At 64.1% G+C, this 56,504-nt stretch carries 49 protein-coding genes and 2 pseudogenes (1 of these 51 running past the window's edge); 20 read left to right on the top strand and 31 right to left on the bottom strand.

Translation table 11 applies throughout. The annotated features are described in order from the left end of the window. Both RTH46_RS24555 and pvdM read right to left on the bottom strand, forming a co-directional pair. Window positions 1-403: the 5' end (the start) of an aminotransferase class V-fold PLP-dependent enzyme gene (locus tag RTH46_RS24555; RefSeq protein WP_316906844.1), read on the bottom strand. 875 nt of this gene lie to the left of the window's left edge; 403 of the gene's 1,278 nt are visible here — the first part of the coding sequence; its start codon is at window positions 401-403; its stop codon lies off the left edge, out of view. A gap of 17 nt (window positions 404-420) precedes the next feature. Next, window positions 421-1,767 (bottom strand): pyoverdine-tailoring dipeptidase-like protein PvdM, encoded by a 1,347-nt coding sequence (gene pvdM / locus RTH46_RS24550; RefSeq protein ID WP_316906843.1) that lies wholly within the window; start codon window positions 1,765-1,767, stop codon window positions 421-423. Between the two features lie 179 nt (window positions 1,768-1,946). Between pvdM and RTH46_RS24545 the strand changes: the two genes are divergently transcribed. From RTH46_RS24545 to RTH46_RS24535, 3 genes are all read left to right on the top strand, one after another. Beyond that, entirely contained in the window at window positions 1,947-2,381 is a 435-nt protein-coding gene (locus tag RTH46_RS24545; RefSeq protein ID WP_153787116.1) for a hypothetical protein, read from the top strand. 60 nt (window positions 2,382-2,441) lie between these two features. Beyond that, entirely contained in the window at window positions 2,442-2,936 is a 495-nt protein-coding gene (locus tag RTH46_RS24540; RefSeq protein WP_316906842.1) for a GNAT family N-acetyltransferase, read from the top strand. 162 nt (window positions 2,937-3,098) lie between these two features. Further along, entirely contained in the window at window positions 3,099-3,731 is a 633-nt protein-coding gene (locus tag RTH46_RS24535; RefSeq protein ID WP_153788836.1) for a LysE family translocator, read from the top strand. A gap of 36 nt (window positions 3,732-3,767) precedes the next feature. Here the strand turns inward: RTH46_RS24535 and pbpG are convergent, their stop codons facing one another. Further along, window positions 3,768-4,694, bottom strand: a complete 927-nt coding sequence (gene pbpG / locus RTH46_RS24530; RefSeq protein WP_153788835.1) for a D-alanyl-D-alanine endopeptidase — start codon at window positions 4,692-4,694, stop codon at window positions 3,768-3,770. 366 nt (window positions 4,695-5,060) lie between these two features. Between pbpG and RTH46_RS24525 the strand changes: the two genes are divergently transcribed. Then, window positions 5,061-5,438, top strand: coding sequence for a hypothetical protein (locus RTH46_RS24525; RefSeq protein ID WP_316906841.1), 378 nt, complete (start codon window positions 5,061-5,063; stop codon window positions 5,436-5,438). Between the two features lie 122 nt (window positions 5,439-5,560). Here RTH46_RS24525 and RTH46_RS24520 read toward each other — a convergent pair whose 3' ends face one another. Then, window positions 5,561-5,743, bottom strand: coding sequence for a hypothetical protein (locus RTH46_RS24520; RefSeq protein WP_153788834.1), 183 nt, complete (start codon window positions 5,741-5,743; stop codon window positions 5,561-5,563). Between the two features lie 101 nt (window positions 5,744-5,844). After that, window positions 5,845-6,189 (bottom strand): hypothetical protein, encoded by a 345-nt coding sequence (locus RTH46_RS24515; RefSeq protein WP_153788833.1) that lies wholly within the window; start codon window positions 6,187-6,189, stop codon window positions 5,845-5,847. 162 nt (window positions 6,190-6,351) lie between these two features. Here RTH46_RS24515 and RTH46_RS24510 point away from each other — a divergent pair, with 162 nt between their 5' ends. Next, window positions 6,352-7,173 carry a shikimate 5-dehydrogenase gene (locus RTH46_RS24510; protein WP_153788832.1) on the top strand — a complete coding sequence of 274 codons (822 nt, stop codon included), beginning with the start codon at window positions 6,352-6,354 and terminating at the stop codon, window positions 7,171-7,173. Window positions 7,174-7,348: 175 nt separating this feature from the next. On the opposite strand, the gene RTH46_RS24505 is transcribed toward RTH46_RS24510, so the two are convergent. From RTH46_RS24505 to RTH46_RS24495, 3 genes are all read right to left on the bottom strand, one after another. Continuing rightward, window positions 7,349-7,591, bottom strand: a complete 243-nt coding sequence (locus RTH46_RS24505) for a hypothetical protein (RefSeq protein ID WP_153788831.1) — start codon at window positions 7,589-7,591, stop codon at window positions 7,349-7,351. Window positions 7,592-7,685: 94 nt separating this feature from the next. Then, window positions 7,686-8,213: a lactoylglutathione lyase gene (gene gloA / locus RTH46_RS24500; protein WP_316906840.1), complete on the bottom strand. Its 528-nt coding sequence runs from the start codon at window positions 8,211-8,213 to the stop codon at window positions 7,686-7,688. Window positions 8,214-8,418: 205 nt separating this feature from the next. Then, window positions 8,419-8,778, bottom strand: coding sequence for a histone-like nucleoid-structuring protein, MvaT/MvaU family (locus RTH46_RS24495; protein ID WP_110994653.1), 360 nt, complete (start codon window positions 8,776-8,778; stop codon window positions 8,419-8,421). Window positions 8,779-9,134: 356 nt separating this feature from the next. On the opposite strand from RTH46_RS24495, the gene RTH46_RS24490 reads away from it, so the two are divergent. Together RTH46_RS24490 and cobF are read left to right on the top strand one after the other, a co-directional pair. Next, on the top strand, window positions 9,135-10,424 hold the full coding sequence (locus RTH46_RS24490) for an OprD family porin (RefSeq protein ID WP_316906839.1): 1,290 nt from the start codon (window positions 9,135-9,137) through the stop codon (window positions 10,422-10,424). A 63-nt stretch (window positions 10,425-10,487) separates the two neighbouring features. Then, window positions 10,488-11,237 carry a precorrin-6A synthase (deacetylating) gene (cobF, locus tag RTH46_RS24485; protein WP_316906838.1) on the top strand — a complete coding sequence of 250 codons (750 nt, stop codon included), beginning with the start codon at window positions 10,488-10,490 and terminating at the stop codon, window positions 11,235-11,237. A 30-nt stretch (window positions 11,238-11,267) separates the two neighbouring features. Here the strand turns inward: cobF and RTH46_RS24480 are convergent, their stop codons facing one another. Next, on the bottom strand, window positions 11,268-12,482 hold the full coding sequence (locus RTH46_RS24480) for a glycosyltransferase family 4 protein (RefSeq protein ID WP_316906837.1): 1,215 nt from the start codon (window positions 12,480-12,482) through the stop codon (window positions 11,268-11,270). A gap of 389 nt (window positions 12,483-12,871) precedes the next feature. Then, on the bottom strand, window positions 12,872-13,222 hold the full coding sequence (locus RTH46_RS24475) for a response regulator (RefSeq protein WP_153788106.1): 351 nt from the start codon (window positions 13,220-13,222) through the stop codon (window positions 12,872-12,874). 257 nt (window positions 13,223-13,479) lie between these two features. On the opposite strand from RTH46_RS24475, the gene RTH46_RS24470 reads away from it, so the two are divergent. Genes RTH46_RS24470 through RTH46_RS24450 form a run of 5 tightly spaced genes read left to right on the top strand, consistent with a single transcriptional unit; the run spans window position 13,480 to window position 19,988 of the window. Next, window positions 13,480-16,947: a response regulator gene (locus RTH46_RS24470; RefSeq protein ID WP_316906836.1), complete on the top strand. Its 3,468-nt coding sequence runs from the start codon at window positions 13,480-13,482 to the stop codon at window positions 16,945-16,947. A 4-nt stretch (window positions 16,948-16,951) separates the two neighbouring features. Then, the gene (locus RTH46_RS24465) at window positions 16,952-17,773 is read left to right on the top strand and encodes a CheR family methyltransferase (protein ID WP_110994616.1); all 822 of its coding nucleotides are present in this window, start codon (window positions 16,952-16,954) and stop codon (window positions 17,771-17,773) included. Continuing rightward, window positions 17,770-18,345: a chemotaxis protein CheB gene (locus RTH46_RS24460; RefSeq protein WP_316906835.1), complete on the top strand. Its 576-nt coding sequence runs from the start codon at window positions 17,770-17,772 to the stop codon at window positions 18,343-18,345. Before RTH46_RS24465 ends, RTH46_RS24460 begins: the two co-directional genes overlap by 4 nt. Next, window positions 18,339-19,565, top strand: coding sequence for a hybrid sensor histidine kinase/response regulator (locus tag RTH46_RS24455; protein ID WP_153788109.1), 1,227 nt, complete (start codon window positions 18,339-18,341; stop codon window positions 19,563-19,565). The genes RTH46_RS24460 and RTH46_RS24455 overlap by 7 nt, the downstream gene beginning before the upstream one ends. Before the next feature lie 45 nt (window positions 19,566-19,610). After that, window positions 19,611-19,988 (top strand): response regulator, encoded by a 378-nt coding sequence (locus RTH46_RS24450; RefSeq protein ID WP_125463713.1) that lies wholly within the window; start codon window positions 19,611-19,613, stop codon window positions 19,986-19,988. Window positions 19,989-20,211: 223 nt separating this feature from the next. Here RTH46_RS24450 and RTH46_RS24445 read toward each other — a convergent pair whose 3' ends face one another. The 5 genes from RTH46_RS24445 to RTH46_RS24425 all read right to left on the bottom strand — a co-directional run bounded on the left by RTH46_RS24445 (window position 20,212) and on the right by RTH46_RS24425 (window position 25,247). Beyond that, entirely contained in the window at window positions 20,212-20,943 is a 732-nt protein-coding gene (locus tag RTH46_RS24445) for a proteasome-type protease (RefSeq protein WP_153788110.1), read from the bottom strand. Window positions 20,944-21,011: 68 nt separating this feature from the next. After that, entirely contained in the window at window positions 21,012-21,809 is a 798-nt protein-coding gene (locus RTH46_RS24440) for a transglutaminase family protein (RefSeq protein WP_316906834.1), read from the bottom strand. Further along, the gene (locus RTH46_RS24435) at window positions 21,806-22,756 is read right to left on the bottom strand and encodes an alpha-E domain-containing protein (protein ID WP_125463716.1); all 951 of its coding nucleotides are present in this window, start codon (window positions 22,754-22,756) and stop codon (window positions 21,806-21,808) included. Before RTH46_RS24435 ends, RTH46_RS24440 begins: the two co-directional genes overlap by 4 nt. 3 nt (window positions 22,757-22,759) lie before the next feature. Then, window positions 22,760-24,169, bottom strand: a complete 1,410-nt coding sequence (locus tag RTH46_RS24430) for a circularly permuted type 2 ATP-grasp protein (RefSeq protein WP_316906833.1) — start codon at window positions 24,167-24,169, stop codon at window positions 22,760-22,762. A 373-nt stretch (window positions 24,170-24,542) separates the two neighbouring features. Further along, a complete protein-coding gene (locus tag RTH46_RS24425) occupies window positions 24,543-25,247 on the bottom strand; it encodes a FadR/GntR family transcriptional regulator (protein WP_153788114.1) in 705 nt (234 codons plus the stop codon). 274 nt (window positions 25,248-25,521) lie between these two features. Between RTH46_RS24425 and RTH46_RS24420 the strand changes: the two genes are divergently transcribed. From RTH46_RS24420 to RTH46_RS24405, 4 genes are read left to right on the top strand one after another with little or no spacing between them, the layout of a single operon-like run. Beyond that, window positions 25,522-26,310 carry a transporter substrate-binding domain-containing protein gene (locus RTH46_RS24420; protein ID WP_153788115.1) on the top strand — a complete coding sequence of 263 codons (789 nt, stop codon included), beginning with the start codon at window positions 25,522-25,524 and terminating at the stop codon, window positions 26,308-26,310. A 9-nt stretch (window positions 26,311-26,319) separates the two neighbouring features. Then, on the top strand, window positions 26,320-26,985 hold the full coding sequence (locus RTH46_RS24415; protein ID WP_316906832.1) for an amino acid ABC transporter permease: 666 nt from the start codon (window positions 26,320-26,322) through the stop codon (window positions 26,983-26,985). Continuing rightward, window positions 26,982-27,632 (top strand): amino acid ABC transporter permease, encoded by a 651-nt coding sequence (locus RTH46_RS24410; protein WP_316906848.1) that lies wholly within the window; start codon window positions 26,982-26,984, stop codon window positions 27,630-27,632. The genes RTH46_RS24415 and RTH46_RS24410 overlap by 4 nt, the downstream gene beginning before the upstream one ends. Beyond that, window positions 27,619-28,347, top strand: coding sequence for an amino acid ABC transporter ATP-binding protein (locus tag RTH46_RS24405; protein ID WP_316906831.1), 729 nt, complete (start codon window positions 27,619-27,621; stop codon window positions 28,345-28,347). Before RTH46_RS24410 ends, RTH46_RS24405 begins: the two co-directional genes overlap by 14 nt. 495 nt (window positions 28,348-28,842) lie before the next feature. Here RTH46_RS24405 and RTH46_RS24400 read toward each other — a convergent pair whose 3' ends face one another. From RTH46_RS24400 to mexE, 3 genes are read right to left on the bottom strand one after another with little or no spacing between them, the layout of a single operon-like run. Continuing rightward, window positions 28,843-30,258 carry a TolC family protein gene (locus RTH46_RS24400; protein ID WP_316906830.1) on the bottom strand — a complete coding sequence of 472 codons (1,416 nt, stop codon included), beginning with the start codon at window positions 30,256-30,258 and terminating at the stop codon, window positions 28,843-28,845. Beyond that, complete coding sequence (locus RTH46_RS24395) at window positions 30,255-33,434, bottom strand: efflux RND transporter permease subunit (protein ID WP_153787667.1); 3,180 nt, start codon at window positions 33,432-33,434, stop codon at window positions 30,255-30,257. The genes RTH46_RS24400 and RTH46_RS24395 overlap by 4 nt, the downstream gene beginning before the upstream one ends. Before the next feature lie 12 nt (window positions 33,435-33,446). Next, complete coding sequence (mexE, locus tag RTH46_RS24390; RefSeq protein WP_110994610.1) at window positions 33,447-34,688, bottom strand: multidrug efflux RND transporter periplasmic adaptor subunit MexE; 1,242 nt, start codon at window positions 34,686-34,688, stop codon at window positions 33,447-33,449. A 578-nt stretch (window positions 34,689-35,266) separates the two neighbouring features. On the opposite strand from mexE, the gene RTH46_RS24385 reads away from it, so the two are divergent. Next, window positions 35,267-36,247 (top strand): RHS repeat-associated core domain-containing protein, encoded by a 981-nt coding sequence (locus RTH46_RS24385; protein ID WP_316906829.1) that lies wholly within the window; start codon window positions 35,267-35,269, stop codon window positions 36,245-36,247. 299 nt (window positions 36,248-36,546) lie between these two features. Here the strand turns inward: RTH46_RS24385 and RTH46_RS24380 are convergent. Further along, window positions 36,547-36,642, bottom strand: a pseudogene (locus tag RTH46_RS24380) (type II secretory pathway protein); the annotation flags it as partial. A 189-nt stretch (window positions 36,643-36,831) separates the two neighbouring features. Here RTH46_RS24380 and RTH46_RS24375 point away from each other — a divergent pair. Then, entirely contained in the window at window positions 36,832-38,004 is a 1,173-nt protein-coding gene (locus RTH46_RS24375) for an MFS transporter (protein WP_316906828.1), read from the top strand. A gap of 315 nt (window positions 38,005-38,319) precedes the next feature. On the opposite strand, the gene RTH46_RS24370 is transcribed toward RTH46_RS24375, so the two are convergent. From RTH46_RS24370 to ppnN, 4 genes are all read right to left on the bottom strand, one after another. Next, on the bottom strand, window positions 38,320-39,711 hold the full coding sequence (locus tag RTH46_RS24370; protein ID WP_153787670.1) for a sensor histidine kinase: 1,392 nt from the start codon (window positions 39,709-39,711) through the stop codon (window positions 38,320-38,322). Then, a complete protein-coding gene (locus RTH46_RS24365) occupies window positions 39,689-40,369 on the bottom strand; it encodes a response regulator transcription factor (RefSeq protein ID WP_153787671.1) in 681 nt (226 codons plus the stop codon). The genes RTH46_RS24370 and RTH46_RS24365 overlap by 23 nt, the downstream gene beginning before the upstream one ends. A 100-nt stretch (window positions 40,370-40,469) precedes the next feature. Further along, window positions 40,470-42,293 carry a diguanylate cyclase domain-containing protein gene (locus tag RTH46_RS24360; RefSeq protein ID WP_316906827.1) on the bottom strand — a complete coding sequence of 608 codons (1,824 nt, stop codon included), beginning with the start codon at window positions 42,291-42,293 and terminating at the stop codon, window positions 40,470-40,472. A gap of 102 nt (window positions 42,294-42,395) precedes the next feature. Next, on the bottom strand, window positions 42,396-43,769 hold the full coding sequence (gene ppnN, locus RTH46_RS24355; protein WP_125463733.1) for a nucleotide 5'-monophosphate nucleosidase PpnN: 1,374 nt from the start codon (window positions 43,767-43,769) through the stop codon (window positions 42,396-42,398). A 327-nt stretch (window positions 43,770-44,096) separates the two neighbouring features. Between ppnN and RTH46_RS24350 the strand changes: the two genes are divergently transcribed. Next, complete coding sequence (locus tag RTH46_RS24350; protein WP_316906826.1) at window positions 44,097-44,843, top strand: SDR family oxidoreductase; 747 nt, start codon at window positions 44,097-44,099, stop codon at window positions 44,841-44,843. 1 nt (window position 44,844) lies between these two features. On the opposite strand, the gene RTH46_RS24345 is transcribed toward RTH46_RS24350, so the two are convergent. From RTH46_RS24345 to RTH46_RS24330, 4 genes and pseudogenes are all read right to left on the bottom strand, one after another. After that, window positions 44,845-46,908, bottom strand: coding sequence for a PAS domain-containing protein (locus RTH46_RS24345; RefSeq protein WP_316906825.1), 2,064 nt, complete (start codon window positions 46,906-46,908; stop codon window positions 44,845-44,847). A gap of 54 nt (window positions 46,909-46,962) precedes the next feature. Beyond that, window positions 46,963-48,372: a GntR family transcriptional regulator MpaR gene (mapR, locus tag RTH46_RS24340; RefSeq protein ID WP_125858342.1), complete on the bottom strand. Its 1,410-nt coding sequence runs from the start codon at window positions 48,370-48,372 to the stop codon at window positions 46,963-46,965. A 39-nt stretch (window positions 48,373-48,411) separates the two neighbouring features. Further along, on the bottom strand, window positions 48,412-49,821 hold the full coding sequence (ccoG, locus tag RTH46_RS24335; RefSeq protein ID WP_153787675.1) for a cytochrome c oxidase accessory protein CcoG: 1,410 nt from the start codon (window positions 49,819-49,821) through the stop codon (window positions 48,412-48,414). Between the two features lie 120 nt (window positions 49,822-49,941). Further along, window positions 49,942-50,055, bottom strand: a pseudogene (locus RTH46_RS24330) (DUF3203 family protein); the annotation flags it as partial. Window positions 50,056-50,237: 182 nt separating this feature from the next. Between RTH46_RS24330 and RTH46_RS24325 the strand changes: the two are divergent. Then, window positions 50,238-50,753: an MgtC/SapB family protein gene (locus RTH46_RS24325; protein WP_279847729.1), complete on the top strand. Its 516-nt coding sequence runs from the start codon at window positions 50,238-50,240 to the stop codon at window positions 50,751-50,753. A gap of 551 nt (window positions 50,754-51,304) precedes the next feature. Here the strand turns inward: RTH46_RS24325 and RTH46_RS24320 are convergent. The 4 genes from RTH46_RS24320 to mrdA all read right to left on the bottom strand — a co-directional run bounded on the left by RTH46_RS24320 (window position 51,305) and on the right by mrdA (window position 55,689). Beyond that, a complete protein-coding gene (locus RTH46_RS24320) occupies window positions 51,305-52,204 on the bottom strand; it encodes a hydroxymethylglutaryl-CoA lyase (RefSeq protein WP_316906824.1) in 900 nt (299 codons plus the stop codon). Window positions 52,205-52,224: 20 nt separating this feature from the next. Further along, window positions 52,225-52,626 (bottom strand): MerR family transcriptional regulator, encoded by a 402-nt coding sequence (locus RTH46_RS24315; protein WP_110994597.1) that lies wholly within the window; start codon window positions 52,624-52,626, stop codon window positions 52,225-52,227. Between the two features lie 113 nt (window positions 52,627-52,739). Continuing rightward, window positions 52,740-53,693 carry an endonuclease gene (locus RTH46_RS24310; protein ID WP_316906823.1) on the bottom strand — a complete coding sequence of 318 codons (954 nt, stop codon included), beginning with the start codon at window positions 53,691-53,693 and terminating at the stop codon, window positions 52,740-52,742. 103 nt (window positions 53,694-53,796) lie between these two features. Further along, window positions 53,797-55,689: a penicillin-binding protein 2 gene (mrdA, locus tag RTH46_RS24305; protein ID WP_153787680.1), complete on the bottom strand. Its 1,893-nt coding sequence runs from the start codon at window positions 55,687-55,689 to the stop codon at window positions 53,797-53,799. Window positions 55,690-56,504 lie beyond the last annotated feature (815 nt).

The raw sequence follows: 56,504 nt of genomic DNA, 5'->3' as shown, positions 1-56,504 counted from the left end.
CCTGCAGGCCGCTGTAGATCATCGCCAGGCCTTCGGTGGTGCTGCCGGTCAGGGCGATCTGGCGTGGCCCGACTTCCAGGTAGCGCCCGGCCCATTCGCGTACTTCGTCCTCGCGCTGCCACTCGTACTGGCTGTTCCAGTCCATCAGGGCGGCGGGGTTGCGGTCGAGGTCGGCGCGGTGGCGGTCGATGGCCGCCTGCACGGGGCGGGCGTGGGCGGTGATCAGAAAGTTGGCGAAGTGCAGGGTCTGCGGGTCGAGCGGAAACAGCTCGCGCAGGTTGCGCCATTTGTCGGCGCCGGCCAGCGGCTTGGCGCTGATGGTCGGCGCCTGGGCGTGGGCGAGCAGGGGCAGGCCGGCGGCGAGGACGCCGGCTTGTTTGAGGAAACTGCGACGATTGGTCATGAACGGTTGGGCCTTGCTCAGCGGGTGGCGACGGGTTGTGCGGATTTTTGTACCTGTTCCCAGGCGCGCAGGAAGTTGCCCGCCCAGAGTTTCGCGATGTCCGTCTCGCTGTAGCCGCGGGTCAGCAGTTCGGCGGTGACGTTGCGGATTTCGCTCACGTCCTTCCAGCCGTCCAGGCCGCCGCCGTCGTTGAAGTCGGAACTGATGCCGACGTGGTCGATGCCGACCTTCTTGACCGTGTAGTCGATGGCGTCGACGTACTGTTTGAGCGTGGCCTTGGGTTCTTCTTCGAGGATGCCGTACAGCGAACTTGCGTATTCGCCGAAGCGCGCCTCGGGCCAGATGGCGATCACCGCGTCGCCCGGCATCAGGGCGTTGGCCAGGCCTTGCAGTGGTTGCAGGTCGAAGCGCGCGCGCAGGGCGTCGAGCTTGTCCAGTACCGGCTTGCCCAAGGGCTTGAGGTACTGGCCGAAACCAACCACCTGGATCACCCCGCCGCTGGCCTTGATCAGCTGCATCTCGTGGTCGGAGAGGTTGCGTGGGATGTCCACCAGGGCCCGGGGCGCCGAGTGCGAGGCAACCATCGGTGCGCGCGACAGGCGGGCCACGTCTTCCAGGGCCTTGGTCGACATCTGCGACACGTCGATGATCACGCCCAGGTCGTTGAGGCGCTTGACCGCCTGTTCGCCCAGCGGCGACAGGCCGCCGAGGGCGTCGGCGGTGTCGTTGAAGAACGGCAGCGGGCGCGAGGAGTCGGCCCAGTCGTTGTTGCCGGTGTAGCTGAAGCCGAACATGCGCATGCCGCGTGCGGCCCACAGGTCCAGCTGGGTGACGTCATGGCCCAGCGGGTAGGCGTTGAGCATGCTGATGAAGATGGCGAACTTGCCCTCGCCGTTGAGGCGGCGGAAGTCGGCGGGGGTGTAGGCGATGCCGACCTGGTTGGGGAAGTCGCGGACCATGCCGCTGATGATCTTGTAGCGCACCTCTTGTTCGTGGCGCGCGGCATCGACGAAGCCGGGGGTGGGACGGTGCGGGGCGTTGGGGCCGTTCCAGATTTCCGGCCAGCCGAAAATGGTCAGCGCGGCGCCCGACAGGCGCCCGCGGTTGGCCTTGACCAGGTCGAACTGGGTCGGGCCGTCCTTGTCCAGCTCGTTGCCGGCATTGCCCAGGTCCAGCGGCACGGTGACGTGGCTGTCGAAGGAGAGCATGTGCTCGTGCAGGGCATTGGCCTGTTCGACGATCTGGCGCGGGTAGCCGGCCTCGCGGCCTTGCCAGTAGAAGTAGCCGGCGGCGCTGCCCAGGGCGACCGCCAGGGCCAGGGGCAGGCCGATGTACAGGGCTTTGCGGGAACGGGTCTTGGTCATTGCCATCTCGTTGCAGGGCTGATCGGGAGCCTGCCGGTGGCGCACGGGCGCCCGGGCAGGGTTCGGGTATCAGGTGGACGAATGGCGGGGGGGTAAATTTATCGACGCGTTGGCGTTCATGTTTCGCTGCGGTCGGCCGATATGCAGTCATCGGAAGGACCCTTGCAGAGGATAGGGACATGGTCAATTTCACGCTTATCAACATCGCCGGCGCCGCGCCGACCCTCAACAATGCTGCCCAGAGCGGCACGGCCCAGGCTGGCAGCGGCACTCAGGAAGCCGCGCCGCTGAAGATCGACCCCAAGCTGTTCAAGGCAGATGCCGACACCGGGCCGAGCATCGAGACCGACAAGAGCTCCGAGCCTGCAGAGGTCAAGGAGCTGCGCGAGATGATCAAGCGGCTGCAGAAGCAGCTGGCCGAAGAGCAGAAACAGCTGGCCGCGATGATGGCCAAGCAGCATGACGACGCGGCGAGCCAGGCGGCGATCGCTGCCAAGCAGGCCAGTATCACCACCATCATCGGGCAGATCTCGGCGGCGACCGCGCAGTTGCTGGAGACTCTGTCCAAGCTTGGCAGCAGCAGTGCCGGCGGTTCGGTCGACACCGTGGCCTGACCTTCGCCGGGGTGATTGGGTATGCTGGCGGCCCGTGATGAATGAGCCGCCGCAACGCCGATGCCGACCTGGACGCTGAGCACCGCCACCCACCTGAATGCCCGCGAGGTGGTCGATTTCATCGATGCCGCCCGCCGCGGGCTTTTCCCGATGCTCGCCGATTCACCGATGCCCAGGGACCTTGCCTGTTTCGAGGAAAGTTACCTTGAGGGGGAAGGGCTGTTTCTGGTCGCCCATGACCAGGGGCGGCTGATCGCCAGTATCGGCTACCTGCCGTATGACCATCGCTTTGCCCGGCTCGATTACCGTGGCCGCCGTACGGTGGAAGTGGTGCGGTTGTTTGTTGCGCCCGAATACCGCCGTTGTGGGCTGGCCGGGGCGCTGTTTGCGGCGCTGCGCGAGAGGGCGCGGGAGGCGGGGGTTGAGTGGTTGTACCTGCATACCCATCCATTTTTGCCGGGGGCGATTCGGTTCTGGCAGGGGCAGGGGTTTGCCATTGTGGATGTGGAGGAGGATCCGGTTTGGCGGACTACGCATATGCACAGGAGGGTGTGAGGGTTGGCTTGGGACTGGGTGTGGGCTGCCAGGTGCATGGCGCTGCAAACTTGTCGCCCTGCGCCTGGTGCCCCACATGCAATCCCAAGCATGGACCGGCGTTTCAAGGCAGGATCATCTACGGATACACTTCCCCCTCCCACCACCACAAGGACGTGCACGATGCCTGATTTCACCAGCCTGCTGGCCTTCGCCCTGATCTGCCTGGGCATGGTCCTCACCCCCGGCCCGAACATGATCTACCTGATCTCCCGCTCGATCTGCCAGGGCCGTGCGGCCGGGCTGATCTCGCTGGGCGGCGTGGCCCTGGGCTTCGTCATCTACATGCTGTGCGCGGCACTGGGCATCACCGCGCTGGTGATGGCGGTGCCGCTGGCCTACGACGCGCTGCGCATCGGCGGCGCATTGTACTTGCTGTACCTGGCCTGGCAGGCGCTGCGCCCGGGTGGCCGCTCGCCGTTCCAGGTGCGCGACCTGCCGGCGGACAGCCCGCGCCGGCTGTTCGGCATGGGTCTGTTGACCAGCCTGCTCAACCCCAAGATCGCGGTGATGTACCTGTCGCTGATGCCACAGTTCATCGAACCGGGCCACGGCAGTGTGCTGGCCCAGTCGCTGGTGCTGGGCTGCACGCAGATCATGATCAGTGTGTCGGTGAATGCGTTGATCGCCGTGATGGCCGGCTCCATAGCCGTGTTTCTCGCTGGCCGGCCAGTGTGGCAGCAGGTTCAGCGTTGGCTGATGGGGACCGTGCTGGCGGGGCTCGCCGTGCGCATGCTGGCCGAAGGCCGCCGCTGAAGGCGTGCCCCGCGTCCAGCGGGGCGGCGCGTGCTGTCAGTCCTGAACCAGGCGCGGGCGGGCCTGACGCTCGCTCTTGTACTGCATGGCCACCGATGGCGCCGCCTTGGCACTGCCGGTTTCCAGCCATTGACGCATGCGGCTGGCATCGGCGAAGTGGGTGTACTTGCCGTAGGCGTCGAGGATCACCATGGCCACCGGGCGGTTGTCCATCCGGGTCAGCAGCACCAGGCAGTGGCCCGCCTCGTTGGTGAAACCGGTCTTGGTCAGCTTGATGTCCCAGTTGCTCTTGTTGACCAGGTGGTCGGTGTTACGAAAGCCCAGGGTGTAGTTGGGTTTGCGGAACGCCACGGTTTTTTCCGGGGTGGTCGACAGTTCGCCGAGCATCGGGTACTTGCGCGAGGCCATCAGCAGTTTGGCCAGGTCCTTGGCGGTGGACACGTTCAGCGTCGACAGACCGGTCGGCTCTACGTAGCGGGTATGGCTCATGCCCAGCGCGCGGGCCTTTGCGTTCATGGCCTTGATGAACGCGCCGTAGCCACCTGGGTAGTGGTTGGCCAGAGTGGTGGCGGCGCGGTTTTCCGACGACATCAGGGTAATCAGCAGCGTCTCGCGACGGTTCAGCTCGCTACCCAGGCGTACCCGCGAATACACGCCTTTCATCTCCGGGTTGTTGGCGATGGTCATGGTGAGCATTTCGTCCATGGGCAGCTTGGCGTCGAGCACGACCATCGCGGTCATCAGCTTGGTGACCGAGGCGATGGGGCGCACGCGATCGGCGTGGCTGGCGTACAGCTCCTGGTTGGTGTTGAGGTCGATCAGCAGGGCGCTGCCGGAGGCCAGGTGCAACTTGCTGGGGTCACGTTGGGCCTGGGCCGGGGGTTGTGCAGCAGCGGTCGACGGGAGGGTCGCAGTACCTGTGAGCAACAGCAGCAGGCTGAGGATGGACAGGGAAGTTTTCACGTTGAGGCTCACTAAATGTTGGTATGTCGTTGGCTGTGCAAGGGTTTTCCCCCAAAAAACCGATGCATTGTGGAGTATGGCTGAAAGGCTGTCGAATGCCTTATATCCAAAGGGCGCAAGGTGAACGAAATTTAATCCTGTACCCATTCTGTACCCATTCTGGCCGAACACGACCGGTAGCGTTTCCGGTGGTGGCAGAGGTAATGCGCCGGCCGGCCGTAAGCGGTGATTGAGCCTCAATGGCTGGGCTTTCCTGCGACAAACTCTATAATTCGCTGCCCAGATCGCCAAGGTAGGCTTCGGTCGCTCGAGGTGGGCATGAAGGTGTGAGTGTTTTGCTCTGCCTAGGTCAAAAGGACATGATTGATGCGTAGTTTGTTTATGTGTGCGGCACTGTGTTTGTCATCCGTTGCCCATGCTTCGAATTTCGAAGATATGGACAGTGCCAAGCCGCAGATATTGAAAGTGGACCGCTGTTCGAATGCCGCGTTTATCGCGGTCTCCATCCTGGAAGACAGTGATGATGGACTCAAGCAACAGCTCGCACTCACGGGCGCTTTGTCGGGGCTGGAAAAAGGCAAGCTGGGAGAAGCAACACCCACCTATCTGGAATTGAAAGTCACTCATCAGTTTGCTTATCGAGAGTCAATCGGCATGCCGCGACCCTTCGGCAAGCGTGAGCATGACTGGCTGGTCGCCCAGGCGGCGGCGGGGTGCGTCATGTGGATGCCGCTCGAGGGCTAGGCTTTGTACGAAAAGTGCCTGCGCGACGCAGAAGCCGCCGCCGTTTTGTGCAGGCAAAAAAAGCCCGCCGGGCAGGCGGGCGAGGGGACGCTTGGGGAGCAACACACAACAACAGATTCGATTCAGGCAGTAAGGCAGCTGTCGAGCAACTGCCCGGCCAGGGTCTCGGCCGAGGAACGGGTGGTCAATGGGCCGCTGATGGCTTCACCGTTGCGCATCAGGTACCAGCACGCCAGCTGGCCTTGTGCACGCAGGCTGGCCGGTACGGCGCTGCCGATGACGGACATGATCTGGATGGGGGCCATGGGGGATCTCCTGTGAAACATGGCCCCACATTACGCAGACGCCGTTAAGGTTTGAAATCAATGGCTTCGATAGTGGTCATTGATTTCATCAACTGTGCTGGCTACCAGCGGGGTGGGCCGTAATAAACCGGCGGCGGGCCGTAGTACCGGCGATAAACCGGTGGCGGCGGTGCCGGTACATAGCGTTCGACCACGTAGGGCTGGTAGTACACGGGGGGTGGCGGCGCCTGCACATACACCGGTGGCGGTGGGTAATAGGCAGGTTGGCGCTCGACGTATACGGTGCGGTCATGCCCACCGCTGACGGCTGCCCCGACCACCGCGCCCACCACTGCAGCGCCGATCACCGGCCCCGGGCCATACCAGCCGCCACCGTGGGCGGACGCCTGCCCGCTGACGGCCAGCGCGCCGACCAGCAGGGCGATTCCGGGGATGAAACGCTTCATGGTCAATCCTCGCAAGACAACCCCACGCTTGGGGCCTGATTACTATGACCGCAGTCAGGGTCAAGTGAGCGCAGGTGGAGAGTAAAGGTTGTGTAAGGGGCGACCGACGGCTGCCTCTGTTACGCTGAGTCAATCGTTTCAGCAGCCTCGACAGGAGCGGCAATGATCCCTTCCCCCAGCAGCGCCACTGTGTTGTGCATTTCCCTGGCCGGGCGCCCCGGTACATTCGGCGTGCGTTTCCACAACCACCTGTACCAGCAGCTCGGGCTGGATTACTACTACAAGGCCATGACCACCCGGGACCTGCCTGCCGCGGTGGCCGGCATCCGCGCCTTGGGCATTCGCGGTTGCGGTGTGTCGATGCCGTACAAGGAGGCCTGCATGGCGTTGGTGGATGAGATTGATCCGTCTGCGCTGGCGATCGAGTCGGTCAACACGCTGGTCAATACCGACGGTCACCTCAAGGCCTACAACACCGACTATCTGGCGGTGCGCCAACTGCTGCAACGCCACCAGGTCGACCCTGGTACCGGCTTTGCCTTGCGCGGCAGCGGCGGCATGGCCAAGGCGGTGGCCAGTGCGCTGCGTGATGCGGGCTTTGCCGACGGCACCATCGTCGCCCGCAACGAACAGGCCGGGCGGCATCTGGCGGATGTCTGCGGCTATCGTTGGTTGCCCGAGCTGGGCGACCTGTGCCCGCCGATGCTGGTCAATGTCACGCCGATCGGCATGGCTGGGGGGCCGGAGGCCAATCAGCTGGCGTTTTCGGAAGATGCGATCGCTGCGGCCGAGCGGGTGTTCGACGTGGTGGCGATGCCAGCGCGTACGCCACTGATCCAGCGGGCGGAAGCGCTGGGCAAACCGGTGATCACCGGGCTTGAGGTGATTGCCCTGCAGGCGCTGGAGCAGTTCGTGTTGTATACCGGGGTGCGGCCGACGGATGAGCAGGTGGCGGCGGCGGTGGCTTTTGCCCGGGGCGGCTGAATGCAGGATTACACATGGCTTGAAACCAGCGCAGTCGGTGTAGGAGCGGCCTTGTGCCGCGAAAGGGCTGCAGCGCAGCCCCGGCGATTTCTGTTCTTACGCTGAAACCCTGGGGCCGCTTTGCGGCCCTTTCGCGGCACAAGGCCGCTCCTACAGCGGGCGTGCAAGTACAGGCTTAAAACACCTTGTGCCCATCATCCAACTGATGGTCCACCAGCGCCCGGCCATGGGCCAGTGATACATGCTGGGCGTTCTCCAGATCAGCGAAGAATTTCATCGGCATCGACAAGCGCTTGCTGGTACGCCCGCCTGGATCGGTAATCAGGCAGCCGGCGGCATAGGGCAGGGGGGAATCGGGGTGGGGCATCACGCTGGCGGTGATGGTGTGCTTGCGGTATTCACAGTGAAGGGTTTGCATCGTCCTTACCTCGCTGTGGCTATGGAAGGGTTACTTCCATATACCACGGCAAGGGGCCGGGAGTTCCCGGCCCGACGAGCGCGAGCGTCGTCTGTCAGTCTTTCAGCACGGTCGGCTGGATGACTTCGACCCAGTAACCATCCGGGTCCTTGACGAAGGCCAGGTGGTTCATGCGGCCATCGGCCAGGCGCTTCTGGAAGGGCACGTCCAGCGCCTCGAAACGCGCGCAGGCTTCGCGTACGTCCGGCACCGAAATGCAGATGTGGCCAAAGCCGCGCGGGTCGGTGTTGCCGTTGTGGTAGGCGAACTCAGGGTCGTTCTCGGTGCCGTGGTTGTGGGTCAGCTCGAGCACGCCAGGGATCGACTTCATCCACTGGTGGCGCTCGGCGTCGTCGGCAGGGATCTGCGCCGGGTCGACCAGGGCCAGGAAGTACAGGCTGAAGGCCGCCTCCGGGAAGTCGCGCTTGTCCACCAGGCGGAAACCCAGCACACGGGTGTAGAAGTCCAGCGATTTCTCGATGTCCTTGACCCGCAGCATGGTGTGGTTGAAGACGAATCGGGCAGTGGCGGTGTCTGGCTGGGCGGTGACGCCGGGCAGGGTGTTCAGATCGTGCAGGCTCATGGGGACTCCGGAATCAGGGCCTAAAACAGAGGGGCATGATACGGCAGCCAGCCGCGAGCGCAAACGAAAGCGCCCTGCACGAGTGCAGGGCGCTGGAATTAGAGGCCCGCATGTGCGGGCGCGTGATGGGGTCGCTAGTCCTTTAGCTGGTTCGATACTGTTACAGAGCTTGTGAAAAATGTGTGAAGCCGGTGTTGATATTTCATCAGCGAACCCAGCTTTCCACGGTCTGCGCCCCGTACTGTTCTTTCCATGCCTTCAGCCCACGGTGGTTGCCGCCTTTGGTCTCGATCAGCTCGCCGGTGTGGGGGTTCTCGTACACCTTCACCACACGGGGCCGACGTTGCTGTTTGGCGGCAACTGCCGGGCCTCGCGCGGTCGCTTTGGGGTCGAGAATGGCGATGATGTCGCGCAGGCTCTTGTCATAGCTTTTCATCAGGCCGACTAGTTTCTGCTCGAATTCGATTTCGCGTTTGAGGCCGGCATCCTTTTTCAGCGCTTCCAGTTGTGCCATCTGTTCCTGTAGCGCTTTTTCGGCAGCACGAAACTCTGCAAGTCTGGACACTGTCATCACTCCTGTAAGTCTGCCGTGGCATGGCGTAACGAACATGGAAGTCACACTAGACGCCGGCCACGCGGGTGGGTATTGCTGTTCGCTGTTAGTGAGTGTAGTAGTCGTGGGCAGGGGGGTAAACAGTAAACTTTCAATTGATTATCCGGGAACTTTGCCGGTTTTTCGCAACCGCTTTGAAACTGCTTCAATAGCAGCTCCTGGCATCGCTAGACCATGGTCCAATGGCCCATTGCAGAGCCTTCGGGGCAAAATTGGCGATGATGGTCGAAATCTGTTCGTTCATCGCGTAGTGCCGGTGCAGGTGGCTGCCCGGATTGTTTTTTGCCTTTCTCTGGATGTTCCCTCGCATGTTTGCCCCTTTTCCTCTCGCCCCTGGGCGCAGTGTTGCCGGCTTGTTCTTGCTGTGCGCCGGTGTCAGTGCCCAGGCTGCCGGTTTTGTTGAAGACAGCAGTGCCAAGATCGAAGCCCGCAATGTCTATTTCAACCGCGACTTCCGTGATGGTCACAGCAGTTCCAGCCAGGGCGCGTCGAAGCGCGAAGAATGGGCGCAAGGGTTCATCCTCAATGTCCAGTCCGGTTATACCCAGGGCCCGGTCGGGTTCGGGGTGGATGCCTTGGGGATGGTTGGTTTCAAACTGGATTCCAGCCCGGCTGACAGTAACAGCGGACTGCTGCCGTCGTCCGGGCATGACCCGCGGCACTCCGCCGACCAGTACGCCAAGATGGGCATTGCCGGCAAGGTGAAGGTCTCCGAGACCGTGCTCAAGTACGGTTCGATGATGCCGGACGTACCCTTGCTCAAGTACAACGATGGCCGTTTGTTGCCGACCATGTTCCACGGTGCCTGGCTCACCTCCGAAGAGGTGCGTGACCTCAAGTTCACCCTGGCGCGCCTGAACCAGTACACCGCGCGGGACTCCACCGACCGCCAGGACATCCGCGTGCACTGCAAGAACAAGCGCTATGCCTGCGATATCGAGGCCGACCACTTTGACCTGGGCGGTATCGATTACCGCTTCAACGAACGTGTCAGCGCCCAGTACCAGGTATCCAAGCTCAAGAATATCTACCGCCAGCACTTCCTCGGCCTGGTTGCCAGCCAGCCGCTGCAGGTGGGTACCCTTTCGGCCGACCTGCGCCTGATCAAGAGCGATGACATCGGCAACGCCCGCGCCGGCAACATCGACCACCGCGCCTTCAGCGGCATGCTCGGCTACAGCCTGGGCGGCCACAAGCTCAGTGCCGGCTGGCAGCGCATGTATGGCGAAAGCGCCATGCCGTACCTCGACGGCACCAACCCGTACCTGGTCAACTACGCCCAGGTCAACGACTTCGCCGCCGCCCAGGAGCGCTCCTGGCAGCTGCGCTACGACTACGACTTCAAGGCCATCGGCGTGCCCGGCCTGACCTTCTTTACCCGCTACATCAACGGCGACAACATCAAGGTGCCGGGCAGCACTGCCGAAGGCAAAGAGTGGGAGCGCGACACCGAGCTCAAGTACCAGGTGCAAAGCGGCACGTTCAAGGACGTCAGCGTGCGCCTGCGTAACTCCACCTACCGCAGCAACTACGAGAAGTGGGCGCGGGACATGGATGAGACGCGGGTGATCGTCAGCTACAACTTCTCGGTCTTCTAAGCGCCTTTGCCAAATGCCGGTGGTCATCCGAGAATGACTACCGGCATTCAGGCAGGGCAGGCGATGAAGCAACTTCTGTTGATCGGTATCGGCCCCGGCGACCCCCGCCAGGTCACCTACGAGGCCGTCGAAGCCATGCGCCGGGCCACGGTGTTCTTCGTGCTCGACAAGGGGCAGGAGAAAGATGAACTGGTGGGCCTGCGCAAAGCCATCCTCGAGCGCTACCTGCCCGACGGTGGCTACCGCCTGGTACAGGTCGCCGACCCACGGCGCGATGCCCAGGCAGCGGACTACGTTGCTGCCGTGCACGACTGGCACGTGCAGCGCGCCGCGCTGTATGCCCGGCTGATCGAGGACGAACTCGGTGCCGATGATGTCGGCGCTTTCCTGCTCTGGGGTGAGCCGGGGTTGTATGACAGCACCTTGCGCATCCTTGAGCTCGTGCGTCAGCGTGGCCTTGCGCTGGAGCTTCAGGTGATTCCTGGCATCAGCAGTATCCAGGCCCTGGCGGCCAGGCATCAGGTTCCCCTCAATCGCATCGGCGAGCCGTTGACCGTGCTGCCGGGCCGTCGCCTGGCTGGGCAGGCACGGATCGACAATGCGCTGGTGATGCTCGATGGCCAGTGCGCGTTCGCCGCATTGGACGACCCGCAACTGACGATCTACTGGGGCGCCTACCTGGGCACGGCCGATGAGTTGTTGATTGCCGGGCCGTTGCAACAGGTCAAGGCGCAGATCCTCGACGCGCGTGAGCAGGCCCGGCGGCGCAAGGGCTGGATCATGGATACCTACTTGTTGCGCCGCGAACCCTAAGGCCGTGCTGCCTCGTCGTCCGGCAGCCGGTTACCGACGCTCGCGTCGCAACATGGCCCCGACGAAGTTGTACAGCCGCTGTTCGTGCATATGCACGAGGCTGTGTTCGATGCGCCCGAGCAGCACGGTGGCATGCCGCTGGCGGTCGAAGCGTGACTTGAGCAACGGCGCGCAGGCGTCCTGCGCCCGTTGCCATTGCGCCTCGTCGCTGTACAGCTGTGCAGCCGCCTTGGCCAGCCCTTCAGCGGTGTCGGCGATGCTGCCCGGCCAGGATTGCTGCCCTTGGATACCCTCGGCACCCACCGGTGTGGTCACGCAAGGCGTGCCATGGCGCAGCGCATCGAGCAGCGGGCCGTCAATGCCAGCGCCGGACCGTAGTGGTGCCAGGTACACACGGGCGCTGCCCAGCAACGTCTCGACGCACGCCGCCTCGCCCATCACATGCAAGCCCTGCTCCGGTGCATGCAAGGCCATGCTCCTGGCTGACGGGTTGGCACCATGGAGGTACAACTGCGCTTCGGGCAACTGGCGGCGCAGCACCGGCCAGAGATTGTGCCTGAGCCACAGCAACGCATCATGCTGGGCAGGCGAGGCGAAGTCGCCCAGGCACACGAAGTGCTGGCGCTCGGCGAACGGGCGCGAGGTAGCGGCAGGCTCGACCAGTGGCGGGCAGTAATGCAGCAGGTAGTCCGGCACACCGAAGCCGTTGACCAGCAGGTCGAACTCGGCTTGCGAGGTGAGCAGCGTCAGGTCGCAGCGCCAGATGGCCGCCAGTTCGCGTTGGGTCAGCTCGGTGGGCGCCATCTGTCGATACAGGTCCGGGCCGCTGGTGGCGAACAGGGCGCGGAAGTCGTTGGGGTCCAGGCCTTCGATCAGGCGTCGGCGCAGCAGTTGCTGGCGGGTATCGCGCAGGCTTTGCAGGCCGCCGGTCAGCAACACGCGCAGGGCTTGGGGGAGGTGTTGGGTGACCTGGCTGGCGTAGTGCTCTTCGCTGGTGAAACTGTCGAACAGCACCACGTCTGCGGCCTGGCTGGCGAAGAAGTCGTCGTTATCGGTGCTGATATGCTGCTCGAGCACGCCAAGTGCGGCGAGGTCGGCCTTGGCCTCGCAGGCTTGGGCCGAGCTGGAGAAGGTGACTTGCCAGCCGCCCGCCAGGAAGGTTTGGAGAATCTGCAGCAGGTACTGGCCGGCGCTGCAGGCCTGTGGCTCGGGCCAGCGATGGCTGAGGACCAGGAGATGGGGCATGGGGGGAGGGCCTTGGGGCAAAGGGCGCTATTTAAACATATGGGGATGGGGTGGGCTGCCATGGGTATGGCGATGAATTTGCAGCGCCTATGAGATCGAGCGCCGCCCGCGCGGCGCATCGCTGGCAAGCCAGCTCCCACATCTGTTTCGGGCCAGTCACTCCTGTGACTTCTTCACTGTCCGCCTTGTTTGTACGACGCGATATTGAGGTGGGCACCACTGACCCCCGCCTGACTCAAGACATGCACCAAGGCAGGCGCCGGTACTTTCATAGGAGTAACTGGCCCGAAACAAACTGTGGGAGCTGGCTTGCCAGCGATGCGCCGCGCGGGCGGCGCTCGATCTCCCAGGCGCAACACCTGTCACGGCAAGCACCTCGCAGCATCACCTCAACCCCCCCCAAGAATCTCCCGCACCTTATCCCGCAACCGATCAATGCTGAACGGCTTGGCAATCATGTACATGCCCTCAGGCACCTTCACATTCTCGGCAAACCCACTGGCAAACAGCACAGGCAGCAGAGGGCGCAACTCACGGGCCTTGCCCGCCAGCTCTTCACCGCGCATATCCGGCAACCCGACATCGGTCATCATCAACGCCAGAGGTTGCCCGGCATCTTCGAGCACTTTCAGCGCCGCAGCGGCATTTTCAGCCTCGATGGTCTTGTAGCCCAGCTCGTCGAGCACATCGACTATCAACATACGAACGATGTCGTCGTCCTCGACTACCAGAAGATGCATGGTGCGGATCCTGTTTCGCGTAAGGGGTATCTACTCTGTGCCCGTGACAGGTTAGAAGTTCCCCAGCTTAACGGCCCGTGCAATCAGATGGAACGATTGGCGCACAGCGCCTTCAAATACTGGCTAAATGCCCTGCCAGAACCGCCAAAGCTGGTTAGACTCGCTGTATTCCCGGTCGGTGTGGCGCAGGGTCTTACACTTGCAGGATGTAGCCGCCAGCACTGTTCAATGGACTTTTTTCGCTCGGGCCTTATCACATGATTCAAACAGCCTCGATGGATCAACGCAGCTTTCGCAAGCTACTCGCCCGCAACGTCGGCCTGCCGCTGGGCGTCGGGCTGTTGGGCGCCGTGGCGTTTGTGGCGGTGATCAACTACCTGCTCTCGGCCATGCAATGGGTCGAACACACCGATCGGGTGATCGGCAATGCCAACGAAACGGTCAAGCTGTCGATCGACATGGAAACCGGCATGCGCGGTTACCTGCTGACCGGCGAAGAGCGTTTTCTCGACCCCTACGAGGTGGCCAAGCCGCGCATTTTCAGCAGCCTGGACAGTCTCAAGGGCATGGTGGCGGACAACCCGCAGCAGGTCGAGCGGATCGAGCGGCTGATCGCGCTGCAGCGGGAGTGGAACAACTTTGGCGGCGAGATGATCAGCCTGCGCCGTAACAAGGGCGACTATCAGCTGCCGATCGGCACCGGCCGTGGCAAGCGCATCACCGACGAGATCCGCAAGGAATTCGACAGCTTCATCAGCACCGAACAGCAACTGCGCATGGCACGCAACGAGCAGGTCAGCACGGTCACGGTCACCGCCATCTCGGCGTTCGTGCTGTTCATCGTCGCCCTGAGCGGGCTGCTCGCCTTCCTTGGGCGACGCGACCTGCTGGCGCTCTCGGCCAGCTACGCCGACAACCTCCAGGCGCAGCAGCGCTCTGCCGAGGGCCTGGAGCACCAGGCCTGGCTGCGCGCCGGCCAGACCCAGCTGGGCGAACAGATGATGGGGCAACTGACGCTGCCCATGCTCGGCGACAACATCCTGCGCTGTTTCGCCGGCTACTTGGGCAGCGTGGTCGGTGCCCTTTATGTACGTGACGAGCACGGGCACCTGGTGCGGGTGGCCAGCTACGGCCTGGATGCCGAGCAGCATGGCAAAGAGCAGGTGGTGGGGGAACATGGCGGCCTGCTGGCCCAGGCCGTGATGCAGGGGCGGCTGATTCGCCTGGATGACTTGCCCGAGGATTACTACCAGCTCAGCTCCGGCCTTGGCCGTGGTTTGCCGCGCAGCGGCCTGCTGTTGCCTGCCCGGGATGATGGCCGGATCAATGGGGTGGTGGAAATCGGCTTCCTGCGCCCCTTGCACGAGCGTGATGCCGAACTGCTGGAACGTGTGGCCGAGAACATCGGCATCTCCATCGAAAGCGCCCGCTACCGCCAGCGCCTGCAGGAAGTGCTGGCCGAGACCCAGCAGCTCAACGAGGAACTGCAGGTCCAGCAGGAGGAGCTCAAGTCCGCCAACGAAGAGCTCGAAGAGCAGTCGCGGGTGCTGAAGGAGTCCCAGGCCTACCTGGAGACCCAGCAGGCGGAGCTGGAGCAGACCAACGAACAACTGGCCGAGCGCACCGACGCACTGGACCGCAAGAACAGCGAGCTGAACCAGGCCCAGGTGGAGCTGCAGGCGCGCGCCGACGACCTGCAGCGCTCGAGCAAGTACAAGTCGGAATTCCTCGCCAACATGTCCCACGAGCTGCGCACGCCGCTCAACAGCTCGCTGATCCTGGCCAAGCTGCTGGCCGAGAACGGCGAGGGCAACCTCAGCCAGGAGCAGGTCAAGTTCGCCGAGTCGATCTACTCGGCCGGCAACGACCTGCTCAACCTGATCAACGACATCCTCGACATCGCCAAGGTCGAGGCCGGCAAGCTTGAAGTACGCGCCGAAACCACCCCGCTGGAGCGCCTGGTCGAGGGCCTGCAGAGCATGTTCCGGCCACTGGCCCAGGACAAGGGCCTGGACTTCGAGGTCCAGCTCGAACAACCCCTGCCGGCGACGTTGTTCACCGACCGCCAGCGCCTGGAGCAGATCCTCAAGAATCTGCTGTCCAACGCCGTCAAGTTCACCGAGCGCGGCCAGGTGAGCCTGCGCATCAGCCACCAGGTGGGCATGGGCATCGTGTTCGCCGTGCGCGACACCGGCATCGGCATTGCCGCCGACCAGCAGCAGGCGATCTTCGGCGCCTTCCACCAGGTCGATGGCACCAGCAACCGCCGCTATGGCGGCACCGGGCTGGGCCTGTCGATTTCCCGCGACCTGGCCCACCTGCTCGGCGGGCAGATCAGCGTCGACAGCAGCCCGGGGCAGGGCAGCGTGTTCAACCTGATCCTGCCCGAGCGCTACGAGCCCTCGGCCGAACAGAAAGCGGTGCACAGCCTGCGCCCGGCGGTCGATGAGCTGCCCCCGGCGCCGCAGGCGGTGGCACCGGCGCGTGCCGAACGGCCGGCACCGGCGTTCACCGACGACCGCGAACTGGCGCCGTTCAGCAACCGCTGCATCCTGGTGGTCGAGGACGAGCCTAACTTCGCCCGCATCCTCTACGACCTGGCCCACGAACTGGGCTACAGCTGCCTGGTGGCGCAAAGCGCCGACGAAGGCTTCGAACTGGCCGCCCAGTACCTGCCCGATGCCATCCTGCTGGACATGCGCCTGCCCGACCATTCCGGGCTCACCGTGCTGCAGCGCCTCAAGGAGCAGGCCGGCACCCGGCATATCCCGGTGCACATCATCTCGGTGGAAGACCGCGTCGAGGCGGCCATGCACATGGGCGCGGTGGGCTACGCGGTCAAACCCACCAGCCGCGACGAGCTCAAGGCGGTGTTCGCCCGCCTGGAGGCCAAGCTCACCCAGAAGCTCAAGCACATCCTGCTGGTGGAAGACGACGACCTGCAGCGCGAGAGCATCGCCCGCCTGATCGGCGACGACGATATCCAGATCACCGCCGTGGCCCTGGCCCAGGACGCCCTGGCGCTGCTGCGCGAGAACATCTACGACTGCATGATCATCGACCTCAAGCTGCCCGACATGCTCGGCAACGAGCTGCTCAAGCGCATGACCGCCGAGGACATCCGCAGCTTCCCGCCGGTGATCGTCTACACCGGGCGCAATCTCACCCGCGAGGAAGAAGCCGACCTGCTCAAGTACTCGCGCTCGATCATCATCAAGGGCGCACGCTCGCCGGAGCGCCTGCTCGACGAAGTCACGCTGTTCCTGCACAAGGTCGAGTCGCAGCTGTCCAACGAACGCCAGCGCATGCTCAAGACCGCGCGCAGCCGCGACAAGGTGTTCGAGGGGCGCAAGATCCTGCTGGTGGACGACGATGTGCGCAACATCTTCGCCCTCACCAGCGCCCTGGAGCACAAGGGCGCCATCGTCGAGATCGGTCGCAACGGGCGTGAAGCCATCGAGGCACTCGAGGCCAGCGACGACATCGACCTGGTGCTGATGGACGTGATGATGCCGGAGATGGACGGCTACGAAGCCACCCGCCTGATCCGCCAGCAGCCGCGCTGGCGCAAGCTGCCGATCATCGCCGTGACCGCCAAGGCGATGAAGGACGACCAGCAGCGCTGTCTGCAGGCCGGCGCCAACGATTACCTGGCCAAACCGATCGACCTGGACCGCCTGTTCTCGCTGATCCGCGTGTGGCTGCCGCAATTGGAGCGAATCTGAAATCTTGACCAGTGAACGCAACACCGACATTGAAATCCGCTTGCTGATCGAGGCGATCTACCTCAAGTACAGCTACGATTTTCGCGACTACTCCGGCGCTTCGATCAAGCGCCGGATCCTGCATGCCCTGCGCCAGTTCGACTGCCGCACCGTGACCGCGCTGCAGGAGCGCGTGCTGCACGACCCAGGCATGTTCATGGAGCTGCTGCAGTACCTGACGATCCCGGTCAGCGAGATGTTCCGCGACCCAGGCCACTTCCTGGCGCTGCGCAACGAAGTGGTGCCGCTGCTGCGCACCTGGCCTTCGATCAAGATTTGGATCGCCGGTTGCAGCACGGGCGAGGAGGTCTATTCCATGGCCATCCTGCTGCGCGAGGAGGGCTTGCTGGAGCGCACCATCCTGTATGCCACCGACATCAACCCGCACTCGCTGGAGCGCGCCAAGCAGGGCATCTATTCGCTGCAGAGCATGCGCGAGTACGAAGAGAACTACCGCAAGGCCGGTGGCCGGCGCGACTTCGCCGAGTACTACACCGCCGCCTACGGCAACGCCATCATGGACAGCAGCCTGCGCGACAACGTGACCTTCGCCGACCACAGCCTGGCCACCGACAGCGTGTTTTCCGAGACCCAGCTGGTGTCGTGCCGCAACGTGCTGATCTATTTCAACAAGACCCTGCAGGACCGCGCCCTGGGGCTGTTCCACGAGTCGCTGTGCCACCGCGGCTTCCTGGTGCTGGGCAGCAAGGAGTCGGTGGATTTCTCGGCCTACAGCGACGGTTTCGAGCCGCTGGTGCGGCCTGAACGGATCTACCGCAAGTCATGAACGGCGTGCGTGCGGTGGTCATCGGCGCCTCGGCGGGCGGCGTCAGCGCGCTGTTCAGCGTGCTCGGCGCGTTGCCGGAAGATTTCGCCATCCCGGTACTGTGCGTGCTGCACCTGCCGGACAACCGCCACAGCCAGCTGGCCGAAGTGCTGCAGCGCCGGCTGCACCGCCCGGTGCGTGAAGCCTGCGACAAGGCACGGATCGAAGCAGGGCTGATCTACGTCGCCGGGCCCCGCTACCACCTGTCGGTGGAGCAGGACCTGACGCTGTCCCTCAGCCAGGAAGAGCCGGTGCATTTTTCGCGGCCGGCCATCGATTACCTGTTCGCCTCGGCGGCCGATGCCTACGGCCCGGGCCTGCTCGGTATACTGCTGACCGGTGCCAACGAAGACGGCGCCCGTGGGCTGTTGCAGATCAAACAAGGCGGCGGCCGGACCGTGGTCCAGGACCCTCGCGATGCACAGGTCGCGCTGATGCCGGAGGCCGCCCTGGCCCTGCACAGCCCCGACCATATCCTTTCCCTGAGCGGTATCGGGCAGTTGCTCGCCACCTTGGAACCCCACGCATGCTAAGCAACATCACCGCCAAACTGCTGATCGTCGACGATCTGCCGGAAAACCTGCTGGCCCTCGGTGCCCTGATCCAGGGCGAGGACCGCGAGGTCCACCAGGCCCAGTCGGCGGAGCAGGCGTTGTCGCTGCTGCTCGACCACGAGTTCGCCCTGGCCATCCTCGACGTGCAGATGCCCGGCATGAACGGCTTCGAACTGGCCGAGCTGATGCGCGGCATGGAGAAGACCCGCAACGTGCCTATCGTGTTCGTCACGGCTGCCGGGCGCGAGATGAACTACGCGTTCAAGGGCTATGAAAGCGGCGCGGTGGACTTCCTGCACAAGCCGCTGGATACCGTCGCGGTGAAGAGCAAGGTCTCGGTGTTCATCGACCTGTTCCGTCAGCGCAAGGCCCTCGACCGTCAGTTGCAGGCGCTGGAACACAGCCGCGCCGAACAGGAGCAACTGCTGGCGCAGTTGCAGGTGGCGCGCGGCGAGCTGGAACACGCGGTGCGCATGCGCGACGACTTCATGTCGATCGTCTCCCACGAAGTGCGTACCCCGCTCAACGGCCTGATCCTGGAAACCCAGCTGCGTCGCATGCACCTGTCGCGCGGCAACCTGGCGGCGTTCAGCGAAGACAAGCTCAAGGCCATGGTCGAGCGTGACGAACGGCAGATCAACAGCCTGATCCGCCTGGTCGAGGACATGCTCGATGTGTCGCGCATCCGTACCGGCAAGCTGTCGATCCGGCCCAAGGCATTCGACCTCGGCCAATTGGTGCAAGGCCTGGTGCAGAACTTCAGCGCCCAGGCGAGTGCCCTTCAGACCCATATCGAACTGCAGCGTTGCCAGACCCTGCACGGCGAGTGGGACGAGTTTCGCATCGAGCAAGTGCTGGCCAACCTGCTGTCCAATGCCTTGCGTTACGGCGAGCGCAAGCCGGTGCAGGTGCGTTTGTTCGAGGAGGGCGCCATGGCCTGCGTCCAGGTGCAGGATTCCGGCATCGGCATCAGCGCGCAGAACCAGCAGCGGATCTTCCAGCAATTCGAGCGCGTTGCCGCCCAGCAGGCCAGTGGCGGGCTGGGGCTGGGGCTGTATATTTCCGAGCAGATCGTGCTGGCCCACGGCGGGCGGATCCAGGTCGACAGTGCCGAAGGCAGCGGTGCCACCTTCAGCGTCTATCTGCCGTTGCCACAGGTGCAGCAGCAAAGCGACCACACACAGGCAACCTCGGCGTAGTGCCGGGGTCTGATTGCCAACTGAGTTGAATGTGAAGGCGTTGTCATGAGCGAAGATGCACAAGATGTCGTATTGATCGTCGAGGACGAACCGGCGATCCGCATGATCCTGCGCGATTACCTGGCGGGCGAGGGCTACCACGTGCTGGTGGCCGAAGACGGCGAACAGGCGTTCGCGATCCTGGCCAGCAAACCGCACCTGGACCTGATGGTCACCGACTTTCGCCTGCCGGGCGGTATCACCGGGGTGGAGATTGCCGAGCCGGCGGTGAAGTTGCGGCCTGAGCTGAAGGTGATTTTCATCAGCGGCTACCCGGCGGAGATCCTCGAGTCGGGCAGCCCGATCGCGCGCAAGGCGCCGATCCTGGCCAAGCCGTTCGACCTGGATACGCTGCATGAGCAGATTCAGGTGTTGTTGCGTTAGGGGCAGGTTTTGTACGGAAAGCACGGTCATCCACCGCCGTGGGAGCGGGCTTGCCCCGCGATCTGCTGCAACGCGCCAGCAAAGCCTGAATTCGCGGCATCTTTGACAGTATTTGATATCGGGTACAGGAACGTTTCGTACTCCATCGCGGGGCAAGCCCGCTCCCACAGGGGCTGCGCAGCAGCCCCAGCATCTGCAGCCGTTTACCAAAACCCGCGAACGGTCACCCCATATATTCCCCAGGCGGCGCCGGCAGCTCGGCCAGCAAATCCCGCAACCCCGCACACCACTGCCTGCGAATCTGGCTGTAATAGGGATCATCCTGGCCAATGCGATAACTCTGCGTCGGCCCGTACGCATCCTTGCGATACACCAGCACATCCAGCGGCATGCCCACAGACAGGTTGCTGCGGATGGTCGAGTCGAACGAGATCAACCCACAACGCAATGCCTCTTCCAGTGACGTGCGGTAGGTCAGGTTACGGTCGAGGATCGGCTTGCCGTACTTGCTTTCGCCCAGTTGCAGGAACGGCGTGTCCTCCGTGGCCTGAATGAAGTTGCCTTGCGGATACACGCTGTAGACCCCCATGGGCCCGCCGGCAATCTGCCCGCCCACCAGCAGCGAGCAGCTCAGGTCGACCTTGCTCGCCAGTTGGCTGCGGTCACGGGTGACCACCTCGCGAATGGTGGCGGCCACCAGCACGGTGGCGTCGTACAACGTGCGCACGTTCAGCAGATGGCTGCCCGTGCCGTTGCAGCGCTGGCGCAGCAGGTTGACCACCGACTGCGAGGTGGCCAGGTTGCCCGCGCTCTGCAGGACGATCAGCCGCTCGCCGGGAGTGCTGAAAATGAACAGTTTGCGAAAGGTCGAGATCTGGTCGATCCCGGCGTTGGTGCGCGAATCGGAGACAAACACCAGCCCGTCGGCCAGGTGCATGGCCACGCAGTAGGTCATGTGGTTTACCTGTGTACGTTGAATGACCCCGGCATCACTGCAACGACGGGGTCGGTGTGGGTCTTGCGTTACTGTTGCTGGCCTTGCAGCAGCGACCGGACCTGGACCTGCGCGAGCATCGACTCGGCCCCGCCGCCCCGGCGCATGCCGCGTACCGGGCAGGCGTCGAGGTAATCCAGGCCCACCGCCAGTTTCAGGTGGCGATCGGGCCTGGCCAGGCGGTTGGTCACATCGAAGCTGTACCAGCCATCGTCCAGCCAGGCCTCGGCCCAGGCGTGGCTGGCCAGGTGGCTGGCATCCTCGGTGCACAGGTAGCCGGACACATAGCGTGCCGGGATCCCCAGGCTGCGGGCGCAGGCCAAGAAGGCATGGGTGTGGTCCTGGCACACGCCGGCACCGGCGGCGAAGGACTCGGCGGCAGTGCTGTCGACCGCCGTCGCCCCTGGGCTGTACGGCATGCGCTCGGCCAGCCGCTCCATCAGCGCGATCAGCGCGGCACGGTCGCGGCGGCTAGCGCAGTGTTGCCTGGCAAAGTCGAGCAGCGCCGCGTCGGCCTGGGTCAGGCGGCTGGTGCGCAGGAACGGCAAGGGCGACTGGCCGTCGTGCTCGACCTCGAGCGTCGAGTCGATCTCGACCTCGCCCTTGGCGCACAGCGCCAGGGCGCTGTGCGGCTCTTCCAGGGTCAGCACGTGCAGCACGTTGCCGTAGGGGTCGAGCTGGCTGCGCACCTGCTTGGGCATCTGCACCTGCCAGGCGAGGATCTGCTGGCGGGCATTGCTCTGCGGCGTCAGGCGCAGGAACTGGATGCTGGCGCTCACCGGGTCGGCGTAGGTGTAGCGGGTGTCGTGGTGGATGGCGAGCTTCATACGACCTCCAGGTAAGAGTGGTGAACGGTCTGGCTGAGCTGGCGAATGCGCTCGATGAAGTCGGTCAGCCACGGGTGCAGGCCGGCTTCGAGGATTTCGTCGATGCCGGTGTAGCGCAACCGCGCATTGAGCTCGGCGGCCATGCGCTGCGAGGCGCGGCCACTGGTGCTGGGCAGGCCGGCGAGGATATGGTCCAGCTCCTCGATGCAGGCATGCAGCGAGCGCGGCACATCGGCGCGCAACAGCAGCAGCTCCGACACCTGGCGTGCGCTGGGCGCGTTGCGGTAGATCTCGTTGAACGCCTCGAACGACGACAGCGCCCGCAGCAGCGCGCTCCATTGGTAGTAGCCACGGGCCGAGTGGTCGCTGACCTCTTCCGATGCCTCGCCGAACATTTCGTAGCGCACATCCAGCAGGCGCAGGGTGTTGTCCGCCCGCTCGAGGAAGGTGCCCAGGCGAATGAAGCAGTAGGCGTCGTTGCGCATGATGGTGCCCGCCGTGGCGCCGCGGAACAGGTGCGAGCGCTCCTTGACCCAGTCGCAGAACTGGCTCATGCCATAGCGGGCCAGGCCGTTGCTGGCGATGTTGCGCATCTCCAGCCAAGTGGCGTTGATGTTCTCCCACATGTCGCCGGTGATCCGCCCGCGTACCGCATGGGCATTGGTGCGCGCCGCCTGCAGGCAGCAGTAGATGCTGCCGGGGTTGGTCTCATCGAAGGCGAAGAAATGCAGCATGCGCGCGGTGTCGAGCTCAGCGTGGCGCTGGTTGTAGTCATCCAGGGTGCCGGCCGCCAGCAGCGACATGGCCAGCTCGGCACGGCCGTCGCTGCGCCCGGCCTGGGGCATCAGCGACAGCGAATAGCTGACTTCGAGCATGCGCGCCAGGTTCTCGGCGCGCTCCAGGTAGCGGGACATCCAGTAGAGGTCCGAAGCGGTTCTTGAAAGCATGTGTCAGTCCTCCACTACCCAGGTGTCCTTGGTGCCGCCGCCCTGGGACGAGTTCACCACCAGCGAGCCCTCGCGCAGCGCCACCCGGGTCAGGCCGCCGGGTACCAGGCGGGTTTCGCTGCCCGACAGCACGAAGGGGCGCAGGTCGATATGGCGTGGGGCGATGCCGTTCTCGACGAAGGTCGGGCAGGTCGACAGGCTCAGGGTGGGTTGGGCGATATAGGCCTCGGGACGGGCCTTGAGGCGCGCGCGGAAGTCTTCGATCTGTGCCGCCGTGGCCGCCGGCCCGACCAGCATGCCGTAGCCGCCGGAACCCTGGGTTTCCTTGACCACAAGCTCCGGCAGGTGGGCCAGCACGTGGGACAGCTCCTTGGGGTTGCGGCACTGCCAGGTCGGCACGTTGTTGAGGATCGGCTCCTCGTCGAGGTAGAAGCGGATCATCGCGTCGACATAGGGGTAGATCGACTTGTCGTCGGCCAGGCCGGTACCCACGGCATTGGCCAGCACCACGTTGCCCGAGCGGTAGGCCGCGATCAGGCCGGGCACCCCCAGCATCGAGTCGGGGTTGAACGACAGCGGGTCGAGGTAGGCATCGTCGAGGCGCCGGTAGATCACGTCCACCTGCCTGGGGCCTGCGGTGGTGCGCATGAACACATGGTCGTCGCGCACGAACAGGTCGGCGCCTTCCACCAGTTCCACACCCATCTCGCGGGCCAGGAAGGCATGCTCGAAGTAGGCGCTGTTGAAGCGGCCCGGGGTCAGCACCACGGCGGTGGGGTTGTCCAGCGGGCTGGCGCTCTTGAGGGTGTCGAGCAGCAGGTTGGGGTAGTGGTCGATGGGCGCCACCCGCTGGCTGGCGAACAGCTCGGGGAACAGGCGCATCATCATCTTGCGGTCTTCGAGCATGTAGCTCACGCCGCTGGGCGTGCGCAGGTTGTCTTCGAGCACGTAATAGCTGCCGTCGCCGTCGCGCACCAGGTCGACGCCGGCGATGTGGGCGTAGAGATCGCGGTGCAAGTCCAGGCCTTGCATGGCGATCTGGTAGCCCTCGTTGGCCAGCACCTGCTCGGCCGGGATGATGCCTTGCTTGAGGATGTGCTGGTCGTGGTAGACGTCGGCCAGGAACAGGTTCAACGCCTGCACCCGCTGGATGCAGCCGCGCTCGACCTTCTGCCATTCGCTGGCCTTGATGCTGCGGGGGATGATGTCGAAGGGGATCAGGCGCTCGGTGCCCTGTTCGTCGCCGTACAGGGTGAAAGTGATGCCGGCGCGGTGGAACAGCAAGTCCGCTTCGCGGCGGCGCTGCGCCAGCAGCTCGGGCGGGGTGTCTGCCAGCCAGTGGGCGAATGGCTGGTAGTGGGGACGGCAGGCACCGTCGGCGTCATACATTTCATTGAAAAAAGCTCGGGACATACCGCACTCCTTGCCGCACAAACCCACGGCATTTTCCTGCAACTTGGCTATTTCACGATGCGAGATCCTGCGAGCGATGATGAGTTCTGGTTTTTATCGGCACCTCAGTGTGCGTTGACAACTTCCTGCTGCGCGTCGAACGGGCGATGCGTGGCGCAGGTAAACAAAGTCTTTGCAATGGAAGTGCCGGAAATCCAATAAGCCGTGAATCAGCTGATAATTGTTAAAAACAATCGCTGGCGCGCTTTATTTATTCAATAACGCGACGCTTTTGGCCGGGGGAGGCTTGCGGCCTGCAAGGCAGGCCCGCGCCAAAACGGGGCGCGGCAGGGCAGCGCCGGTGTTTTTGAACCAATACGGGGAGGGCGGCCGTTCAGGCCGAGAATACGATCCCAGTGCGCAAGGCGGCACTGCGGATATGTTCCTGCATCGCTTTCTGCGCGGCCGGGGCTGAATGCCTGGCCAGCGCATTGAGGATCTTTTTATGCTCTTTCCAGGTTTCCATGGCCCGTTCCGGGCGAATGAATGGCAACTTCTGGCTCTCTATGTAAATGGCCTCGCTGGCCATGATGATCTGCAGCATCGCCAGGTTGCCACTGGCCTCGAGAATGCCCCGATGAAAGGCGAAGTCCAGGCGCGCCGCCGCTTCGAAGTTGCGCGCCTTCAACTCGATGCCCATGGCTTCGACATTCTCCGCCAGGGCATCGAGGGCCTCGGTGGTCAGGCCATTGGCAGCCTGGCCTGCGGCAAAGCCTTCGAGCACATAGCGCAACTGGAAGGTATCGGCGGCCGATACCTGGGCTTCGAACGGCCAGGCAAACCCTGAAGTCGAGCTTGGCTGTTCAGCTTTCGGCGCCTTGACGAACACTCCTTTGCCCGGCTGCACGCTGACCACACCCATGGCACTCAAGGACGACAAGGCCTCACGCAGCGACGCACGGCTGACCCCCAGGTTCTGCGCCAGTTCGCGTTGCGCGGGCAGGGCGTCGCCCGGCTGGTAGGCACCCTCGTCGATCAGGCGCTGGATGGCCTGCAAAGCGAGTTCGGGAACGGCGCCGCGAAGGGGGGCATCGAGCATCGGTACAGACCCATCCAGTCAAAGAAGCTGCCGTTTTACGACGTTCTTCACCGTGCATGCAAGTTTGGCCCTGTGCTGGTGCAAAGGCTTGCTCGCTGCCATTTAACGGGGATTTTTGTTCGGGTTGCCGGGCCCTGTGACGGCCAACTGTTCAGACCAGTAATACCGCCAGGCACAAGGCCTGCAGCCGAATTGCCCGGATTTGCGGGCGTTATGGCACGTCGGCTGCAAGGGCTCGGCAAACACCAGCCCATCGCCACCTGAGGTCATGACCATGAACAACCTGCGCAAATGCCTGCTGGCCACACTGCTGTGTGGCAGTGCCCTGATGCAAACCGTCGCCCACGCCGACACCCTCAGCGACATCAGCCAGCGCGGCGTGCTGAAGGTCGCCGTGCCCCAGGACTTCCCTCCGTTCGGCTCGGTCGGCCCCGACCTGAAACCGCGCGGCCTGGACATCGATACCGCGCAGCTGTTGGCCGACAAGCTCGGGGTAAAGCTGGCCCTCACCCCGGTCAACAGCACCAACCGCATCCCGTTCCTCACCACTGGCAAGGTCGACCTGGTGATCTCGAGCCTGGGCAAGAATCCGGAGCGCGAGAAGGTCGTGGACTTTTCCAAACCCTACGCGCCGTTCTACCTTGGAGTGTTCGGCCCCGAAGCCAGCAGCATCGACACCCTCGATGCGCTCAACGGCAAGACCATCAGCGTCACCCGTGGCGCCATCGAAGACATGGAGCTCAGCGCGGTGGCCCCGCAAGGCGCGACCATCAAGCGCTTCGAAGACAACAATTCGACCATCGCCGCCTACCTGTCCGGGCAGGTCGACCTGATCGCCAGTGGCAGCGTGGTGATGTCGGCCATCGCGGCGAAGAACCCGGCCAAGGTGCCGGTGCTCAAACTCAAGCTCAAGGACTCGCCGGTATACGTGGGCATGGCCAAGGAGCAGCCGGCGCTGCGCGCCAAGGTCGATGAGATCCTGGTGCAGGCCAAGGCCGACGGCAGCCTTGGGCGCAATGCAGAGAAGTGGCTCAAGCAACCGTTGCCCGCCGATTTCGAGTGACCTTGAACCATGGCCTATCAATTCGATTTCGCTGCCGCCATGCAGCAGGGCGACCTGCTGTTCAAGGGCGCGCTGTTCACCCTCGAGCTGACCGTGATCGGCACCCTCGCAGGCGTTGCTCTGGGCATCCTCGGCGCGGTGGTGCGGGCCTGGCAGCTGCGGCCGTTCAACTGGCTGTTCGGGGTGTATGTGGAGCTGATCCGCAACACGCCGTTCATCGTCCAGCTGTTCTTCATCTTCTTCGGCTTGCCGGCCCTTGGCGTGCGCATGACCGAATGGCAGGCGGCGGTGCTGGCCATGGTGATCAACCTCGGCGCCTATTCCACCGAGATCATCCGCGCCGGCATCCAGGCCATCCCGCGCGGGCAGCTGGAAGCCGCCTCGGCGCTGGCGATGACGCGTTTCGAGACCTTCCGCCACGTGATCCTGCGGCCGGCCCTGGCCAAGGTGTGGCCGGCGCTGTCGAGCCAGATCGTCATTGTCATGCTGGGGTCGGCGGTGTGTTCGCAGATCGCCACCGAAGAGCTGTCGTTCGCGGCCAACTTCATCCAGTCGCGTAACTTTCGCGCGTTCGAAACCTACCTGTTCACTACCTTGCTGTACCTGGCCATGGCCATTGGCGTTCGGCAATTGCTGAACCTGTTTGGCCGGCGCGTGATCGTGGGGAGACGCTGATGGATTTCACCTTGTGGGACATCGTGCGCAACCTGCTTACCGGGTTGCAATGGACCTTGCTGTTGTCGCTGGTGGCGTTCGTCTGCGGGGGCGTCATGGGCCTGTTGATGCTGCTGGCGCGGATCAGCGACAACGGTTTTTTGCGGCTGGCGGCCCGTGGCTACATCGAGCTGTTCCAGGGCACGCCACTGCTGATGCAGCTGTTCATGGTGTTCTTCGGCATCGCCCTGTTCGGCATCGATGTGTCGGCCTGGGCGGCGGCGGCGGTGGCACTGACGCTGTTCACCAGTGCGTTCCTCGCCGAAATCTGGCGCGGTTGCGTGGAGTCGATCCCGCGCGGGCAGTGGGAGGCCAGCGCCAGCCTGGCGCTCAGTCGCGGCGAGCAACTGCGCCATGTGGTGCTGCCCCAGGCGCTGCGCCTGGCCTTGGCGCCGACCGTGGGCTTTTCGGTGCAGGTGGTCAAGGGCACGGCCGTGACCTCGATCATCGGCTTCACCGAATTGACCAAGACCGGCGGCATGCTGGCCAACGCCACTTTCGAACCTTTCCTGATCTACGGCCTGGTGTCGCTGGGCTATTTCATCCTGTGTTTTCCACTGTCGCTGGGTGCCCGCCACCTGGAGAGGAGGCTGCATGTCGCTGGTTAGCGTTTCTGCGTTGCACAAGTACTACGGTGACAACCACGTGCTCAAGGGCGTGGACCTGCGCATCGAGGAAGGCGAAGTGGTGGCGATCATCGGCCGTAGCGGCTCGGGCAAGAGCACCTTGCTGCGCACACTGAACGGGCTGGAGTCGATCAATGACGGGGTGATCGAAGTCGACGGCGAGTACCTGGACGCGGCCCGCGCCGACTTGCGCAGCTTGCGCCAGAAAGTCGGGATGATCTTCCAGCAGTTCAACCTGTTCCCGCACCTGAGCGTGGGCGAGAACGTGATGCTGGCGCCGCAGTTGGTGAAGAAGACGGCCAAGGCCGAGGCCCGGCAACTGGCGCGCAAGATGCTGGAGCGGGTAGGGCTGGAAGCGAAGTTCGATGCCTACCCCGACCAGTTGTCCGGCGGCCAGCAACAGCGCGTGGCGATTGCCCGGGCGCTGGCGATGTCGCCCAAGGTGCTGTTGTGCGACGAGATCACCTCGGCGCTCGACCCGGAGCTGGTGAGTGAAGTGCTCGGCGTGGTGAGGGGGTTGGCCAAGGAGGGCATGACGTTGGTGATGGTCACCCATGAAATGCGCTTTGCCCGGGAGGTGGGGGACAAGCTGGTGTTCATGCACCAGGGCAAGGTGCATGAGGTGGGTGACCCGAAGACCTTGTTCGATGCGCCGAAGACGGCGGAGCTGGCGAATTTTATCGGGAGTGTGGGGTAGTCGGGGCTGGCTTGGGATTGCATGGGGGCCATCAAGTGCTCGCCGATGATTTTGCAGCGCCTATGAGATCGAGCGCCGCCCGCGCGGCGCTTCGCGGGTAAACCCGCTCCCACAGTTTATTTCGGGCCAATTATTCCTGTGAGGGTACCGCAGCCCGCCTTGGTGCATGCCTTGAGTCATGTGGGGCGGCGGCAACGCCCACACCGAAACCGCGTCGTACCAACAAGGCGGACCAGGTGATGGCACAGGAGAGACTGGCCCGAAACAAACTGTGGGAGCGGGTTTACCCGCGAAGCGCCGCGCGGGCGGCGCTCGATCTCATAGGCGCTGCAAGGGTTGTGGCGGGCACCTGGTGGCCCTGACCCAATCTTTCGACATGCACCTGGCAGCCATCCCTCAATCCCCACCCCACAAAAAAGCCCCGACAACCAAGGCCATCGGGGCAAACGGTTGGGGGAGGATCCAACCAAAGGAGCTTTCAATTCAATCGGTCACTCAACGCGTACTGGCCACCACCTCCGGCTGCCAGCCACCACCCAGGGCCTTGTAGATCGCCACGATGCCGCTGTACAACTCGACCTCGCCCTGGGCCTGGGCGTCTTCGGCGCTCAGGCGTTCGCGCTCGGCGTCGAGCAGCACCAGGTAATCCACCGTCCCTTCGCGGTAACGCACCGAGGCCAGCTCGGCAGCCTTGCGGCTGGCATCGCTCTGGCGCATCAGCGCCAGCAAACGCTGCTGACGCTTGCCGTAGTCGCTGAAGGCGTTGGCCGACTCTTCCAGGGCCAACAGCACTTGCTGCTCATAGTTGGCCAGTGCGCCGTCGGCATCGGCCTTGGCGCCACGCAGGCGCGCACGCACGCTGCCCAGGTCGAACGCCGCCCAGGTGATGCTCGGGCCCAGCGCCCAGGCGTTGGAGGCGGCCGAGCCGATCTGCGAGCCGCGCGCGGCGGTGAAACCGAGGAACCCGCTCAGGCTCACCCGTGGGAACAGGTCGGCGGTGGCCACGCCCACATTGGCGGTGGCCGCGGCCAGCTGGCGTTCGGCGCTGCGGATATCCGGGCGGCGGCGCAGCAGCTCGCCGGGGTCGCCCACCGGCAGGGCCTTGGCGATGGCCGGCAGGGCCTTGGGCGACAGGTCCACGCTCAGGGCGTCCGGGCGCTGGCCGAGCAGGGTGGCGATGCGGTTCTTCGCCCGCACCTGCACCGCCTGCAACTGCGGCACGGTGGCTTCGACACCGGCCAGGCGGGCATCGGCGCGCACCACGTCGAGCTCGTTGCCGACCCCGGTGTCACGCAGGGTCACGGTAATGTCGCGCGATTGCTGCTGGGTCTTGAGGTTGGCCACGGCGATCTGCTCGCGCAGCTGGGCGCCGCGCAATTGACCGTAGGCATCCACCAGCTCGGCGATCAAGCTGACCTGCAGCTGCTGCAGGTCGGCCTCGGCGGCCGCTTCCTGCGCTTCGCTGGCTTCGATCTGGCGCTGGATACGGCCGAACAGGTCGAGCTCCCAGGCCATGTCCAGGCCCAGGTCGTAACGCTCGCTGTTGACCCGGCGCTCGGTCTGGCCGGGGATCTGGCCTTTGCCCAGGTCGCTGCTGGCGTGGCTGGTGACCACCGGCAACTGGTCGTTGGCGGCGTCGTCGCGGATCGCCCGCGCCGCTTTCAGGCGGGCGAAGGCGATGCGCAGGTCACGGTTGCCGTCCAGCGAAGCCTGCACCAGCTGGTTCAGCACCGGGTCGTCGAACTGCTTCCACCACAGGCTCTCGAAGCGGCTGCGGTCGAAGGCCTTGGCTTCAAGGCTGCTGTCGAGCTTGGCAGGCTCCGTGGCCGGGGCCTTGTAGTCCGGGCCCACGGCGCAGGCCGCCAGGGCCAGCGCCAACAGGCTCGGGGTCAGGGGTTTGAGCAGGTTCATGCATGGTTCTCCAGCGGCAGTGCGCGCTCGGCCTTGCGGGCCTGGCGACGCTCGACGAAGCGGCGGATCAGGAAGAAGAACACCGGGGTCAGGAACAGGCCGAACACGGTCACCCCGATCATCCCCGAGAACACCGCCACACCCATGGCGTGACGCATTTCCGAGCCGGCACCGGAGCTGAACACCAGCGGCACCACACCCATGATGAAGGCGATCGAGGTCATCAGGATCGGCCGCAGGCGCAGGCGGCAGGCTTCCAGTACCGCGGCCAGCGGGTCGAGGCCCTTGGCCTGTTCATCCTTGGCGAACTCGACGATCAGGATCGCGTTCTTGCACGCCAGGCCCACCAGTACGATCAAACCGATCTGGGTGAAGATGTTGTTGTCGCCACCCGAGATGATCACGCCGGTGATGGCCGACAGCAGGGTCATCGGTACGATCAGGATCACCGCCAGCGGCAGGCTCCAGCTCTCGTACTGGGCCGCCAGCACCAGGAACGCCAGCAGTACGCACAGCGGGAACACGAACAGCGCGGTGTTGCCCGAGAGGATCTGCTGGTAGGTCAGGTCGGTCCACTCGAAGGTCATGCCGTTGGGCAGCTCTTCCTTGAGCAGTTTCTCGATCGCCGCCTCGGCCTGGCCGGAGCTGTAGCCAGGGGCTGCGGCGCCGTTGATCTCGGCGGTGATGAAGCCGTTGTAGTGCATGACGCGGTCAGGCCCCGAGGTATCGCTGACCTTGAGGAAGGTCGCCAGCGGGATCATCTCGCCCAGGTTGTTGCGCACCTTCAGCTGGCCGATCTGCTCGGCGTCGAGGCGGAACTGCTGCTCGGCCTGGACGTTGACCTGGTAGGTGCGGCCAAAGCGGTTGAAGTCGTTGGTGTACAGCGAACCCAGGTAGACCTGCAGGGTGTCGAAGATGTCGGTGATCGCCACGCCGTGGGTCTTGGCCTTTTCCCGGTCGATGGCGGCATCGACCTGGGGCACGTTGACCTGGTAGCTGGTGAACAGGCCCGCCAGTTCCGGCACGTTGTGGCTCTTGGCGATGATGTTCTGGGTTTCCTTGTACAGCGCTTCGTAGCCCAGGTTGCCACGGTCCTCGATCTGCAGGCGGAAGCCGCCGATGGTGCCAAGGCCTTGTACCGGCGGTGGCGGGAAGATCGCGATGTAGGCGTCCTGGATATCGGCGAACTGGGCGTTCAAGGCTGCCGCGATGGCCGCCGCCGACTGGCTCGGGTCCTTGCGCTCGTCAAACGGCTTGAGCGGGGTGAACACGATGCCGCTGTTGGGGCTGTTGGTGAAACCGTTGATCGACAGGCCCGGGAAGGCCACCGAATCGGCCACGCCCGGTTGCTTGAGGGCGATCTCGCTCATGCGCTTGATCACCGCCTCGGTGCGGTCGAGGCTGGCCGCGTCCGGCAACTGGGCGAAGGCCACCAGGTACTGCTTGTCCTGGGCCGGGACGAAGCCGGTCGGGGTGGTCGAGAAGCCCAGGTAGGTCAGGCCCATCAAGCCGGCATAGACGAACAAAGCGATGCCGCTGGAGCGGATGACCCGGCGCACGCCACCGACGTAGCCATGGCTGGCGCGGTCGAAGAAGCGGTTGAACGGGGCGAACAGCCAGCTGCCCAGCAGTTTTTCCAGGAACCGCGAGAAACGGTCCTTGGGTGCGTGGTGGTCCTTGAGCAGCACGGCGGCCAGGGCCGGCGACAGGGTCAGCGAGTTGAACGCCGAGATCACGGTGGAGATGGCGATGGTCAGGGCGAACTGCTTGTAGAACTGCCCGGTAAGGCCAGAGATGAACGCCGCCGGCACGAACACCGCGCACAGCACCAGCGCCGTGGCGATGATCGGCCCGGTCACTTCGCTCATGGCCTTTTGCGTGGCTTCCAGCGGTTTCAGGCCCAGCCCGATGTTGCGCTCGACGTTCTCCACCACCACGATGGCGTCGTCCACCACGATACCGATGGCCAGCACCAGCCCGAACAGCGACAGCGCGTTGAGCGAGAAGCCGAACAGGTGCATCACCGCGAAGGTACCGATCAGCGACACCGGCACGGCCAGCAACGGGATGATCGAGGCGCGCCAGGTTTGCAGGAACAGGATGACGACCAGTACCACCAGGATCAGCGCTTCGAACAGGGTGTGCACCACCGCTTCGATGGAGCCACGGACGAACACGGTCGGGTCATAGACGATGCTGTAGTCCATGCCTTCGGGGAAGTCCTTCTTCAGCTCGGCCATTTTCGCCCGCACTTCGTCGGAGATCTCGATGGCGTTGGAGCCTGGGCGCTGGAAGATCGGGATGGCCACGGCCGGCTGGTTGTTCAGCAGCGAGCGCAGGGCGTACTGGCTGGAGCCTAGCTCGACCCGGGCGATGTCCTTCAGGCGAGTGATTTCACCGTCGGCACCAGCACGGATGATGATGTTCTCGAACTCTTCCTCGTTGACCAGGCGGCCTTGGGTGTTGATCGACAGCTGGAAGCTGGTGGAGCCGGGGGCGGGTGGTGCGCCCAGCTGGCCTGCGGCGACCTGGCGGTTCTGTTCGCGGATCGCGGCCACCACATCGCTGGCGGTCAGGTTGCGCGAAGCGGTCTTGTTCGGGTCGAGCCATACCCGCAGCGAGTAATCGCCCATGCCGAACAGTTGCACGTCGCCCACACCACCCAGGCGAGCCAGCTCGTCCTTGATGTTGAGGATGGCGTAGTTGGACAGGTAGAGCATGTCGTAGCGGTTATCCGGCGAGGTCAGGTGCACGACCATGGTCAGGTCGGGCGAGGCCTTGTCGACGGTGATACCGATACGCGTCACTTCTTCCGGAAGCTTCGGCTGGGTACGGGTGACGCGGTTCTGCACCTGCACCTGGGCGTTGTCCAGGTCGGTGCCCAGGGCGAAGGTGATGGTCAGGGTGAGCTTGCCGTCGGCGGTGGACTGCGAGGACATGTAGAGCATGTTCTCGACACCGGTGATGGCCTGTTCCAGCGGCGCGGCGACGGTTTCGCCGATTACCTTGGGGTTGGCGCCGGGGAAGTTGGCGCGCACCACCACGGTGGGCGGTACCACTTCGGGGTATTCGCTGATCGGCAGTTGGAACAGCGAGATCGAGCCCGCGATCAGCAGCACCAGCGACAGCACCGCGGCGAAGATCGGCCGGGTAATGAAGAATTTCGAGAAGTTCATCGGTGTTGTCCCTTAACCGCGTGGCGCTTGGGCGCTGGCGACTTTGACGTTGGCACCCGCTACCTTCGGCGCCGGGTTGCTGGCCTCCAGGGCCTGGCGCTGCTGGGCGAGGGCGGCGAGGGTCTGTTCGCTGGCCATCTGGGTTTCCTCAGGGGTGACTGGCGAGCCTGGGCGCACGCGCTGCAGGCCCTTGACCACGATGCGGTCGTCCTTGCCCAGGCCACTGCGCACGATGCGCAGGCCCTCGAGCTTCGGCCCCAGTTCCACGGCGCGGTAGGCGGCCTTGTTGTCCTTGTCCATGACCAGCACGAACTTCTTGCCAAGGTCGGTGCCGACCGCTTCGTCGTTGATCAGCACGGCGTCGTACTGGGCGCTGCCGACCAGCTTCAGGCGTGCGTACAGGCCGGGGGTGAACTGGCCGTCGCGATTGTCGAACACGGCGCGGCCACGGATGGTGCCGGTGCGCGGGTTGACCTGGTTGTCGACGAAGTTCATCTGGCCCAGGTGCGGGTTGCCGGTTTCGTTGGTCAGGCCCAGGTACACCGGGGTGCTCTGGCCGCGCTGGCCTTCACGCGCCAGCTGGGTGTACTTGAGGTACACGCGCTCGTCGGCGTCGAAGTAGGCGTACACCTTGTCGGTGGAGACCACGCTGGTCAGCGGGGTGACGTCGGCGCTGACGATGTTGCCGGCGGTGAATTGGGCGCGGCTGACGCGGCCGCTGATCGGCGCGGTGACCCGGGTGAAGCTGAGGTTCAGGCGGGCCAGGTCCAGTTGTGCCTGGATCGCATCGACCCCGGCACGGGCTTCGGCAGCGGCGCTGCTGCGCGACTCGGCAAGCTCGGCGGAGATCGCGTTGCTGTCGCGCAGGCGCTCGCCACGGCGGGCCTCGTTGGCGCTGCGGATAGCGGTGGCCTTGGCCTGCTGCACCTGGGCTTCGAGGCGGCGGACTTCAGCCTGGAACGGGCGTGGGTCGATCTGGAACAGCAGGTCGCCTTTTTTCACCTGGGCGCCTTCGGTGAAGGCCACCAGGTCGATCTGGCCCGAGACCCGTGGGCGCACCTCGACGGTTTCCGGCGCTTCCAGGCGGCCGGTGAACTCGTCCCATTCGTTGATCGGTTGCTCGATCACCTTGGCGACGCTGACCTTGGGCGCGGCGGGAGCCTGCATGGCGTCTGGTGTGCGGCCGCAGGCGCTGAGTACCACCACTGCCAGGGCAGCGAGGGGGAAGCGCAAGGGTTTGAGTGAGTGATCCATGGAGAACTCCGCCAATGTATTAGTAGTGGGCGGAGTGTGAGTGTGTTGCGCGTGAGGCACGAATCGAACGGGACGAAGGTTACTATCACGCTGAATGATAGCTGCGGGTCGTTCATCGATGGTGGGCATGGTTGGGGCGCTCTGGGCCCACCCGGCGATTTGGGCTCAACACGTTGAGGCGTTAGGCATTGTACGAAAAGTATGGTCATCCAACGTTGTGGGAGCGGGCTTGCCCCGCGATCTGCCGCAACGCGGCAGCAGAGCCTGAATTTGCTGCATCATCAACACTATTTGAATCGGGTAAAGGAGCGCTTCGCACTCCATCGCGGGGCAAGCCCGCTCCCACAAAACTTTTCGTACAGAGCCTAGCCCGATTTTTCGCCAGCGGATGGTCAAGGCGATGCACGAAACCTCGTCCGTCACGTGGGCGCTTTTTATGGAGGGGCGGTGAAATCCAGCAGTAATCACGCCACTTTCAAACCATGCAGGCACGGTCCGGGCTAGCATTTTTATCAGTTTTCACGCTCATGGCGCTTCGATAGTGTGCCTACACACACAACCAAAAGGCATGTTGGGTCATGAACGATTTAACTGCTCAGTTTTACTTCTATCGCGGCATACAGCTTGCCACGAGTATAAACGGCGGAGAACGTATTTCATTGTTCTCTGGTGGTCATATGCCCTTGGCAGAGGTCGCCGGAAAAGATGCCCCTGTCAACTCAAGCTTATATGGTGTTGATTCTCTTAATACTATTCAGTCGAACCGGCAAGGAAAGCCAGAAAATTATACAGTCTATGGGTTTGCACATCGGTCAGCGCAGTTCAGCACGTTGTTAGGGTTTACCGGTCAGCATTGTCAGCTCAATGGGGACTATTTATTGGGGTGTGGGCACCGTGTGTACAGCCCGAATCTGATGAGGTTTTTAAGCCCAGACGGACTTAGTCCTTTTGGGCGAGGCGGTATCAACGCGTATGCCTACTGTGGGGGCGACTCTGTTAACTATAGTGATCCCTTGGGTGCATCTAAGTGGTTCAGAAAATGGGTGACTCGAATCACCGGTTATGCCAACAAGGAAAAAACACTCAAAAAGGGGGAACAGAAAGTGGGTGAGAAACTTGAGGCGGACCTTAAGACATTTGAGGCGAAACGTGTGCAATTTGAGGCGGACCTTAAGAGATTTGAGGCGAAACGTGTGCAATTTGAGGCGGAGCGTGCGCAGTTTAAGGCGGAGCGTGCGCAAGGAGCGCAAGGTGCGGCGCGTGAAAGACTCCTTGAGGAGAAGAGTCGTAGTGCGTATACAAGAGAGTGGACTGATAGGAGACCGGAAAAGGGTTTGGACGAAGACAGGATGCGGCTCTATCAGTATGTGATTAATGCATCTGCCAAGGAAAAATTCCGCCTCACGCAGGAGCTTGCCAGCATCGTTGTAAGTAATGATTCTGGGGATTATGTGTATTCTTTTAGTTACGGCGAAAGGCTTCTGAAGTTTAGCAGTATGGACGATTTAAGGCAGACTATTCAAGAGGCTCTAATTGCGAGCGTTCGTAAAAAGGAGTGATTCACTCGTAAAAACTACTCCGACAGTTCCTTCAATATCGACTGGGATTGCCACACAGCAGCCCCGGTTTGCTAAGTTAAAAAGACTGAATCCGTGCGTCCTATGCCTCTCCAATTGTGGTATTAAGCCGATCTCTTAGACCAGTTAAGCTGTCATGGTCTCACGTGGGCTATTCGTCCATCGATATGGCTGGCGATAACGGCCAGCTGGCGCTGCAGGTGAAGCCACCAGCACGATACATTTCCGGCCAGGGTCCAGCATGAGGGCACCATGTTGCGCGAAAGCCTGGGTCTGGCGTTTTAATGAATGCTCGAGGCCAGCTCGAAGATTGGCATGTACATGAGGATAACGATCATACTAACCAGCAGGCCGAGGAAGGTCATCGATATGAGCGGTGGCGGTATCGATATGAGCGTATCATCCGCGCCATTGCATTCGCTCATTGCCCAGCCTGCCTTCGAGGGTGCAGTGTGATCTGGCACCGGCTGCGCCGGTGTTCGCGGCTGAAGCCGCTCCTACAGGTCGCCGTGGATGGGGCCGATGCAACGTACTTGAATTCGATTGCCCAGACCCAAGGCCCCACCGTGAACGCCACACCCCATACCCCGTCAAACCTGAGCATCGTCTGGCTCGGTGTACTACAAATCCTGGTCTGGGGCGGTTCGTTCTTCCTGATGGCGGTGATGGCCGCGCCGATCAGCCGCGATACCGGCTGGCCGAGCCAGTGGGTGTACGGCGCACTGTCGCTGAGCCTGCTGGTCTCGGCGTTGCTGGCGCCGTTGTCCAGCCGGCTGATCGCCCGTTACGGTGGGCGCCCGCAGTTGGCTGCCAGCGGCGCGGTGGTGGCGCTTGGGCTGCTGCTGATGGCCGCCAGCCCCAGCCTGGGGCTGTTCTTGCTGGCCTGGGCGGTGATCGGCGTGGGCATGGCCATGGGCTTGTACGAGGCGCTGTTTGCCACCCTCGGGGCGCTGTATGCCGAGGGCGCGGGACGGGCGATCACCGGGGTGACGCTGATTGCAGGTTTTGCCTCGACGCTGTCCTGGCCCACCGTGGCGCTGATGATCGAGCAGCTGGGTTGGCGCCAGGCCTGTGTGCTGTATGCCGTGGTGCTGTTGCTGGTGGTGGCGCCGCTGTACTGGAAGGTGCTGCCGCCCGGCGGCCAGTTGACTGGGCGCAAGGCCAAGGCCGGTGAGGCGGGCGAGGCCATCGACCGACGCTTGTACCTGCTGCTGACGACGATCTTCGCCATCGGCGCGATCATCATGACGGCGATTGCCGTGCAGCTGGTCTCAGTGCTCCAGGGCATGGGGCATTCGCTGGCGGCGGCCATTGGCCTGGCGGCGATGCTCGGGCCGAGCCAGGTGGCGTCGCGGGTGCTGCAGATCCTGGTAGGGCGCAGGCACCCGGTGTGGACTGCGCTGGCCTGGACCAGCCTGGTGCTGATCGGCCTGCTGCTGGTGACCTTGGCCCCGGCGGCGACGGCGGTGGGGCTGCTGATCTTCGGCTGCGGCAATGGCTTGCGCGCGATCGTCCGTGGGCTGCTGCCGTTGGCAATGCTACCGCCTGCGCAATATGTGCTGTTGATGGGGCGCATGTCGCGGCCGGCGTTGATTGGTCAGGCGTTGACGCCCTTGGTGGGCGGTTATCTGTTCGAGCACCTGGGGGCATATGGCGTGTTGTACAGCCTGATTGCCCTGGCGCTGGTGAACCTGTTGCTGGTGGGGCAGGTGTTTCGCCGGGTGCGGCGAGGTAATTGAGGGGGCTGCATCTAACCTGTGGGAGCGGGTTTACCCGCGAATGCGTCATTCGATTCACTGCCGCTTTCGCGGGTGAACCCGCTCCCACAGATGACTGTCGACGCAGGCGCGACCGGCGATAGTCTTGAGGGCATGCTCTGTTATGCAGGCCGCTGCCAGCGGGCTCTGCGCTCCCTGTAGCTAGGCATGATTAAACGTGGGAGCGGGCTTGCCCCGCGAAACCAGGCAACTCGGTGTCGCCGCCTTCGCGGGGCAAGTCCGCTCCCACGCATTCAATTGCTGTGTGACTTGATCCATCACTGAAGCCTTGCCAACTCAGGAGGTTTGTCCGGTGGTCGGGCAACTCAATACCAGCCTGGCGCCACCCAGCGGGCTGGCATCCACCTGCAGGCCAAAGCCATGCAGGTCGACAATCGCCGCGACGATCGACAAACCCAGGCCAAAGCCGGCATGGCGATGACCTTCTTCGCTGCGGTAGAAGCGCTTGAGCACTGCTTCGCGCTCGTCAGCGGGAATTCCCGGGCCGCTGTCCTCGACGGCAATCTGCACGCCGCGCTCGTCCTGGCTTGCTGCAATCCGCACCTGGCCACCCTCGGGGGTGAACTTGATGGCATTGCCCACCAGGTTGGCCAGGGCCTCGAACAGCAATTCGCGGTCGCCATGCAGCGCGGCCAACTGCGCCGGTTGCTCAAGGCTCAGGCGAATGCCGCCGTCTTCGGCCAGCGGCAGGTAGAAATCGTGCAGCTCCACCAGCAGCGCGTGCGGGTCGAGCTGGACGAAACCAGCGCGGCGTTGGCGGTCTTCCAGTTCGCTGATGCGCAGCAAACCGCGAAAGCGCGCCATCAGGGTGTCGGTTTCACCGATCGCCTGGTCCAGCGCCTCGCCTTCGGGCGAGCCGGCGCCGCTCTGCTGGCGGATGCGGTAGAGCTGGGCGCGCAGGCGCGTCAGCGGGGTGCGCAGGTCGTGGGCGATGTTGTCGCACACGCCTTTCACTTCATGCATCAAGCGCTCGATGCGGTCGAGCATGGCATTGACGATGGCGGCCAGCATGTCCAGTTCGTCGCGGCGGGCCGACAGCGGCAGGCGGTGGGTCAGGTCGCCGGCCACGATCAGGTCGGCCTGGGCCTGGATAGCGCGGATACGCTTGAGCGGCCGGCGGCGCAGCAGGTACCAGCCGGCAAAACCCGGGATCAGGGTCAGCGAGATGCCCCACAGCAGCGCATGCAGGATGATCCGGGTGACCACGAACAGCGAGCCGTTGTCGCGCACCAGCACCAGCCAACGGCCGTCCTGCACCCGGATTGCCACGGCGTCGCAGCTGTCGCGCGGCAGGTGTGGGTCGTCAGCGTCGAGGCAGCGCTTGAGCTCATGGATCTTGCCGTCCAGGCCCAGCTCCGGCGGAATGCTGCGGATGCGCCCGCCAAGCGGGTTGAGTTGCGGGTCGAACAGGCCGTAGGCGTCGAAGCTGCGCTCCTCGAAGGCCTGGCTTGCGATCAGCGCGTCGTCCAGCTGCTTGCCGCTCATGTGGGCGAACAGGTGCTGGCGCTGCATCATCGAGTGGCGGGTGAGTTTGTTCAGGTAGCTGGACACCTCGAAGTACAGCACCCCCATGAGGATGCTGCTCCAGGCCACGAAGAGGAAGCTGTACAGCGCCAGCAGGCGGCTGGTCGACGAGCTCCAGCCCTTAGACGGGTTCGGCAATGGCATAGCCGGAGCCCCGCACGGTACGGATCAGCGGGGTCTGGCCGGGGGAGTCGATCTTCTTGCGCAGGCGGCCGATGTGCACGTCGATCAGGTTGGTGCCCGGGTCGAAGTGGTAACCCCAGACTTCCTCGAAGATCATCATCCGGGTGATCACTTGGCCGGCGTGGCGCATCAGGTATTCCAGCAGCTTGTATTCGGTGGGCAGCAGGTTCAGCGCCTGCTCGCCACGGCGCGCTTCATGGCTGATCAGGTCCAGCTCCAGGTCGGCGACCTGCAGGCGGGTCTGGGTCATGGGCGTGCTGTTGCGGCGCAGCAGCACTTCGACCCGGGCGGCCATCTCGTCCGAGGCGAAGGGCTTGGTCAGGTAGTCGTCGCCGCCGGCACGCAGGCCGCGCACCCGTTCGTCGACATCCGACAAGGCGCTGATCATCAGGATCGGGGTGGCGATCTTCAGGTTGCGCAGGGTGGTGACGATGGTCAGGCCGTCCACCTCTGGCAGCATGCGGTCCAGGGTGATCAGGTCGTAGCCGCCGGCAATGGCTTTGGCCAGGCCCTCGCGGCCATTGTCGGCCCAGTCCACGTCAAGGCCGTGGCTGGAGAGTTCGGCGACGATTTCCTGGCCGGTGACGGCGTCGTCTTCAATGGTCAGTACGCGTGGCATGCGGGTTCCTGGGCGCAAGGGGGATGACTGATTGTGCCAAAGAATAGACAAACGGCGATTTAAGAAAAATTCATCTGGATCAGGGAACCTGCGCGATCGCTCAGTCCGCCGCCAGGCACCAGCGGTTGCGCCCGCCGCGCTTGGCCTGGTACATGGCCTGGTCGGCGCGGGCCAACGCGTCTTCGGCGGCCAGTGGCGTCTGCTGCGGCTGGTTGAGGTGGATGCCGATACTGGCGCCGATACGCAGCACCTTTTGCTCGACGCCAAAGGGCACCGACAGGGTATCGCACAGTTTGCGGCCGATCTCCTCGGCTGCGGCGGCGCTGGTGACCGAGCGGGCGATGATGACGAATTCGTCCCCGGCCAGGCGCGCCACCAGATCGTCGTTGCGCATGGTCGCCTGCATCCGCGTGGCCGCGGCCTGCAGCAGCAGGTCGCCGGCTTCGTGGCCATGGTTGTCGTTGACTTGCTTGAAGCCATCCAGGTCGATGAACAACAGGGCGAACGCCGTGCGCTGCAGCAGCAGGTAATCCAGCGCCTGGAACAGCGCCGCACGGTTGGGCAGGCCGGTCAGCGGGTCGAGGGTCGCCTGGTCGAGCAGGGTCTGCTCGCGGCGCTTGCGCTCGGTCACGTCCAGCGACATGACGAAGAAGCCTTCCACGGCACCATTGCGGATGTCGGGCACGTAGCTGGCGTGCCAGATGCGCGGGTCGTCGTCGCGGTAGCGCACGTTGTCGGCCTCGATGCGCTCGCCGGCCAGCGCCCGGCGGAAGCACGGCAGCAGTTGCTGGTAGATCTCGGGTGCAAGTACCTCCTGCACCTTGCGCCCTTTGAGCGCGGCCGGATCCAGCCCGAAGATGTCCCGGTACACCGCGTTGTTGAAGCGGTATTCCAGGTCGTTGCCGATCTGTGCGATCAGCACCGGCAGGTTGTCGGCGATGGCCTGCAGGGTTTCCTGGCTGCGTTCGAGCGCTTCGGTACGCTGCGCCACCTGCTGCTCCAAGGTCGCCTGGTAACGCTGCAGCAGGTGCTGGCGGCGCCGGCGCTCGCTGATGTCGCGGGCGAAGGCCACGACCTGCTCGGCCTGGCCGCTGTCGCCGCGCAGCATCGACAGGCTCAGCTCGATCCAGGTCTTGCTGGCCAGGCGCACTTCGATCACGCCGACTTCCCGCTCGCCGGCCAGCAAGGCCAGCCACAGCGGCTGGAAGGTGGCCAGGCCGTCGTCAGCCAGCAGTTGCGCGAGTTGTAGCAGCACCAGTTCCTCGGGCGGGCGGTTGAGCAATTGGCAGAATTCGCGGTTGGCTTCGAGTATCCGCCCGTCCAGCCCTATCAGCGCCTTGCTGGTGGGGCTTTGCCGGAACACCTGGCGAAAGCGCGACTCGTTGGCCGCCTGGGCTTGACGCTGCGCCGCCTGCACCTTGTGCGGGCCGGTAGCCTGGCTGCGCTGCAGCACCTGCTGCTCGACCAGCCGCGCCAGGTCCTGCAACCGCGCCAGGGCTTCGTCGGACAGCTCGCGCGGGCGGGTGTCGAGCACGCACAGGGTGCCCAGGGTCAGGTCATTGGCAAAACGCAGCGGAATGCCGGCGTAGAAGCGGATGTGCGGCGCGCCGCTGACCAGCGGATTGTCGGCGAAGCGTGCGTCGTTGAGTGCGTCGGGAATCACCAGCGCTTGTTCGGCATGCAGCGCGTGGGCGCAGAACGCCAGGTCCCGCGGGGTCTCTGCTGCATCCAGACCATGGCGCGATTTGAACCACTGGCGATTGACGTCCACCAGCGACACCAGTGCCATCGGCACGTCGAGCAGGCTGCTGGCCAACCGGGTGATACGGTCGAACGCCTCCTCGGCTGGGGTGTCGAGCAGCTCCAGGCTGTGCAGCAAGCACAGCCGTTCGGCTTCATTGAGAGGGGCAGGGGCGATCTGCATAAGCACGGGCTCTTCAATTCACAGACAGGCAACGATAGCGCTGCTGCGCCGCCCTGCAACCCTGGCAGATGCCCGGAGCCGCTCGCGCGGCCCCGGATTGGCTCAGCTCACCACCTGGTAGCACGGCACATAGGCCGCGCCGCCCGGCAGTTTCATCCGGTGCTGGTCGACGAACGCCTGCAGCAGGCGGCCCAGCGGGTCGAGGATCGCCGCGTCGCCGCGGATCTGGTACGGCCCGTGTTCTTCGATCAGGCGGATGCCTTTGTCCTTGACGTTGCCGGCGACGATGCCGGAGAAGGCCCGACGCAGGTTGGCGGCCAGCTCATGGGGCGGCAGGTCGCGGCGCAGGGCCAGGTTGGCCATGTTCTCGTGGGTGGGGTCGAACGGGTGCTGGAAGCCTTCGGCGATCTTCAGCAGCCAGTTGAAGTGGAACGCGTCGTTGCGCTCGCGGCGGAACTGCTTGACCGCCTTGAGCCCTTCGACCATCTGCCGGGCCACCTCGGCCGGGTCGTCGATGATGATCTGGTAGTGGCGTTGCGCGGCTTCGCCAAGGGTGGCGCCAACGAAGGCGTGCAGTTGCAGCAGGAACGCCTCGGCGCTGCGCGGCCCGGTGAGGATGACCGGGAAGGGCAGCTCGTGGTTGTCCGGGTGCATGAGGATGCCGAGCAGGTAGAGGAATTCCTCGGCGGTGCCGGCGCCGCCGGGGAAGATGATGATGCCGTGGCCGACGCGGACGAAGGCTTCGAGACGCTTCTCGATGTCCGGCAGGATCACCAGCTCGTTGACGATCGGGTTGGGCGCCTCGGCGGCGATGATGCCCGGTTCGGTCAGGCCCAGGTAGCGGCTGCCGTGCATGCGTTGCTTGGCGTGGGCGATGGTGGCGCCCTTCATCGGGCCTTTCATCACGCCCGGGCCGCAGCCGGTGCAGACGTCCAGCTTGCGCAGGCCCAGCTCGTGGCCGACCTTCTTGGTGTACTGGTATTCCTCGCTGCTGATGGAGTGGCCGCCCCAGCACACGACCATTTTCGGCTCGACGCCCGGGCGCAGGGTGCGCGCGTTGCGCAGCAGGTGGAAGACATAGTCGGTGAGGCCTTGCGAGCTCTCCAGGTCAATGCGCTGGCTGGCCAGCTCGCTTTCGGTGTAGACGATGTCGCGCAGGGCGCTGAACAGCATTTCGCGGGTGCTGGCGATCATCTCGCCATCGACGAAGGCATCGGCCGGGGCGTTGAGCAGCTCGAGGCGTACGCCGCGGTCCTGTTGGTGAATGCGCACCTCGAAGTCCTTGTAGGCTTCGAGGATGGTCTTGGCATTGTCGACATGGGCGCCGGTATTGAGGATCGCCAGGGCGCACTGGCGGAACAGGGTGTAGAGGCTGCCGGTACCGACTTCGCTCAGTTGCTGGACTTCACGTTGCGACAGGGTCTCCAGGCTGCCTTTGGGGCTGACGGAGGCGTTGATGACATTGCGTTGGGGCATCTAAGTCGTTCCTGTGCGGGTAAAACATCCTTCTTGGACAACACCATACAAGCAAATGTGCGGGGTAACGAGGGGGGCTTTGAAAAAGCTGGTTTGGGGAATGGGCAGTGGGTGCATGGCGGGGGTTTTGTGCTGCCCTTGAGATCGAGCGCCGCCCGCGCGGCGCATCGCTGGCTTGCCAGCGATGCGCCGCGCGGGCGGCGCTCGATCTCACAGGCGCTGCAAATTCATCGCCAAGCACCTGTCCGCCCCCACGCCGCCCCCATTGCTCCGCCCAACGCTTTTCCCCTAATCTCGCGGGACTTTCCCACTCATCCGGACCGATCCATGGACAAGGTCATCGTCATCACCGGCGCCAGCCGGGGCATCGGCGCCGCCACCGCGTTACTGGCGGCGCAACAGGGTTACCGCATCTGCATCAACTACCACGCCGACGACCAGGCCGCCGAAGCGGTGCTGGCGCAGGTTCGCGATCTGGGCGCCACGGCCATTGCGGTGCGCGCCGATGCCAGTGTCGAGGACGAAGTGGCGCAGCTGTTCCTGCGTGTCGACCACGAACTCGGCCCGGTCACGGCACTGGTCAACAACGCCGGCACCATCGGCCAGCAGAGCCGGGTCGAGGACATGTCCGAGTTCCGCCTGCTCAAGATGATGAAAACCAATGTGGTCGGGCCAATGCTGTGCGCCAAGCACGCGCTGCTGCGCATGTCGCGCCGCCACGGCGGGCAGGGCGGGGCGATCGTCAATGTGTCGTCGGTGGCCGCGCGCCTGGGTTCGCCCAACGAATATGTCGACTACGCCGCTTCCAAAGGCGCGCTGGACACCTTCACGGTCGGCCTGGCCAAGGAAGTGGCCGGCGAGGGAGTGCGGGTCAATGGTGTACGGCCCGGTTACATCCACACCGGTTTCCACGCCCTGAGCGGCGACCCGGATCGGGTCGCCAAGCTCGAGCCTGGCCTGCCTATGGGGCGTGGTGGGCGTCCTGAGGAAGTCGCCGAGGCGATTCTGTGGCTGCTGTCGGACAAGGCGTCCTACTCCACCGGCAGCTTCATCGACCTGGGCGGTGGGCGCTGAGTCAGCCTGGCGCGAGCAGTTCGGCCACTTTGTCGGCGATGTCGCCGAGTTCGAATGGCTTGAGCAGCACCGCCGTACGCGGCGGCAGCACGCCGTCACTGAGCGCCGCGCTTTCGTCATAACCGGTAATGAACAATACCGGCAGATCCGCATGTCGGGCACGGCACGCCTCGGCCACCTGCCGGCCGTTTTGGCCTCCGGGCAGGCCGATGTCGCTGATCAGCAAGTCTGGCAAGAGTCCGTGCGCCATGGCCTCGAGGGCTTGCGCGCCGTTTTCCACGCTGTGCACCTGATGGCCGAATTCTTCTAGCACTTCACCGATCACCAGGCGCAAGGCCGTCTGGTCTTCCACCAATAGAATCGTTGATCCCTGCTGACGAACCTGATCGGCGGTCTTTATCCGTTGCTCGCACACCAAGGGCGCTGTGAAATGCCGTGGCAGGAAAAGCTCGACCAGCGTGCCTACACCCAAGGTCGAGTGGATCAGCAGTTGGCCACCAGATTGACGCACGAAACCGTAAGCCATCGACAACCCGAGCCCGGTGCCCTGACCCAGGGGCTTGGTGGTAAAGAACGGGTCGATGGCGCGCTCCGCCACCTCCAGGGGCATGCCGCGGCCGTTGTCACGCACGCTCAGGCACAGGTAATCGCCGGCGGGCAGGTCGAGTTGGGCGGCACATTCTTCGTCGAGTAGCTGGTTGGCGCAGTGAATGTCGATCAGACCGCCGGCGGGCAGGGCGTCGCGGGCATTGATGCACAGGTTGAGCAGGGCGCTCTCCAACTGCGGCGGGTCGATGAAGGTGGGCCACAGGTCATCGGCACAGTGGACGCTGAGCTGGATGGCCGGGCCGACGCTGCGGCGGATCAGTTCTTCCATCGTCTGCACCAGGGCACCCACCGCAGTCGCCTGGGGCATCAGGGTCTGGCGCCGCGAGAACGCCAGCAGTCGATGGACCAGCGCCGCAGCGCTGCGGGCGGAGTTGCTGGCAGTGTCGAGCAGGCCGGGGATTTCATCTGGGCGCGATTGTTCCAGACGCTGGCGCACCAGCTCCTGGGCGCCAAGGATGCTGGCCAGGAGGTTGTTGAAGTCGTGGGCAATACCGCCGGTGAGCTGTCCCACCGCTTCCATTTTCTGTGCCTGGCGCAGGGCTTCTTCGGCCTTGAGCAGTTGCTGCTGTTCGGATACTCGCTCAGTCACGTTGTAGGCGAACAGGTTGGCACCGATGACGTTGCCCGAGGGGGCGTGCATTGGGCTGAAGCGCAGCTCGAAGTAGTTCGTCTTCGTGCCTTCAGGAAAGGCCGCGGTCTGCACGTAGGTTTCCCCGGCCAGGGCGCGCCGCCACAGGTCCAGGTTCTTGGCCAGGCTATCGGGGTGATCGCGCATCAAATCCACCAGGCTGTCACCCACCTGCGGCGTGCTGCCGAACAGGCGTTGAAAATCCCGCTGGGCCTGCTGGTTGATGGCCAGCCAGCGCAGGTTGGTATCCAACACATGCACGTTGGCCACGCTGCGCTCGACCAGCCCGGCGAACAGCCTGCGTTCGGCCAGGGCCTCGCCGACCCGTTGTTCGAGCTGGTCATTGAGCTGCCGCAGGGAATCCTCTGCGCGGCGGCGCTCAGTCACGTCCTTGAACAGCACTGCCACCTGGCGTTTCTCGGCGGGTTCGATGCGGAAGGTGGTCACCGACAGCACATGCCCGGTGGCCACCAGTTCCTGCTCGAACTGCAATGGTTGGCCGGTGCGCAGTACCTCGCCGTAGCGGGCGACCCAGTCATCGGCTTCGTCCGGCACCATCTCGCGCAGCTTCTGCCCGACCACGTTGGGGATGCCGGCGTGGCGGGCGTAGGCGGCATTGGCGAGGATATGCACGTAGTCGCTGAGCGGCCCGTGCGGGCCATCGAAGAACTCGATGACGCAGAAGCCTTCGTCCATGGTGTCGAACAGGAAGCGGTACAGATCGTCATCGGAGTGCGCCTGCTGTTCGAGGCGCGCCTCCAGTTCGGCGTTGCGTTGGCGCAGCGTCTGCAGCTCTCGCTGCAGGGCGGGCAGGTTGCGGTCTGGCATGCAGGTGTCCAGCGTCGGGCATGGCGCAACTGTAGCCTGCCTTCCCACGCGCCGCTAGAACGAGCGCACGATGCGCCCGAGGGTCTCCATGGCCTGTTCGGCGCCGTCGCCCCAGGGGCTGCCGTAATTGAGGCGGATGCAGTTGCCGAAGCGCCGGGTCGGCGAGAAGATCGGCCCCGGGGCGATGCTGATGCCTTGCGCCAGCGCCATGTGGAACAGCTTGAGCGCGTCCATCTGCTCGGGCAGTTCCAGCCACAGGAAGTAGCCGCCGGAGGGGTGGCTGACCTGGGTCTGGGCCGGGAAGTGCCGGGCGATGGCCGCCAGCATGTTGACCTGCTGGCCCTCCAGGGCGTAGCGCAACTTGCGCAGGTGGCGGTCGTAGCCGCCGTGCTGCAGGTAATCGGCGATCGCCGCCTGGGCCGGCATCGAGGCGCACAGCGAGGTCATCAGCTTGAGCCGCTCGATCTTCTGCGCGAAGCGCCCGGCGGCTACCCAGCCGATGCGGTAGCCCGGGGCCAGGCTCTTGGCGAACGAGCCGCAGTGCATCACCAGGCCCTCGGTGTCGAAGGCCTTGGCCGGCTTGGGCGCCTGCTGTGCGTAATACAGCTCGGCGTAGACGTCGTCTTCGATCAGTGGCACCTGGTGGCGGCGCAGCAGTTCGACCAGTTCCTGCTTCTTCGCCTCGGGCATGCTCGCGCCCACCGGGTTCTGGAAGTTGGTCATGCACCACACAGCTTTCACCGGATGTTTGTCCAGGGTTTGTGCAAGCACCGCCAGGTCCATGCCTTCGCGCGGGTGTACCGGGATTTCCACGGCCTTGAGCTTGAGGCGTTCAAGCACCTGTAGGCAGGCATAGAAAGCCGGTGCCTCGATGGCCACCAGGTCGCCCGGCTGGGTCACGGCCTGCAGGCACAGGTTGAGTGCCTCTAGCGCGCCGTTGGTGATCAGCAGTTCCTCCATCGGCAGCATCAGCCCGCCGACCATGTAGCGCAGGGCGATCTGCCTGCGCAGTTGCGGGTTGCCCGGCGACAGGTCGGTGACCACCATGCGCGGGTCCATGGCCCGGCTGGCGCTGGCCAGGGAGCGGGACAGGCGTTGCAGGGGGAACAGCGTGGGGCTGGGGAAGGCCGAGCCGAACGGCACGGTGTGCGGGTCCTTGATCGAGTCGAGGATCGAGAACACCAGGCCGCTGACGTCCACATCGGTGGACTCGGTGGCCTGCGCCTGCACCTGTGGTTCGTTGAACGGGCGCGGAGCGTGGGCATTGACGAAGTAGCCCGAGCGCGGCCGGGCGCGGATCAGGCCGCGGCGTTCCAGTAGGTAGTAGGCCTGGAACACCGTGGACGGGCTGACCCCGTGGGTCTGGCTGGCATAGCGTACCGAGGGCACCCGCTGGCCGGGGCCAAGCACACCGGTGCGGATCAGTTCGGCAATGTCGTCGGCGAAGCGTTCATAGCGTTTCATGGTGTTCTGCACGGGCAAGGTAAAGGGCAGTGTAAGGGATCAGCGGTTCATCGGCGCGACGAAGCGGCTGTGGGCGATGCTACGCACCCCAGGCTGGTCGCTGTCCTGCAGCTCGAAGGTCAGCTCCTGCGAGCTGCTGCTCGGGCGGTCGGCCAGCAGCGCCACCGATACAGGCAGCTCGCTCATCTCGCCGGCGGCGATGCTGAACTCGGTGCGCCCGTGCAGCTCGAAACCGTCGGCGTCGACCAGGCGCAGGCGATAGTGCTGCGCCTCGCTGGTCTTGTTGATGATCTTGAGCAGGTAGATGTTCTCGATCTGGCCCTGGGCGTTCTCGCGGAACAGGCCGCGGTCCTTGATCACGTCCATCGACACCATGGGGCGCAGTTGCAGGGCCACGACCAGCGCGCCGACCATCACCACCAGCGCCGCGGCGTAGCCCAGCAGGCGCGGGCGCAGCCATTGGGTGGTACCGCCTTGCAGGGTGTGCTCGGACTTGTAGCCGATCAGGCCGCGGGCATAGCCCATCTTGTCCATGACCTCGTCACAGGCGTCGATGCACGCCGCGCAGCCAATGCAGCCCATCTGCAGGCCGTCGCGGATATCGATGCCGGTGGGGCAGACCTGCACGCACAGGGTGCAGTCGATGCAGTCGCCCAGGCCCTGCTCGCCGGGGATGCTGCCTTTCTTGCGTGGGCCACGGGCCTCGCCGCGGCTGGGGTCGTAGGCCACCGCCAGGGTGTCCTTGTCGAACATCACACCCTGGAAGCGCGCATAGGGGCACATGTGCATGCACACCGCCTCGCGCAGCCAGCCGGCATTGATGTAGGTGGCGGCGGTGAAGAACAGCACCCAGAACAGCGCCACGCCGCCCAGCTGCAGGCTGAACAGCTCCGCGGCCAGCGGGCGGATCGGGGTGAAGTAGCCGACGAAGGTCAGCCCGGTGAGCAGGCCGATGGCCAGCCACAAGGTGTGCTTCAGGCTGCGTCGGGCGAGCTTGTTGACGCTCCAGGGCGCGGCGGCCAGCTTGATGCGCTGGTTGCGGTCGCCTTCACAGACCTTTTCGCACCACATGTACAACCAGGTCCAGGTGCTCTGTGGGCAGCTGTAGCCACACCACACGCGGCCGGCGAACACGGTGATGGCGAACAGGCCGAAGGCGCAGATGATCAGCAGCGCCGAGAGCAGGATGAAATCCTGCGGCCAGAACGTCGCGCCAAAGATGTGGAACTTGCTGTCGGCCAGGTCCCACAACACGGCCTGGCGGTCGTCCCACTGCAGCCAGGCGGTGCCGAAGAACAGCACGAACAGCGCGCCGGCAAAGGTAATTCGCAGATTACGGTAGAAGCCGCTGAAGCTGCGGGTGTGGATGCCGCCGTCCGGCTGGCTTTTGCTCTTGTTGACGGCGGTGGGGGCAATCTCGATGACTCGGAAGGGGATTCTGTCACTCATGGTTCATCGCTCATCAGGCCTCGATCAGGCCTGGGCACTATGGCCCCCGATCTGTTTGCAGCACAGACTCAGCTATGGCGATAAAAACCGTATCAGATTCTCCTCTGAAACCCCGAGGCCTTAGATTACCGAGCCTGGGACGCTGGTCTTCAGATGCCTGCGGCTATCCACCGCACCTGCGACGGTGAGTGCTTCGGCCTCGGCTTCGGTGATGGGTACGTGTTCGTCGGCCAGGGTGTGATCACAGGCTGGGCGTGGATGCTGCACCTATCTGCCCGTTGGCACTCCTGGGGGAGGCTGCGGTCAGCATCAGTAAGGGCCTCATCGCGGGGCAAGCCCGCTCCCACGCACAGCCGCAGCTTTTCTTCGTGGGAGCGGGCTYSCCCCGCGACTGGGCCCATGCAGGAGAACACCCGATGGAAACGATCCTCTCGACCATCCAGTCCGAATTCGCCGACATCACCGACGAGCAGGAGATCACCCGCATCCTCGTACGCCTGCTGATGGCGGCGCTGCTGGGCGCGGTGCTGGGCTTCGAGCGCGAAAGCAAAGGCAAGGCGGCCGGGGTGCGCACGCATATGCTGGTGTCCCTGGGCGCGGCGCTGTTCGTGCTGGCCCCGAGCATGGCCGGGGCCGACGAACAGGCGCTGAGCCGGGTGATCCAGGGCATTGTCGCGGGCATCGGCTTTCTCGGTGCGGGCACCATCCTCAAGGGCCACGGCCAGGACACCAGCCATGTGAAAGGCCTGACCACCGCCGCCGGGCTGTGGATGACCGCTGCCATCGGCACGGCCGCCGGCATGGGGCGCGAGGCCACGGCGCTGCTCAGCACGGTGCTGGCGCTGTTGGTGCTGGGCACGATGCCGCTGCTGGTGGACAAGGTGGAGGGTGTGAGCGAGGAGAAAAGCGAGGAGGAGGGCAGGAAGCACTGAGGGGAGCCGAAGCTCCCCTCATAAGCGTTGTTGCCTGCTCTTTTTTTATTATTGGAGACGGGCCATTTGTTGTTTTTGTCGGCTTTTGTCTCGGTACTGCGGGGCCCCTATCCAGGGCCAAGAGCAAACGTATTTTTTTGAGCGCTGACCTGCGTTCACGCAACGTGTGTGATCCAACCGTGACTGTCGCTACCTTCAGGTAGTTTTATTGTTCTGTGTCAGGCTGCGGGGCTCTTCTGCGAAAGCTTCCCTGGAAAGCACGTCGACTCCAAAAAAATCTGCTTGCTACGCTTCTGCCGTGTTGTTCTTGTTATGTCAGAACCGTTTCATGTTGTTTTTATTAGATGTCGCATTTTTTTGTTCTTGTTGTGCCTGAGATATAGCAGGTGCCGTGCCAACTTTTTAAAATCCTTTAAAATCAATGGTTTGGCGATTTTCGAAAAAATCGGGCACCTGAAATTTTGTCGATTTGTTTCCCTGTTACCCGATTTTTTGCTGCCAGCGGTGTGGGCGGTAACACTCCACCCACACTTGTGTGACACCGGTGTGACTCAGCCGGCGCTACGTGCCCGTGCCACCCGCGAACCGGTAACGCGGCCCAGCACCTCACTGATACGCAGGCCAGCGGCGATCAGGCGGTCGAGGTCTATGCCGGTTTCAATGCCCAGGCCCTGCAGCAGGTACAGCACGTCTTCGGTGGCAACGTTGCCGGTGGCGCCCTTGGCGTAGGGGCAGCCACCCAGGCCTGCGACCGAGCTGTCGAACACCGCGATGCCTTCGAGCAAGCTGGCATAGACGTTGGCCAGCGCCTGGCCGTAGGTGTCGTGGAAGTGCCCGGCCAGTTGCTCGCGTGGCACTTGCCTTGAGACCACCTCGAACAATCGGCGAGTGTCGCCGGCAGTGCCACTGCCGATGGTGTCGCCCAGCGACACCTCGTAACAGCCCATCTCGTGCAGGGCTCGGGCTACCGGCGCGACCTGCTCGGCGCTGATCCGCCCTTCATAAGGGCAGCCCAGCACGCAGGACACGTAACCGCGCACCCGCACGTCTTGCGCGCGGGCAGCTTCGATAATCGGCTCGAAGCGCTTGAGGCTGTCGCTGATCGAGCAGTTGATATTGCGCTGCGAGAAGGCCTCGGACGCTGCCGCAAACACCGCCACCTCTTTCACCCCCGCCGCCAGGGCATCCTCGAAGCCACGCAGGTTGGGCGCCAGCGCGGCGTAGGTCACGCCGGCACGTTGCTGGATACCGGCGAACACCTCGGCGGAGCCGGCCATCTGCGGTACCCACTTGGGCGAGACGAAACTGCCCACCTCGATGTAGGCGAGGCCAGCGTCGGTAAGGTCGTCCACCAGCCGTACCTTGTCGGCGACACTGATGGGCTGGGCTTCGTTCTGCAGGCCGTCGCGGGGGCCGACTTCGACCAGGCGGACGTTCTTGGGCAATGACATGGCGGGCTTCCTGTGGCAGGTCAACGGTTGTGGGGCTGCTGGTTCAAGGTGGCGGCCAGGGCCTGCTCGCAGCGCTCCTGGGCGGTGTCCAGCTCCAGGTGCATCTGCTGGATGTCGAGCATCTGCTGCTCCAGCTGGGCACGGCGTTCGGCGATCTTGCCGAGCATGCTGTTGAGCTGCTTGAGGTTACCGCCGGTGGGGTCGTACAGCTCGATCAGCTCGCGGCACTCGGCCAGCGAGAAGCCGATGCGCTTGCCGCGCAGGATCAGCTTGAGGGTGACCTTGTCGCGGGCCGAGTAGATGCGCTCCAGGCCGCGGCGCTCGGGGCTGAGCAGGCCCTGCTCCTCGTAGAAGCGGATGGCGCGGGTGGTGATGTCCAGCTCGCGGGACAGGTCGGAGATGCTGTAGGTCTGGCTGGTCATGCTGATGCTCGGGGGGTGGGATCAGCGTTAACCTAAAGTGAGCTTGACGTAAACGTCAAGCTGAAACCGCTGCAGGCTCCCGGCAGTCGATGTGCCGGGAGCCCGTGCAGGTGCTACTTGCAGTTACCGGCTTTGCGGTAGCCAGCCGCCTGCGCCGCGGCTTCGGAGTCGAATGCCACCTGGTTCTTCGCCGCCACCTGGGCATAACCCGGGCAGCCGCTGGCCAGGTGGTAGACCTGGCTGTTGCGGTTGCCCAGCACGGCACCGTGCGCCGCCGAACTGGCCGGGGCCGGCTTGGCCGGTTGCGCGGCGGCGGTCACCACCGGGGCGGCGCCCGCTGGCTTGTAACCTGGTGTCCAGCTGCGCTCACCGGTCACGAACGGATTGGAATGCCCCATCACCGCCGCGATGCGTCGGTCGCGTTCCTTCTCCCACGGGGTTACCGGGTACTGCTTGTCCCACGCCATCAGCAGCTGCTGTTGTTGGCGCGACATGCTCAGCTGATAGCGATCGAACATGTAGAAAGTGGTGCGCGCCACCAGGCCTTTGACTTCGTTGCGCGGTTCGGCGGCTTTCTGCTGGAAGTCGATTTTCGTCGTGCACTGGCCGTACTGCGGGGCAACGCCCGCGGCCATGCCGTAGTTGAAGTTGCTGCGGTCACCGTTCACTTCGCCCACGGCCGGGTAGAGGTTGAACAAGTCGGCTTCCATGGCGCGGAACACCGGGTCCTTGTCGACGCAGGCTTCGCGGCCGCCGTTCTGCCAGCACTGGCGTTGGTGGCCGAAGGTCCAGGCCGGGACGATGTGTTCCCACTCGGTGCGCTCGGCGCGGCTCTGCTGCTTGCGGGTTTCATAACCGCAGGAAGCCGGGTCGACGCGCCCGCCCGACTTGCCGACCCAGGTCCATTTGCAGCCACAGTACAGGTCGCCCTGGGCGCTGTTGGCCTGGTCGAGGTAGATCTTCTGCTTGGCGATGACCTTGGCTTCGGTGAAGGTTGCCGGCGGGGTGGCGAAGGCGGGGGGGATGAGGGCGAGGCACAGGGATGCTGCGTACAACAGTCTTTTCATGGAGGTAGATCGACGTCGGAAAAAGCGCCGATTATACGCAGGAAGGCATCCCTTGTAGGAGCGCCCCGGCAAGGCCGCTGCTACAAGGGGTAAGCCTGAAGTCCTAGGTATGAGGCACAACCGCTTGCCCAGTACCGCCCGCGTACTGCGCCTTCAGGTGCCCTTGGTCATCCAGCAGGTAGGCATCCATCACCTCGCGCACCACTGGCCCTGCCACCCGCCCGCCGGCCTCGCCATTCTCGATCATCACCGCCACCACCACGGCCGGGTGGTCGGCCGGGGCGAAGCCAACGAACAGGGCGTTGTCACGGTGGCGCTCCAGGGTCTTGTTGCGGTTGTAGCGCTCGCCCTGCTTGATCGCTACCACCTGGGCGGTACCGCTCTTGCCGGCGATGCGGTACTGGGCCCCGGCGGCGGCGGCGCGGGCGATGCCGCGCGCATCGTGCATGACCATTTGCATGCCCTGGTTGACCTGGTCCCAGGCGCGCTTGTCGTGCAGCACGATGTCCGGCATCGGGTTGGGGTCGATGGGGGCCTGGCCGCCGACGGTCATCGCCAGGTGCGGGCGGTGCCAGGCACCCTTGCTGGCCAGCAGGCTGGTGGCCTGGGCCAGTTGCAGCGGGGTGACCTGCATGTAGCCCTGGCCGATGCCCAGGATCAGCGTTTCGCCGGGGAACCAGGCCTGGCGTCGGGTGGCGCGCTTCCAGGCTTGCGACGGCATCAGCCCGGGGGCTTCCTCGAACATGTCCAGCGAGACCTTCTGGCCCAGGCCGAATTCGGCCATGTAGTCATGCAGCCGGTCGATGCCCAGCTTGTGTGCCAGGTCGTAGAAGTAGGTGTCGTTGGAACGCATGATCGCGGTGTACATGTCCACCCAGCCATCGCCGCTGTGGTTCCAGTTGCGGTACTTGTGGTCGTAGTTGGGCAGCTCGTAGTAACCGGGGTCGAACACCCGGCTACCGGGGGTGATCACGCCGCTGTCGAGGCCGGCGATGGCCACTTCCGGCTTGACCGTCGAGCCGGGGGCATACAGGCCGCGTAGCACGCGGTTGAACAATGGCCGGTCGATCGAGTCGCGCAGTGCCGAGTACTGTTTGGAGCTGATGCCCTTGACGAACAGGTTGGGGTCGAAGCTGGGGTTGCTGACCATCGCCAGCACGTCGCCGTTGGCCGGGTCCAGCACCACCACCGCGCCACGTCGGTCACCCAGGGCTTTTTCCGCGGCCTGCTGCAGGTGGGCGTCCAGGCTCAGCACGATGGACTTGCCCGGCACCGGGTCGTGGTGGCGCAGCACGCGCATCACCCGGCCCTGGGCGTTGGTCTCGACCTCTTCGTAACCCACCTGGCCGTGCAGTTCGTGTTCGTAGAAGCGCTCGACGCCGGTCTTGCCGATCGACTGGGTGCCACGGTATTCGGTGCTGTCGAGAGCCTTGGCTTCCTTCTCGTTGATCCGCCCGACATAGCCCACCGAATGCGCGAAGTGCTCGGCCAGCGGGTATTCGCGGATGAACTGCGGCTCCACCTCAAGTCCCGGCAGGCGGAACTGGTTGACGGCGATCAGGGCGATCTGTTCCTCGCTCAGGCCGACCATCAGCGTGACCGGTTCGAAGGGCTTGCGGCCACGGCGCAGGTCCTTGTCGAACTGGTGGCGGTCGTCCTCGCCGAGGTTGAGCACCTGTGCCAGGGCGTCGAGCACCTTGGCCGTGTCACCGGCTCGTTCGCGGGTCATGGTCAGGTTGAAGCTGGGTTTGTTGTCGGCCAGTACCACGCCATTGCGGTCATAGATCAGCCCGCGCTCGGGCGGGATCGGCAGTACGTGCACGCGGTTGTTTTCCGACACCGCGGTCTGCTGGTCATGCTGCACCACCTGCAGTACATAGAGCCGGCCCACCAGCACCGCCACCAGGCTGAACACCAGCAGGGCACAGGCCAGCAACCGGCGGTTGACCAGGTGCTTTTCTGTTTCGTGGTCCTTGAGGGGGATGGGTTGTGGCATGGGCAGTGGTGGGTCGGTCAGGGCGATACGTGCGGGGCGGCGATGCTACGCGGGCGTGCGGCGGGGCTCAAGGCGGGGGCCGGCGGGTAGCGCCGGGGAGGGGCGTCGGGCCCTGCTGGCAGGGGCATACAGGGAAGATGAAGATTCGTTCATGTCTAGGGCTAGGGGGGAGCCGTTGGCACTGCGCTCGCGCAATCTGGGATGCTTGGGGGCGCTATGCATGCTGTTCGGTTGCTGCGGCAGCGGGGCTTCAAGCATTTCGCTACGGGTTGTTGGGCTTCGCATTGTGGGGCGCAGGGGGCAATGGGCTTGAGTTGCGATTGAGTAATGTTGTTTATAGTTGCTAGTTGCTAGTTGCTAGTTGCTAGTTGCTAGTTGCTAGGGGAGTGGGTTTATGTGGTTGTATGCGCATTCATTTGCGATGTCGACGCGTAGTCACCTTTCCGCCCTTACGGCGGGTTACTTTGGTCTTGGCCAAAGTAACCAAAGCCGCTCGCTCCCATCATACGGCCCCTACGCTGCGCTTCGGGGTCCCTTCGCTCCGGAAGGGTGCTGCGCACCAGGGCCCTCCAGACGCCTACGCTCAGCCTCCTGAAGTCGCGAAGTTAGGGGCGGCGCCTGGGCTGGCGTTAGCTGTCGCTAGTTGGATTAAGTGGGAACTCAGGATTGCAATCGCTGGCAAGCTGAACTGGTCAAGTAATTTTGGACACCGGTTAAGGTTCATGCCGCTGCCTTGAGCTTTTCCTCCATGGCTACTGGCGTTTCATAGCCGTTGTAGCTGTGGAGGCGCTTGAGGTTGTAGCGCATCAGATAAG

It is taken from the genome of Pseudomonas sp. zfem004 (assembly GCF_032621715.1).
GTDB lineage: Bacteria > Pseudomonadota > Gammaproteobacteria > Pseudomonadales > Pseudomonadaceae > Aquipseudomonas > Aquipseudomonas sichuanensis.
The sequence above is the reverse complement of the archived record's forward strand: the minus strand, read 5'-3'. Positions and strand labels throughout refer to the sequence as shown.

Bases quoted from the DNA above. Each gene is read 5' to 3' on its own strand.
- pvdM (WP_316906843.1), bottom strand. From the start codon at position 1,767: ATGACCAAGACCCGTTCCCGCAAAGCCCTGTACATCGGCCTGCCCCTG.
- RTH46_RS24545 (WP_153787116.1), top strand. From the start codon at position 1,947: ATGGTCAATTTCACGCTTATCAACATCGCCGGCGCCGCGCCGACCCTC.
- RTH46_RS24540 (WP_316906842.1), top strand. From the start codon at position 2,442: ATGCCGACCTGGACGCTGAGCACCGCCACCCACCTGAATGCCCGCGAG.
- RTH46_RS24535 (WP_153788836.1), top strand. From the start codon at position 3,099: ATGCCTGATTTCACCAGCCTGCTGGCCTTCGCCCTGATCTGCCTGGGC.
- RTH46_RS24525 (WP_316906841.1), top strand. From the start codon at position 5,061: ATGCGTAGTTTGTTTATGTGTGCGGCACTGTGTTTGTCATCCGTTGCC.
- RTH46_RS24520 (WP_153788834.1), bottom strand. From the start codon at position 5,743: ATGGCCCCCATCCAGATCATGTCCGTCATCGGCAGCGCCGTACCGGCC.
- RTH46_RS24515 (WP_153788833.1), bottom strand. From the start codon at position 6,189: ATGAAGCGTTTCATCCCCGGAATCGCCCTGCTGGTCGGCGCGCTGGCC.
- RTH46_RS24510 (WP_153788832.1), top strand. From the start codon at position 6,352: ATGATCCCTTCCCCCAGCAGCGCCACTGTGTTGTGCATTTCCCTGGCC.
- RTH46_RS24505 (WP_153788831.1), bottom strand. From the start codon at position 7,591: ATGCAAACCCTTCACTGTGAATACCGCAAGCACACCATCACCGCCAGC.
- gloA (WP_316906840.1), bottom strand. From the start codon at position 8,213: ATGAGCCTGCACGATCTGAACACCCTGCCCGGCGTCACCGCCCAGCCA.
- RTH46_RS24490 (WP_316906839.1), top strand. From the start codon at position 9,135: ATGTTTGCCCCTTTTCCTCTCGCCCCTGGGCGCAGTGTTGCCGGCTTG.
- cobF (WP_316906838.1), top strand. From the start codon at position 10,488: ATGAAGCAACTTCTGTTGATCGGTATCGGCCCCGGCGACCCCCGCCAG.
- RTH46_RS24480 (WP_316906837.1), bottom strand. From the start codon at position 12,482: ATGCCCCATCTCCTGGTCCTCAGCCATCGCTGGCCCGAGCCACAGGCC.
- RTH46_RS24475 (WP_153788106.1), bottom strand. From the start codon at position 13,222: ATGCATCTTCTGGTAGTCGAGGACGACGACATCGTTCGTATGTTGATA.
- RTH46_RS24470 (WP_316906836.1), top strand. From the start codon at position 13,480: ATGATTCAAACAGCCTCGATGGATCAACGCAGCTTTCGCAAGCTACTC.
- RTH46_RS24460 (WP_316906835.1), top strand. From the start codon at position 17,770: ATGAACGGCGTGCGTGCGGTGGTCATCGGCGCCTCGGCGGGCGGCGTC.
- RTH46_RS24455 (WP_153788109.1), top strand. From the start codon at position 18,339: ATGCTAAGCAACATCACCGCCAAACTGCTGATCGTCGACGATCTGCCG.
- RTH46_RS24450 (WP_125463713.1), top strand. From the start codon at position 19,611: ATGAGCGAAGATGCACAAGATGTCGTATTGATCGTCGAGGACGAACCG.
- RTH46_RS24445 (WP_153788110.1), bottom strand. From the start codon at position 20,943: ATGACCTACTGCGTGGCCATGCACCTGGCCGACGGGCTGGTGTTTGTC.
- RTH46_RS24440 (WP_316906834.1), bottom strand. From the start codon at position 21,809: ATGAAGCTCGCCATCCACCACGACACCCGCTACACCTACGCCGACCCG.
- RTH46_RS24435 (WP_125463716.1), bottom strand. From the start codon at position 22,756: ATGCTTTCAAGAACCGCTTCGGACCTCTACTGGATGTCCCGCTACCTG.
- RTH46_RS24430 (WP_316906833.1), bottom strand. From the start codon at position 24,169: ATGTCCCGAGCTTTTTTCAATGAAATGTATGACGCCGACGGTGCCTGC.
- RTH46_RS24425 (WP_153788114.1), bottom strand. From the start codon at position 25,247: ATGCTCGATGCCCCCCTTCGCGGCGCCGTTCCCGAACTCGCTTTGCAG.
- RTH46_RS24420 (WP_153788115.1), top strand. From the start codon at position 25,522: ATGAACAACCTGCGCAAATGCCTGCTGGCCACACTGCTGTGTGGCAGT.
- RTH46_RS24415 (WP_316906832.1), top strand. From the start codon at position 26,320: ATGGCCTATCAATTCGATTTCGCTGCCGCCATGCAGCAGGGCGACCTG.
- RTH46_RS24405 (WP_316906831.1), top strand. From the start codon at position 27,619: ATGTCGCTGGTTAGCGTTTCTGCGTTGCACAAGTACTACGGTGACAAC.
- RTH46_RS24400 (WP_316906830.1), bottom strand. From the start codon at position 30,258: ATGAACCTGCTCAAACCCCTGACCCCGAGCCTGTTGGCGCTGGCCCTG.
- RTH46_RS24395 (WP_153787667.1), bottom strand. From the start codon at position 33,434: ATGAACTTCTCGAAATTCTTCATTACCCGGCCGATCTTCGCCGCGGTG.
- mexE (WP_110994610.1), bottom strand. From the start codon at position 34,688: ATGGATCACTCACTCAAACCCTTGCGCTTCCCCCTCGCTGCCCTGGCA.
- RTH46_RS24385 (WP_316906829.1), top strand. From the start codon at position 35,267: ATGAACGATTTAACTGCTCAGTTTTACTTCTATCGCGGCATACAGCTT.
- RTH46_RS24370 (WP_153787670.1), bottom strand. From the start codon at position 39,711: ATGCCATTGCCGAACCCGTCTAAGGGCTGGAGCTCGTCGACCAGCCGC.
- RTH46_RS24365 (WP_153787671.1), bottom strand. From the start codon at position 40,369: ATGCCACGCGTACTGACCATTGAAGACGACGCCGTCACCGGCCAGGAA.
- RTH46_RS24360 (WP_316906827.1), bottom strand. From the start codon at position 42,293: ATGCAGATCGCCCCTGCCCCTCTCAATGAAGCCGAACGGCTGTGCTTG.
- ppnN (WP_125463733.1), bottom strand. From the start codon at position 43,769: ATGCCCCAACGCAATGTCATCAACGCCTCCGTCAGCCCCAAAGGCAGC.
- RTH46_RS24350 (WP_316906826.1), top strand. From the start codon at position 44,097: ATGGACAAGGTCATCGTCATCACCGGCGCCAGCCGGGGCATCGGCGCC.
- RTH46_RS24345 (WP_316906825.1), bottom strand. From the start codon at position 46,908: ATGCCAGACCGCAACCTGCCCGCCCTGCAGCGAGAGCTGCAGACGCTG.
- mapR (WP_125858342.1), bottom strand. From the start codon at position 48,372: ATGAAACGCTATGAACGCTTCGCCGACGACATTGCCGAACTGATCCGC.
- ccoG (WP_153787675.1), bottom strand. From the start codon at position 49,821: ATGAGTGACAGAATCCCCTTCCGAGTCATCGAGATTGCCCCCACCGCC.
- RTH46_RS24325 (WP_279847729.1), top strand. From the start codon at position 50,238: ATGGAAACGATCCTCTCGACCATCCAGTCCGAATTCGCCGACATCACC.
- RTH46_RS24320 (WP_316906824.1), bottom strand. From the start codon at position 52,204: ATGTCATTGCCCAAGAACGTCCGCCTGGTCGAAGTCGGCCCCCGCGAC.
- RTH46_RS24315 (WP_110994597.1), bottom strand. From the start codon at position 52,626: ATGACCAGCCAGACCTACAGCATCTCCGACCTGTCCCGCGAGCTGGAC.
- RTH46_RS24310 (WP_316906823.1), bottom strand. From the start codon at position 53,693: ATGAAAAGACTGTTGTACGCAGCATCCCTGTGCCTCGCCCTCATCCCC.
- mrdA (WP_153787680.1), bottom strand. From the start codon at position 55,689: ATGCCACAACCCATCCCCCTCAAGGACCACGAAACAGAAAAGCACCTG.